53 protein-coding genes and 2 pseudogenes (2 of these 55 only partly in view) are annotated in these 56,156 nt (G+C 70.5%); 29 read left to right on the top strand and 26 right to left on the bottom strand.

From position 1 onward, the window contains the following. Positions 1–110, bottom strand: partial view of an amidohydrolase family protein gene (locus ACIGXP_RS13870; RefSeq protein ID WP_399767856.1) — the 5' end (the start) only. 679 nt of this gene lie to the left of the window's left edge; only the first 110 of its 789 coding nucleotides appear in the window; it begins with the start codon at positions 108–110; the stop codon falls past the left edge of the window. Positions 111–209: 99 nt separating this feature from the next. Between ACIGXP_RS13870 and ACIGXP_RS13865 the strand changes: the two genes are divergently transcribed. The 7 genes from ACIGXP_RS13865 (at position 210) to ACIGXP_RS13835 (ending at position 6,686) form a co-directional block, all read left to right on the top strand. Then, positions 210–566 carry a MerR family transcriptional regulator gene (locus ACIGXP_RS13865; RefSeq protein ID WP_399767853.1) on the top strand — a complete coding sequence of 119 codons (357 nt, stop codon included), beginning with the start codon at positions 210–212 and terminating at the stop codon, positions 564–566. 109 nt (positions 567–675) lie between these two features. After that, on the top strand, positions 676–1,263 hold the full coding sequence (locus tag ACIGXP_RS13860; protein WP_399767850.1) for a histidine phosphatase family protein: 588 nt from the start codon (positions 676–678) through the stop codon (positions 1,261–1,263). A gap of 151 nt (positions 1,264–1,414) precedes the next feature. Then, the gene (locus tag ACIGXP_RS13855; RefSeq protein ID WP_399767847.1) at positions 1,415–2,455 is read left to right on the top strand and encodes a helix-turn-helix domain-containing protein; all 1,041 of its coding nucleotides are present in this window, start codon (positions 1,415–1,417) and stop codon (positions 2,453–2,455) included. A gap of 527 nt (positions 2,456–2,982) precedes the next feature. Continuing rightward, positions 2,983–3,522 carry a winged helix-turn-helix domain-containing protein gene (locus ACIGXP_RS13850; protein WP_363220906.1) on the top strand — a complete coding sequence of 180 codons (540 nt, stop codon included), beginning with the start codon at positions 2,983–2,985 and terminating at the stop codon, positions 3,520–3,522. Continuing rightward, complete coding sequence (locus ACIGXP_RS13845) at positions 3,519–4,805, top strand: MFS transporter (RefSeq protein ID WP_399767844.1); 1,287 nt, start codon at positions 3,519–3,521, stop codon at positions 4,803–4,805. Before ACIGXP_RS13850 ends, ACIGXP_RS13845 begins: the two co-directional genes overlap by 4 nt. Before the next feature lie 541 nt (positions 4,806–5,346). Next, positions 5,347–5,913, top strand: a complete 567-nt coding sequence (locus ACIGXP_RS13840) for a hypothetical protein (RefSeq protein WP_399767841.1) — start codon at positions 5,347–5,349, stop codon at positions 5,911–5,913. A gap of 257 nt (positions 5,914–6,170) precedes the next feature. Then, positions 6,171–6,686, top strand: a complete 516-nt coding sequence (locus tag ACIGXP_RS13835; RefSeq protein WP_399767838.1) for an NUDIX hydrolase — start codon at positions 6,171–6,173, stop codon at positions 6,684–6,686. Positions 6,687–6,939: 253 nt separating this feature from the next. Here the strand turns inward: ACIGXP_RS13835 and ACIGXP_RS13830 are convergent, their stop codons facing one another. Both ACIGXP_RS13830 and ACIGXP_RS13825 read right to left on the bottom strand, forming a co-directional pair. Beyond that, on the bottom strand, positions 6,940–7,368 hold the full coding sequence (locus ACIGXP_RS13830) for a hypothetical protein (RefSeq protein WP_399767835.1): 429 nt from the start codon (positions 7,366–7,368) through the stop codon (positions 6,940–6,942). A gap of 211 nt (positions 7,369–7,579) precedes the next feature. Next, positions 7,580–8,212: a transglycosylase family protein gene (locus tag ACIGXP_RS13825; protein WP_399767832.1), complete on the bottom strand. Its 633-nt coding sequence runs from the start codon at positions 8,210–8,212 to the stop codon at positions 7,580–7,582. A gap of 557 nt (positions 8,213–8,769) precedes the next feature. Here ACIGXP_RS13825 and ACIGXP_RS13820 point away from each other — a divergent pair. Then, positions 8,770–9,216 (top strand): DUF6086 family protein, encoded by a 447-nt coding sequence (locus ACIGXP_RS13820; RefSeq protein ID WP_399767829.1) that lies wholly within the window; start codon positions 8,770–8,772, stop codon positions 9,214–9,216. Between the two features lie 42 nt (positions 9,217–9,258). Here the strand turns inward: ACIGXP_RS13820 and ACIGXP_RS13815 are convergent, their stop codons facing one another. Next, on the bottom strand, positions 9,259–9,696 hold the full coding sequence (locus ACIGXP_RS13815; protein WP_399767826.1) for a VOC family protein: 438 nt from the start codon (positions 9,694–9,696) through the stop codon (positions 9,259–9,261). Positions 9,697–9,888: 192 nt separating this feature from the next. Between ACIGXP_RS13815 and ACIGXP_RS13810 the strand changes: the two genes are divergently transcribed. The 3 genes from ACIGXP_RS13810 to ACIGXP_RS13800 all read left to right on the top strand — a co-directional run bounded on the left by ACIGXP_RS13810 (position 9,889) and on the right by ACIGXP_RS13800 (position 12,592). Further along, the gene (locus tag ACIGXP_RS13810; protein WP_399767823.1) at positions 9,889–10,800 is read left to right on the top strand and encodes a hypothetical protein; all 912 of its coding nucleotides are present in this window, start codon (positions 9,889–9,891) and stop codon (positions 10,798–10,800) included. Positions 10,801–11,061: 261 nt separating this feature from the next. Further along, a complete protein-coding gene (locus ACIGXP_RS13805) occupies positions 11,062–11,355 on the top strand; it encodes a hypothetical protein (protein ID WP_363220452.1) in 294 nt (97 codons plus the stop codon). Positions 11,356–11,626: 271 nt separating this feature from the next. After that, positions 11,627–12,592 (top strand): LysR family transcriptional regulator, encoded by a 966-nt coding sequence (locus ACIGXP_RS13800; protein WP_363220453.1) that lies wholly within the window; start codon positions 11,627–11,629, stop codon positions 12,590–12,592. Between the two features lie 25 nt (positions 12,593–12,617). On the opposite strand, the gene ACIGXP_RS13795 is transcribed toward ACIGXP_RS13800, so the two are convergent. From ACIGXP_RS13795 to ACIGXP_RS13765, 7 genes are all read right to left on the bottom strand, one after another. After that, entirely contained in the window at positions 12,618–13,814 is a 1,197-nt protein-coding gene (locus tag ACIGXP_RS13795; protein ID WP_399767819.1) for a M6 family metalloprotease domain-containing protein, read from the bottom strand. A gap of 84 nt (positions 13,815–13,898) precedes the next feature. Further along, a complete protein-coding gene (locus tag ACIGXP_RS13790; protein WP_399767816.1) occupies positions 13,899–15,179 on the bottom strand; it encodes an alpha/beta fold hydrolase in 1,281 nt (426 codons plus the stop codon). Further along, positions 15,176–16,207: an ABC transporter ATP-binding protein gene (locus ACIGXP_RS13785; RefSeq protein ID WP_399767813.1), complete on the bottom strand. Its 1,032-nt coding sequence runs from the start codon at positions 16,205–16,207 to the stop codon at positions 15,176–15,178. The genes ACIGXP_RS13790 and ACIGXP_RS13785 overlap by 4 nt, the downstream gene beginning before the upstream one ends. Before the next feature lie 14 nt (positions 16,208–16,221). Next, the gene (locus ACIGXP_RS13780) at positions 16,222–17,043 is read right to left on the bottom strand and encodes an ABC transporter ATP-binding protein (protein WP_399767810.1); all 822 of its coding nucleotides are present in this window, start codon (positions 17,041–17,043) and stop codon (positions 16,222–16,224) included. Then, a complete protein-coding gene (locus ACIGXP_RS13775) occupies positions 17,040–18,032 on the bottom strand; it encodes an ABC transporter permease (RefSeq protein WP_363219943.1) in 993 nt (330 codons plus the stop codon). Before ACIGXP_RS13775 ends, ACIGXP_RS13780 begins: the two co-directional genes overlap by 4 nt. Next, entirely contained in the window at positions 18,029–18,973 is a 945-nt protein-coding gene (locus tag ACIGXP_RS13770; RefSeq protein ID WP_399767806.1) for an ABC transporter permease, read from the bottom strand. Before ACIGXP_RS13770 ends, ACIGXP_RS13775 begins: the two co-directional genes overlap by 4 nt. Next, positions 18,970–20,652: an ABC transporter substrate-binding protein gene (locus ACIGXP_RS13765; RefSeq protein ID WP_399767803.1), complete on the bottom strand. Its 1,683-nt coding sequence runs from the start codon at positions 20,650–20,652 to the stop codon at positions 18,970–18,972. Before ACIGXP_RS13765 ends, ACIGXP_RS13770 begins: the two co-directional genes overlap by 4 nt. A gap of 419 nt (positions 20,653–21,071) precedes the next feature. Between ACIGXP_RS13765 and ACIGXP_RS13760 the strand changes: the two genes are divergently transcribed. Further along, entirely contained in the window at positions 21,072–21,950 is an 879-nt protein-coding gene (locus ACIGXP_RS13760) for a hypothetical protein (protein ID WP_399767800.1), read from the top strand. Between the two features lie 8 nt (positions 21,951–21,958). Here ACIGXP_RS13760 and ACIGXP_RS13755 read toward each other — a convergent pair whose 3' ends face one another. Beyond that, the gene (locus ACIGXP_RS13755; RefSeq protein ID WP_399767797.1) at positions 21,959–23,206 is read right to left on the bottom strand and encodes a saccharopine dehydrogenase family protein; all 1,248 of its coding nucleotides are present in this window, start codon (positions 23,204–23,206) and stop codon (positions 21,959–21,961) included. Between the two features lie 153 nt (positions 23,207–23,359). On the opposite strand from ACIGXP_RS13755, the gene ACIGXP_RS13750 reads away from it, so the two are divergent. Continuing rightward, a complete protein-coding gene (locus ACIGXP_RS13750) occupies positions 23,360–24,094 on the top strand; it encodes a TetR/AcrR family transcriptional regulator (protein ID WP_363219939.1) in 735 nt (244 codons plus the stop codon). 82 nt (positions 24,095–24,176) lie between these two features. Here the strand turns inward: ACIGXP_RS13750 and ACIGXP_RS13745 are convergent, their stop codons facing one another. Beyond that, entirely contained in the window at positions 24,177–24,914 is a 738-nt protein-coding gene (locus ACIGXP_RS13745) for a flavodoxin family protein (RefSeq protein ID WP_363219938.1), read from the bottom strand. 174 nt (positions 24,915–25,088) lie between these two features. Beyond that, positions 25,089–25,550 carry an AAA family ATPase gene (locus ACIGXP_RS13740; RefSeq protein ID WP_399767792.1) on the bottom strand — a complete coding sequence of 154 codons (462 nt, stop codon included), beginning with the start codon at positions 25,548–25,550 and terminating at the stop codon, positions 25,089–25,091. 182 nt (positions 25,551–25,732) lie between these two features. Here ACIGXP_RS13740 and ACIGXP_RS13735 point away from each other — a divergent pair, with 182 nt between their 5' ends. Beyond that, on the top strand, positions 25,733–26,905 hold the full coding sequence (locus ACIGXP_RS13735) for a polysaccharide pyruvyl transferase family protein (protein WP_363220830.1): 1,173 nt from the start codon (positions 25,733–25,735) through the stop codon (positions 26,903–26,905). A 32-nt stretch (positions 26,906–26,937) separates the two neighbouring features. Then, positions 26,938–28,347, top strand: a complete 1,410-nt coding sequence (locus tag ACIGXP_RS13730; RefSeq protein ID WP_399767788.1) for an FAD-dependent oxidoreductase — start codon at positions 26,938–26,940, stop codon at positions 28,345–28,347. Here ACIGXP_RS13730 and ACIGXP_RS13725 read toward each other — a convergent pair. Next, on the bottom strand, positions 28,324–29,571 hold the full coding sequence (locus ACIGXP_RS13725; protein WP_399767785.1) for a cytochrome P450: 1,248 nt from the start codon (positions 29,569–29,571) through the stop codon (positions 28,324–28,326). The two genes, ACIGXP_RS13730 and ACIGXP_RS13725, sit on opposite strands and share 24 nt — an antisense overlap. Positions 29,572–29,939: 368 nt before the next feature. Between ACIGXP_RS13725 and ACIGXP_RS13720 the strand changes: the two genes are divergently transcribed. Next, the gene (locus ACIGXP_RS13720) at positions 29,940–30,929 is read left to right on the top strand and encodes an urea transporter (protein WP_399767782.1); all 990 of its coding nucleotides are present in this window, start codon (positions 29,940–29,942) and stop codon (positions 30,927–30,929) included. A 125-nt stretch (positions 30,930–31,054) separates the two neighbouring features. Here the strand turns inward: ACIGXP_RS13720 and ACIGXP_RS13715 are convergent, their stop codons facing one another. Continuing rightward, complete coding sequence (locus ACIGXP_RS13715; RefSeq protein ID WP_399767779.1) at positions 31,055–31,561, bottom strand: hypothetical protein; 507 nt, start codon at positions 31,559–31,561, stop codon at positions 31,055–31,057. A gap of 301 nt (positions 31,562–31,862) precedes the next feature. Beyond that, complete coding sequence (locus ACIGXP_RS13710; RefSeq protein ID WP_399768412.1) at positions 31,863–33,161, bottom strand: phosphatase PAP2 family protein; 1,299 nt, start codon at positions 33,159–33,161, stop codon at positions 31,863–31,865. 422 nt (positions 33,162–33,583) lie between these two features. Between ACIGXP_RS13710 and ACIGXP_RS13705 the strand changes: the two genes are divergently transcribed. From ACIGXP_RS13705 to ACIGXP_RS13690, 4 genes are all read left to right on the top strand, one after another. After that, positions 33,584–34,825 (top strand): hydrolase, encoded by a 1,242-nt coding sequence (locus ACIGXP_RS13705; protein ID WP_399767776.1) that lies wholly within the window; start codon positions 33,584–33,586, stop codon positions 34,823–34,825. A 615-nt stretch (positions 34,826–35,440) separates the two neighbouring features. Continuing rightward, the gene (locus ACIGXP_RS13700) at positions 35,441–35,752 is read left to right on the top strand and encodes a hypothetical protein (protein WP_399767773.1); all 312 of its coding nucleotides are present in this window, start codon (positions 35,441–35,443) and stop codon (positions 35,750–35,752) included. 23 nt (positions 35,753–35,775) lie between these two features. After that, on the top strand, positions 35,776–37,677 hold the full coding sequence (locus tag ACIGXP_RS13695) for an ArnT family glycosyltransferase (RefSeq protein ID WP_399767770.1): 1,902 nt from the start codon (positions 35,776–35,778) through the stop codon (positions 37,675–37,677). 158 nt (positions 37,678–37,835) lie between these two features. Next, positions 37,836–38,729, top strand: coding sequence for a dioxygenase (locus ACIGXP_RS13690; RefSeq protein WP_399767767.1), 894 nt, complete (start codon positions 37,836–37,838; stop codon positions 38,727–38,729). 29 nt (positions 38,730–38,758) lie between these two features. On the opposite strand, the gene ACIGXP_RS13685 is transcribed toward ACIGXP_RS13690, so the two are convergent. Continuing rightward, positions 38,759–39,235, bottom strand: a complete 477-nt coding sequence (locus ACIGXP_RS13685; RefSeq protein ID WP_399767764.1) for a hypothetical protein — start codon at positions 39,233–39,235, stop codon at positions 38,759–38,761. A gap of 481 nt (positions 39,236–39,716) precedes the next feature. Between ACIGXP_RS13685 and ACIGXP_RS13680 the strand changes: the two genes are divergently transcribed. Both ACIGXP_RS13680 and ACIGXP_RS13675 read left to right on the top strand, forming a co-directional pair. Next, complete coding sequence (locus tag ACIGXP_RS13680; protein WP_363219402.1) at positions 39,717–40,178, top strand: SRPBCC family protein; 462 nt, start codon at positions 39,717–39,719, stop codon at positions 40,176–40,178. Positions 40,179–40,429: 251 nt separating this feature from the next. Further along, positions 40,430–40,606 carry a hypothetical protein gene (locus ACIGXP_RS13675; RefSeq protein WP_363219403.1) on the top strand — a complete coding sequence of 59 codons (177 nt, stop codon included), beginning with the start codon at positions 40,430–40,432 and terminating at the stop codon, positions 40,604–40,606. Between the two features lie 324 nt (positions 40,607–40,930). Here the strand turns inward: ACIGXP_RS13675 and ACIGXP_RS13670 are convergent, their stop codons facing one another. Beyond that, positions 40,931–41,182: a hypothetical protein gene (locus ACIGXP_RS13670; RefSeq protein WP_399767760.1), complete on the bottom strand. Its 252-nt coding sequence runs from the start codon at positions 41,180–41,182 to the stop codon at positions 40,931–40,933. Between the two features lie 167 nt (positions 41,183–41,349). Next, positions 41,350–43,008, bottom strand: coding sequence for a sigma-70 family RNA polymerase sigma factor (locus tag ACIGXP_RS13665; protein WP_399767757.1), 1,659 nt, complete (start codon positions 43,006–43,008; stop codon positions 41,350–41,352). A gap of 431 nt (positions 43,009–43,439) precedes the next feature. Between ACIGXP_RS13665 and ACIGXP_RS13660 the strand changes: the two genes are divergently transcribed. From ACIGXP_RS13660 to ACIGXP_RS13645, 4 genes are all read left to right on the top strand, one after another. Next, positions 43,440–44,591 carry a PP2C family protein-serine/threonine phosphatase gene (locus ACIGXP_RS13660; protein WP_399767754.1) on the top strand — a complete coding sequence of 384 codons (1,152 nt, stop codon included), beginning with the start codon at positions 43,440–43,442 and terminating at the stop codon, positions 44,589–44,591. Between the two features lie 92 nt (positions 44,592–44,683). Then, on the top strand, positions 44,684–45,379 hold the full coding sequence (phoU, locus tag ACIGXP_RS13655) for a phosphate signaling complex protein PhoU (protein ID WP_363219407.1): 696 nt from the start codon (positions 44,684–44,686) through the stop codon (positions 45,377–45,379). A 239-nt stretch (positions 45,380–45,618) separates the two neighbouring features. Next, entirely contained in the window at positions 45,619–47,016 is a 1,398-nt protein-coding gene (locus tag ACIGXP_RS13650; RefSeq protein WP_399767750.1) for an FAD-binding oxidoreductase, read from the top strand. Positions 47,017–47,164: 148 nt separating this feature from the next. Continuing rightward, positions 47,165–48,862, top strand: coding sequence for a DUF885 domain-containing protein (locus tag ACIGXP_RS13645; protein WP_399767747.1), 1,698 nt, complete (start codon positions 47,165–47,167; stop codon positions 48,860–48,862). A gap of 171 nt (positions 48,863–49,033) precedes the next feature. On the opposite strand, the gene ACIGXP_RS13640 is transcribed toward ACIGXP_RS13645, so the two are convergent. Further along, positions 49,034–49,207, bottom strand: coding sequence for a hypothetical protein (locus tag ACIGXP_RS13640; protein ID WP_399767744.1), 174 nt, complete (start codon positions 49,205–49,207; stop codon positions 49,034–49,036). A 44-nt stretch (positions 49,208–49,251) separates the two neighbouring features. On the opposite strand from ACIGXP_RS13640, the pseudogene ACIGXP_RS13635 reads away from it, so the two are divergent. Further along, positions 49,252–49,884, top strand: a pseudogene (locus tag ACIGXP_RS13635) (aminoglycoside phosphotransferase family protein); the annotation flags it as partial. A gap of 146 nt (positions 49,885–50,030) precedes the next feature. Then, positions 50,031–50,243, top strand: coding sequence for a hypothetical protein (locus ACIGXP_RS13630; RefSeq protein ID WP_399768446.1), 213 nt, complete (start codon positions 50,031–50,033; stop codon positions 50,241–50,243). On the opposite strand, the gene ACIGXP_RS13625 is transcribed toward ACIGXP_RS13630, so the two are convergent. Next, on the bottom strand, positions 50,156–50,992 hold the full coding sequence (locus tag ACIGXP_RS13625; RefSeq protein ID WP_399768445.1) for a hypothetical protein: 837 nt from the start codon (positions 50,990–50,992) through the stop codon (positions 50,156–50,158). The genes ACIGXP_RS13630 and ACIGXP_RS13625 overlap by 88 nt on opposite strands. A gap of 213 nt (positions 50,993–51,205) precedes the next feature. Then, a complete protein-coding gene (locus tag ACIGXP_RS13620) occupies positions 51,206–51,823 on the bottom strand; it encodes a TOPRIM nucleotidyl transferase/hydrolase domain-containing protein (protein WP_363220936.1) in 618 nt (205 codons plus the stop codon). A gap of 175 nt (positions 51,824–51,998) precedes the next feature. On the opposite strand from ACIGXP_RS13620, the gene ACIGXP_RS13615 reads away from it, so the two are divergent. Further along, on the top strand, positions 51,999–53,072 hold the full coding sequence (locus ACIGXP_RS13615; protein ID WP_399767741.1) for a hypothetical protein: 1,074 nt from the start codon (positions 51,999–52,001) through the stop codon (positions 53,070–53,072). 55 nt (positions 53,073–53,127) lie between these two features. On the opposite strand, the pseudogene ACIGXP_RS13610 reads toward ACIGXP_RS13615, so the two are convergent. The 3 genes and pseudogenes from ACIGXP_RS13610 to ACIGXP_RS13600 form a co-directional block, all read right to left on the bottom strand. Continuing rightward, a pseudogene (locus ACIGXP_RS13610) lies at positions 53,128–53,843 on the bottom strand (MerR family transcriptional regulator); the annotation flags it as partial. A 116-nt stretch (positions 53,844–53,959) separates the two neighbouring features. Next, positions 53,960–55,855: a GMC family oxidoreductase N-terminal domain-containing protein gene (locus tag ACIGXP_RS13605; RefSeq protein ID WP_399767738.1), complete on the bottom strand. Its 1,896-nt coding sequence runs from the start codon at positions 55,853–55,855 to the stop codon at positions 53,960–53,962. Next, a protein-coding gene (locus ACIGXP_RS13600; RefSeq protein WP_399767736.1) for a hypothetical protein crosses the window boundary here: on the bottom strand, positions 55,852–56,156 show its final stretch. 1,090 nt of this gene lie beyond the right edge of the window; the window shows 305 of its 1,395 coding nt (coding positions 1,091–1,395); the start codon falls outside the window, past its right edge — the gene reads right to left on this strand; the stop codon is at positions 55,852–55,854. The genes ACIGXP_RS13605 and ACIGXP_RS13600 overlap by 4 nt, the downstream gene beginning before the upstream one ends.

Genomic DNA, 56,156 nt, shown 5'->3' with positions numbered 1-56,156 from the left:
GGGTGGGGGCGGGTGGCGAACAGCACGGCGCGGTCCACCCCGGCCTCGTCCAGCAGACCGACATGTGCCTCGACGGGGTCGTGGACGTGGCTGTGCGCATCGATGATCAATGGGTTACTCCCTCCTTGGTGATCGGCCCGGAATGCGGCCGACCAGTGCACTGTTGCTCCCTGACATCGTGTGAAGGTCAAGCCGAAAGGAGCCGGTGGGTGCTGATCGGGGAGCTGTCGCGTCGTACCGGAGTCAGTGAGCGCCTGCTGCGTTACTACGAGCGAATGGAGCTGATCAGCGCAGAGCGACGCGCCAACGGCTATCGGGAGTACGACGACCGGACGGTGGAGACAGTGCGGCGCATTCGCGCCCTCCTGGCCGCCGGCTTGCCCACCCGCATCATCCGCCAGGTCCTGCGCTGCACCCTGGACGAGGTGACGCTGCGTCCTTGTCCCGGCGTCCTCGCCCACCTCCGCGGCCAGTTGAACGTCCTCGACCGGCGTGCCGCCGACCTGGACACCGCGCGCCGCCTTCTGCGCCGGACGATCGCCGCCACCGAGAATGCGGCAAGCTGAGCCTGGTGTCGGGCGCCGGGGCGGCGCGCGTCACAGTGGCGGCAGATGACGCGTGCGAAGACGAGGAATCGGGCTCGCTTCGTCACCTGATCGGATAGCGTGCTCGTCCATGGGGGAGCTGATATTGATCAGGCACGGCCAGACGGAGTGGAGCCTGTCGGGCCGGCACGCGGGACGCACCGACGTTCCGCTGACCGAAGCGGGTGAGGCCGCGGCCGCGGCGCTCGCTCCGAGGTTGGCCCGACGCCCGCTGGCCGGCGTGTTCAGCAGTCCGCTGAGCCGCGCCATGCGGACGGCCGAGCTGGCGGGTCTGACCGCAGTCAGGCCCGATCCCGACCTGGTGGAGTGGGATTACGGCGGCTATGAGGGCCTGACCGCGGCGCAGATCCGGGAGGGGCGACCGGGCTGGGACCTGTGGCGGGACGGCGTCGTGCGCGGCGACGCCGACCGTCCCGGCGAGCGGCTCGACCAGGTGGCCGCGCGCACGGACGCGGTGCTGGGCCGGATCAGGCCGCTACTGAACGACGGTGACGTCGCCGTGGTCGCTCATGGGCATCTGGCGCGCGTACTCACCGTGCGCTGGCTGGGCCTGGACGCGTCGGCCGGCCGACTACTGGGCCACCCACATCCCGGAACTCTGAGTTTCCTGGCCACTGAGGACGGGCAACCGTTCATCTCCGCCTGGAACGTCCCGTAGCGGCAGCCCGCCGCGCGACCGCAGCGAGGGAGCGGCCGGGGGCACATGGGTACCGGCCGGGGTATGGTGCGGTTGCCGGCCGATCGGCCCCAGGACACCCAACGCCGGTACGCCCGGCGGCCCTTGCCGCGCCCTGTGGTTGACTACCGTCGTGTTGCCTGAAACCGTCTTCACCACCCAGGAACTGCCGGCGAGCGACCGTTTCGAGGCGTGGACGGAACAACTGGGGCGTACTCACGCGCCGATGCACCTGAGCAGCGATCGTGCCGCGGACTACCGGGGGCACCAGCGCGTGATCGGGCTGGGCGAGGTGACGGTGTGGCCCGCGACCTTCGACCATCTGGTGTTCCGCCGGACGCCCAGGCTCGTACGCCAATCCGACCCGGAGGTGTTCCACCTCTCCCTGCTGCGGCGCGGGGACGGCGCGGCAAGCTGGGGCAGGCAGCAGGTGGGGTACCGGGTCGACGACTTCCACGTGAACTACTCGTCCCGGTCCTACGAGATATCCACCGGCCCCGACCCGGTCACCATCGTCGGGGTGGAGATCCCGCGTGCCGCGGTGGATCTCCCGGCCGGCCGGGCGGACGGGGTGGTCGGACGGCGGATCTCCGGCCGCGAGGGCATGGGCGCGCTGCTCGCGGGGCTGCTCGTGCAACTGGCCTCGGACACCTCCTCCTACCGGGCGAGCGACGCCGAGCGGCTGGGCAGGGTCGTCACCGATCTCGTCACCGCCGTCTTCGCCCACGCCCTGGAAGCGGAGCCGCACCTTGCGCCCCAGACGCATGCCCGCGCCCTGGTCCTGCGCATCAAGTCGTTCATCCGACAGCATCTGAGCGACGCTGAACTGACCCCCGCTCGGATCGCCGCGGCCCACCACATCTCACGCAGCTACCTCTACCGCCTCTTCCAGGAAGAGGGGCTGACCGTGGCCTCGTACATACGCGACCAGCGGCTGGCCGCCGCCCGCAAGGATCTCACCGATCCCCGTCTGCGTACGCTCCCCATCCACTCCATAGCCCTGCGCTGGGGCTACCTGCGCCCCGGCGACTTCACCCGGGCCTTCCGCACCGTGCACGGCATCACCCCCAGCGAGCTACGGGACCAGCAGCTGAGCCGGACAGCCGTGGACGGACCGCACACCGACGTGGACGCTGTGCGAATGACACCCACCGCTGCACACGCACATCATTGATCCCGGTCGCTCAACAGGCTCCGTGCCCCAAGGCGAGCCAGGGACACGGGGGTGCCCTGACTCGCCCACGGCACGACAGCCCTCAACGCCGACGGCGTCGATCCCCCAACAGAGGGACGCCGTCGGCGTAGCCATATCGGGTGTGAGCAGTTGAGGTACAGAAAGTACCGCTGAGCTTGATCTTGACCTGGACTGCCTACTGTGTGGGGGGCTTCGACCCGGCGGGGCACTGCGCCGGCCTGCGGCTCGCACAGGTCCGGGACGTGGTGGGAGAGCCTGCCCGGCGAGACGCCGAGCAGCTTGGCGATCGAGGTCATCGAGCGGCCCGGGTCGGGCAGCAGGTCACGGGCGACCCGGTTGATCCCCTCGATGGCGGCTCCGGGGCGTCCGCCGCCCCGTCCGCGGGCGCGGGCGGCGGCGAGGCCTCCTTGGCGCCGATGACGATGAGTTCGCGAATGAGCGCCGCGAGCGCGGCGAAGACGTGAATCCCCTTGCGCAATGGTCAAGAATCGTTGACCATTGTTCGCATGCCTACCGATGATCTTCCCGAGACGTTTCACGTCACCACCGACGAGCAGCTACGCGCCGTCTCCAATCTCACGCGTCACCGGATCATGGCCGTGCTCCGCTTCGAACCCGCGACGATTACGCAGATCGCCGAGCGGGTGGGCCTTGCGAAGGGGAGTTCCAGCTACCACGTACGGCTGCTCGAACGGGCCGGCCTGGTGAAGGTGGTACGAACGCGCAAGGTCCGGGGGGTCACCGAGCGGTACTACGCGATGGCCGCGCGGGCGATCGTGCTGCCGGATCCGGGTGAGGGAGGCCCGGATGTGCTGATGCGGCATGCGGTGGCGGACCTGGAGGCAGCGCCGGCGGGCAGCGAGCGGCACGTGCGGATGGCGCATCTGCGGCTCACCGAGGAGCAGTTCGCTGAGCTGGGAGCGCGGCTCGAAGCACTGGCGGACGAGTACCGGGAGCTGTCCGATCCGTCGCTGCCGGACGCCTCACTCGTCTTCGCACTGTTCCACCCGGCATCGCGCCAGCAGACCGAAGGGGACGCCAAGTGACTTCAGACATTCGGAAGCTGCCGACCGGGTTCGGACGGCTGTGGACCGCGCAGACGGTGTCCTCGCTCGGTGACGGCGTAACGCATGCCGCGCTGCCGCTGCTCGCGCTGACGTTGACGCGGGATCCGATGGCTCTCGCCGTCGTCACCGCCGCCGGAACTCTGCCATGGCTGCTCTTCGGGGTGCTCGGCGGTGCGCTGGTGGACCGCTGGGACCGCCGGCGCACGATGTGGGTCACGGACGCGGCGCGTGCGGTGCTGCTCGCGATACCGGCGGCGGCGGCCGCGCTCGACGTGCTGAGCATTCCACTGCTCGCGACCGTCGCCTTCCTCCTCGGCCTCGGCGGACTCTTCTTCGACACGGCCGCCACGGCTTATCTGCCGGATCTGCTCGGCCGCGACCCCGCGCTCCTGGAGCGCGCCAACTCCCGCCTGCGCGGCACCCAGACCGCCGCGTCCGGCTTCGCCGGGCCGCCCGCTGGCAGTGCCCTGCTCGCGCTCGGGCGGGCGGTTCCGCTGCTCGCCGACGCGGTGTCGTTCGCGCTCTCCGCACTGCTCGTACGGTCGCTGCCTGCCGCACCCCGGCCCGTACCGCAGGCCCGTGAGTCGCTGCTGCGGCAGGCGCGGGCCGGCGCCGCGTACGTATTCCGGGATCAGTTGCTGCTCGGACTCGCGCTGCGTCCGGCGGTCGGGAACATCGCCTTCCTCGCCGTGGAGACCGTACTCGCCCTCTTCGCGCACGACCGTCTCGGCATCGACACGTTCGGCTTCGGCCTGCTCCTCACGGCGGAGGCCACCGGCGGTCTGCTCGGCGCGGGCATCGCCTCCTTCCTCGGCCGACGACTCGGCACCGGCGCCGCGCTGACCTGCACGGCCGCAGTCGAGGGACTCGCCATCCTGGGCCTTGCCGCCGCCCCGAACCCGTACGTCGCCGGCCTCGCGCTCGCCGTCTGCGGCGCGGGCATGGGCGCCACGATGGTGCTCGGCCCCTCTCTCCGGCAGGCGATCGTCCCCGCCCATCTGATGGGCCGGGTCGCCTCCACCTCCCGCATGCTCGCCATGTGCGCCGCCCCGTTCGGCGCCTTCCTCGGCGGCTGGCTGGCCACCACCTACGACGTACGCACCCCGCTCTACGCCGCCGCCGGCCTCCTCCTGGCCATGACCGCCGTCACCGCGACCATGACCAGCAACCGCAGGGTAGAGGCGGCGCTGAGTGCCGCCGCCCCGGCCGATGATCCGGCTCACCCGGAATCCCGGGATGCCGTTCCGGAGCGTGCCATTTAGGGCTCCGCGAGGTCATTGAGCCGGCGCACGGCAGGCCACCCAGCTCGGCGTCCCTCGCCTCGGCCCAGGAGGGTCGGATGCCTGGCCTCCACGGGAGGCACCGAGTGGCCCGGCGGGCCGGGTTCGCCGCCGTCAATGCTCGTCGTCCTCGACAGCCTCCGGATCCCGCAAGGGGCGCAGGCCCTGACCTTCCTCCGGGGCCTCCCGATACGCCTGGCGGACCTGGCCGCAGCTGCCGTGGCAGATCGCGCTCCGTCACCCGCGCCGTCACCCTCTGCGCGACGGCAGCGTCGACGTGCAGAGGGATCATCCCGGGCCCGCTCGCCCGCGAAGTGCGCACCGAACTGCTCATCACCGACCGCCCGTCATGACGCCCTGTGGCGAGCGCCAGACTCAGCCGGGCCCCTCAAGGCCTCGTCGGGACCTCCCGTCAGGGTCTCGCTGCCCCAGAGCAGACGGGCGTCATCGGTGGCCCCGGACGCAGCGTGAGGGCGAATCGGGCCCACATTATGATCTCCATTCCGGCCGAGGAGGACGGCGTATGGCATTTCAGGAACACATTGAACGGGCCGCCGACGAGGTCGTCGCAGCGTTCCCCGCGGACTCCGGGATCTACGCGGTGACGTTCCGCATAGACAGCGTCGATCAGGATCCGCGGTTTCCGTACCTGGCGATCGGCTACACGACCGAGGCCGACGCCGCCACGGCGCAACAGACGGCCTCGGACGCCTGGGAGGCACGCTGGAGCTACGCGTACTTCCCGAAAACGGGGCTCGACGGGGTGAAGACCGTAGGACGCGACCAGGACGGTGCCGAGTTGCACCGCCGGGAGGCGGAGTCCCGGGGGCTGTGGTACGAGGACGACGATGAGCCGGACGATCGCGACGGGATGCTGGTCGAGTGGTTCTACGAAGTGTGCGTCGCAGCCGCCCGGCACCTCCACGACAGCGGCCGGATCGTCCAGACACTGGGACGACCGGTCCCGGTGATCCTTTACGACATGTTCGACCCGGACGCGATGTTCCGGCTGACCTCGCAGGCCAACCCGGCAGAGCTGATCACCGAGTTCCTGACCGAGGACCCGGATCAGGCACCTCAGCGGCCCTGACCCCCAGCACGCCGAACCCGCTGATCCGGCTCCCGCCCCGACTGCCCTGCGCCTGTCTCGGGCCTGGAACCGGGCCCATGGGCACCCTGCAGCAGCGGGCCCAGCCAGGAGCCGATCGGTCACAAGGGCAGCGTTCGCTACGAACACCGCGCTGACCTGCATCAGGATCCTGAGCAACTCGCTTGCTGCATCATGTGCCTGCGCCGCCTGTCCAAGGGACACCACAGCACCTCGCCCACCGAAGGAGAAGTCCCTCAGTGACCTCAGCCGAGCCGTTCACCCGCATCAAGATCCGCGTTGCCGCGGCCCTGTTCAACGGCGAGAAGATCGCCCTCATCCACCGCACCAAAAACGGCCGAGAGCAGTACACCCTGCCAGGTGGCAACGTCGAACCCGGCGAACCCATCCATCGGGCCCTCTCACGCGAACTCGACGAAGAACTGGGCCTGGACCTCGCAGATGCGAGCGGCGTTCCGCAACTGACCTGGATCCAGGACGCCATGGTCACCCGCCCCGGCAGCACCCCACCCCGCAAACTCCACCTGGTCTTCCGCGTCCACATCGACAACCTCACCCGCGCTCACCTGCGCACCGTCGAGCACGACGACACTGCCGGCGCCGGTCACCTCACCTGGATCCCCTACAAGGACACGGCCGACAAGGCGCTGTTCCCGCCGGTCCCACTGGCCGAACTGGCTACTCCCGCCGCCCCGCTCGACGCTGCCCGGGTTCTCCTGCCGTCCCTGGACGACACCAACTATCACTGGATCTGATGCAGCGTGGAGCACGACCGGGTTCGTCCGGCGATCCCTTTCTGAATCCAACTCTTGTGCAGGTACTCCCACTGAATCCCGGTGAGCAGGAGGGACAAGGCAAAAAGGTGGGCCACCCGGGGGTGGCCCACCTTGATGGCGCTGGTGTCACGGGCCTGGGTTACCGGCCGTCGGCGCCTGGTCGGTGGCGGTGCCCGCCGAGGCGCCGGTGCCGGGTGTACTCACACGCCGCGTCACTGGGGCGCAGATCCGCTCACAGAACGGCGACCGTCGACTCGTGGGCGTAGCTGAACCCGTCGTTGTCGAAGTAGAAGACAGTGACCTTGAGCTTGTCTCCCTTGGCGAAGTGCGAGCCCTGGGCCGGGCGCATGGTCACCTGAGCGACGTGGCTGTCGGCGTCACAGACCAGCTTGTCCTTCTTGATGGTGCCGGCGGCGTTGTTTTCGACATGGGTGCCCGTGCCGAGCTTCCTGCCGTTGGCCACGAGCTCGTGGTCCAGGCCCGGGTCGCAGGAGTAGGTGACCTTCACCTGTATGTTCGACTTCTGCAACGACACCTTGTCAATGGTCAGCACGTTGGCCTTCGCCGCTGCCGACGGCGCGGCTGCGAGAACGCCTGCTGTGACCATCAGGGCAGTGGCCGCGGTCCCGGCGAGGCGTCGCCGGATACGGGTTGACTTCATGGGTTTTCTTCCTTCCCCCCTGCGCTGTCACCCTTGGTCCGAGGTGTGGAGATGTCTCCAACTGGGCGGGTGACTGCAACAGTTGATCGTTTCTGTCCATGAATCCTACGTGATCTCCGGGTGGAAGGCGGTGCCGCTCCCCGGCGAAGGGTGCCTGGGTCTGCCCGCCGGCCCGCATCCACGTGCCACACCGGCTCCGCAGCCTGCAGCACTAGCCGGCGGACGGCACAGTGAGCCGCTGCCCCGGGCAGATCACATCCGGGTCGGGGCCGATGACGTTACGGTTGGCGTCGTACAGCCGCTGCCAGCCGCCGGCAACGTCAGCCTGCCGCGCGATGCCGGACAAGGTATCGCCGTCGTGCACGGTGTACGACGTGCCGGTGCGTCCGTCGGCGCCGCCACGCAAGCGGGGCAGGGCGCGCCACGGACGGGCCGGACGCACGATCGGCCCACGCTGCCCGCCGCCCCGCGCGAGGTGCACGCGCACCGCGCAGACCGGCCACGCTCCCGGCCCCTGCCGGGCGAGCACCGCTTCCGCCACGGCGATCTGCTCGGCGCGGGTCGCCAGATCGGCCCGCGGGGCGTACGCGGTTCCGCCGTACGCCAACCACGTCGGCAGGGTGAACTGCAGCCCGCCGTAATGACCGTTACCGGTGTTGCTGCTCCAGTCGCCGCCACTTTCGCAGTCCGCGACCCGGTCCCAGACGGTGCCGGACGCCGCCTCGCCGGAGCTTGGGGCAACAAGCGGCAGGACGATGCAGCAGCCACCGATGGTCACAGCCCTGCGCAGCGACGGCAAAAGCCGCGGGGGCACGGTACGGCGGTGCCGCGGTCGTGTGGTCATGGGCCTTCCTCTCTGCGGGATCCCGCTCACCGGTGGCCCCGGCGAGCTGTAGGCAGTACGGCAGCGCCGCCCGATCGTCCACAAGGCGCGAGGAGTTCACGGATGGTCATGCGCCGCTCGGCGCCACCGCGCACTCCCATGACGCTTCGTCAGCTTCGCGGGAGTGCGGGCATACAAGTGGGCACGGGCGCGTGCAAGCTGAGCCGCGCCAGTTCCGTACGGCCCTCCCCTTCGAAGGAACGCTGCGGGAGCAGCGCACATCCACGGCCGGAGTGGGAGCGCACCGGCCTCGTGCGGCGGCCGCAACAGCGCCGACAGGGCGACGCCAGGCACTGCACGAACGGGCCGGAAGGCGCACACGACCACCCACCACGCGATGATCCGCGTCTTGGCAGGACAACGCTCGTAGCGTCGTGGCCCGCAGCGGGAGCGGATCGGCGCAATGCCGCGCATTGGCGCGATCAATGCCTTGGCCCGCAAGGCACCGTTTTACCCGGATGCCCACCACCCGGCCGGTCTTCTACCCTGTACGGGGGCGGCTGAGCAGGGGGTTGGCGATGAGCATGTACTTCGACATGGGTGACGAGACGCTGTGGAACCCGTCGAGCGGTGCCGGCCGCCTCTTCCTACGGCAGGTCGAGGTCTTCGAGGCGGAGCTCAAGCTGCCCTCGGGAATCGGCCAGGGCAAGTATGGGGGCGACCCGGACACGCTGGAAGTCGATCCGGTCGTGTACGCGGAGTTCGCACGCGGCCTGGTCGCCTGGCACTGCCGGACGGGGCACTCCGTGATCCTCGCGCTCTCCGAGGGGTTCGTGGCGACGGCGGTCGCGCTCGCGCGGCGCGCGGGAATCGAGGTGGAGATGCCCGAACCGGGCCCCGGCCATCTCTGTGGAGGCGTCGAGCGCGATGTGGAGGTTCCCGGCAGTCCTCTGACCGCGTCAGCCACCGTCGTCACGGCGCTGGACGCACGAGCGCGGGAGATGGAACGCTGGTTGGCCCGCTGAGCCGGTGCGTTGTAAGCGCGAGGCTGATTGACCGATCGGCCGTCAGTTCTTCTTCAGCTCCTCGGCGAGCATCACAATGATGCCGCTGGGACCGCGGACATACGTGAGCTTGTAGACGTCCTCATAAGTCGCCACACCGCGAAGCGGCTGACATCCGTGCTTTGCGGCTGCCTCAAGGGCTTTGTCGATGTCGTCGACCGAGAAGGCGACGCGATGCATGCCGATCTCGTTGGGACGAGTGGGATTCGAATCGATCGCTTCGGGGTGGATGTACTCGAAGAGCTCAAGGCGACCGTGACCGTCCGGCGTCTGGAGCATCGCAATCTTGGCGTGATTGCCATCAAGGCCGACGGCGGTGTCGGTCCACTCACCACTGACCGTGTCACGGCCGACGACCGTGAGGCCCAGGTCGGTGAAAAACGAGATCGCTGCTTCGAGATCGCGAACGGTGATGCCAACGTTCTCAAATTTGATGGCCATGCGCTGCATGCTACCGAGCCGGGCTGATCAGGTGCTTCAGGCAAGGACACAGCCGAGTACCAAGACGCGGACACGCGGTAGGACCCGACCCAACTCCGGTGTCTGTTGCTGGGAGGGGCTGCCGTATCGTTACGGCACATGTGGCCAGGAGAGCAGTCGTCAACGGGCGGGCAGAACCCGCAACAGCCCCCGGTGGGAGGTCAGTCGAACCCGTACCAGCAGCCTGCGCCGCCGAACCCGTATCAGCAGAACTCCTACCAGCAGCCCCATCCCTGGCAGATGCCCACGCAGCCGGCCGCCGCACCCACGTCCCCGCCGACGGGTGGCGGCCGGAACCGGACCGGACTCGTCGCCATCATCGCCGCGGCAGCCGTCGTGCTTGCCGCAGGCGTCACCGGATTCCTTGTGCTCGGCGGTCACCAGCACGACGAGCCTGACCCCAAGCCGACCAACACCGTGTCACCGTCGCAGAGTTCCACAAACCCCCGGGGGTCCGACGCCTCTACGGCCACGATCAAGGGCTGGAAGGTCATCACCAATCCGACCCAGCACATCGCATTCGACGTCCCGCCCCAATGGGAGATCCAGTCCGCCGGCTGGGTCACCTACGTATCCAAGGACGGGGACCCGGACGACAAACCACTCATCGCGATACGCAATGTCGCAATGCTGCAGAAGAAGTGGTGTTCGTCGGACGAGAACCGGGACGGCACGCTGGAGAACATCCCACTGGCCCAAGTGGGCACAAGGGGCAACAACGGATACCGAAGCGCTCAGGAGATCGCCGGCTCCGACGCGCGGACCTGGGTGTACGGGGCGTACGCCCAGCCGGACAAGAAGAAGGTGAAGACCGGAACCGTCGAGGCGTTCACCACGACCTCCGGCCTCAAGGGCACATTGGGTACCGCCTGGTCCGTGGGCGCGAAGAAGTCCAAGTGCGCCACGGACGGGAAAGCATGGGTCTTCGGCTTCAAGAACGCTGCAGGGGACCTGGTTTCCTGGTCGTTCTTCGGTGCCAAGCACGTGGCCGCCGAGGTGCCGGACGCGACCATTCGGAAGATCGCCTCCACGGTACGGCTTTACAAGGCCCCGACGGGTTCCTGATCCCCGTCCTGGGGCAGTTTCGCGGGGGACCTCTTCCTGTAACGGCCTCCTCGGCGCCGGCGGCCGCCACCCTGACGAGCCGCGGCCACAGCGACGTCGGCAGACATCTCTTCACATGAGATGTGATACCAGTCGATTGCAATGCAAGATCGCGAAGTCCGGCGCGCCGAGGGATTATTTCGGGCATTTCTCACTAATCTCCGTTTGCTGTAAGGGGTCGACCCTTCATTGACCGATCCACCTCGCTTCACCGGAGATGACATGTACAAGCTTCGCAAGGCCGCCGTCCTGGTCGCCGCCCTCAGCAGCGTCGGAGTGCTGACCGCCGGCACCGCCCATGCCGCGGGATGGAGCCGAGGCGACGGCCACGGGGGCAACCGATACAGCGTCCAGCAAAGCACCCAGTGCAAGTCCCACGACCTGAACGTCGACGTCCTCGGCGCGGTCGGGCTGGTCAACGGCCTGCTGGGCAACGGGCTCAACGGCGAGGGCGACGCGGGCGGCCAGGTCAGCCACCTGGGTTCGACGATGGGCTGCAACAGCAGCGCCTTCTAGGCGAGCCCTTGTCGCAACCGGGGGTCACAGGCGGTCAGCGAACGGCTGACCGCCTGGCTGTGTACGGAAGCGATCGCCGGCGGATCTTCTCCAGCCGCCTGAGGCGGGGCGCCGCCGCGTCCGGCGCCTCCTCGGCATCACCTCGTCGGCCGTGCCGAGGATGGCAAGGCTCCGCACCCATAGCATTTTGGTGCCGTGTGACATTGCATATGGGGCTGGGGCGGCCCGGACCCCTGCCGGAAGGCTCCGGCGGCTCCCTACCATCCGCGCCATGGATCTAGAGGTACGGCACTTGCGCGTGATCTGCGCGATCGCTGAGGCCGGAAGTCTGACCCGCGCCGCCGCGTCGCTGTGTATGACACAACCGGGGCTCAGCGCCCAACTGCGGCGTATCGAGGCCATGCTGGGCGGGCCGATCTTCGACCGGGGGCAGACCGGCGCCGTGCCCACCGCGCTGGGTGAGCTGGTGCTGCCCCGGGCGCGGGCGATCCTGCCGGGCATCGACGGCCTGCTCTCCGACACCGCCCGTGCCGCTCGCTGCGGGACGGCTCCCGGCCGGGTCCGCCTCGGATCGGTGGGTGCTCCGTTGCTCGCCGATCTGGTCCTGGCGACAAGGGAGTTGATTCCCGGATCCGATGTGACGACCCGGTGTCAGTACGCGCCGTCGCCGCTGGTGGACGACCTCTCGGCGGGGCGTCTGGAGGCGGCGGTCCTCGGAGACTGCCCTGGGCACGAACTCGCGCCGTGTGAGGGAGTCCTGCTGCGGCCGGTGGTCACCGAGCCCGTCTTCGCACTGCTGCCGTCCGCCCATCCCCTGGCCCGCCACGAAGAGGTGAGTCTGGAGGAACTTGTCGGAGAGGACTGGGCCATGCCGCACCCGGACAGTGACCGCACCCGGGAGTACTGGTCGTCCGTCTTTTCCCGTACGGGCCGTCAGCCGCACGCCCCCTACGAGGCGGAGGGCCGCCAACTGATCGAGATCGTACGGGCGGGCCTGGCGGTCAGTCTGTGTCAGGCGACCTTCATCGAGGTGCCGGGCGTCGCCGTACGACCGCTCGCCGGCGATCCTTTCTGGTACCGCCACGTGCTCGGTCTGCGCCGCGACGGACCGCTGGCCGCGCACGGGGACGAGATCGTGCGCAGGGTGGCCGCGGGGTATCTCGCCACGGGTGCCGCCGCGCCGGCCTACGCACGATGGCGCCGGCGCCGTCCGGAGTCGCTGTGCCTGCCCGGGTGAGCCACGGCGCGGCGAGGAGCGGCGCTCACTGCCGGGTGATCGAGATCCGGTCTTGCAGGGGAGTGCTGCTGTCGACATCGATCCTGACTCCTGTGGCGGGATCGGTGAAGGTCTGGCCGGAGTGGAACGCCGCCATGTCCAGTGCCCGGCAGCCCGAGGGCGGTGTTGCGCCGGGGTTGCCGTTGACGACCTGGACCGGGCCGTCGCCGGTCTGGGTCGAGGTGTCCACCTTGTAGACGAGCACGCCGGCGGAACAGGCGCGGCTGTCCTCGCCGAGGGCCCTGCGGGACTCGGCGACGTAGGCGGTGGTCTCGCCGGTACGGATCACCGCGATCTTCGTTCCGCCGGGGCTTTCGACCGCCTTCAGGCGGACCGTGCGGCTCCCGGCCGAGGGCAGGCAGCTCACCTGGCGGTCGTCGATCCAGCCCAGCTTCCACCGCTCCCAGCCGAGGTGCTGCGGCGCGGCCCCTGCGATGTCGCCCATGAGGTCCCAGCCGCCGACGAAACGGTGGTAGTCCGTGCCGGTGAACGCGTAGAGGTCGGGCAGGCCGAAGGTGTGGCCGGTCTCGTGGTCGGCGACCTTGAAGCCCCAGTGCCACATGTCCTGCCCGAACGTCACCGCCCACTTGAGGCGCTTGCCGTCGGCGGTGATGCCCGCGGTGGTGGGGTCGTACAGGTACGTCGGTGAGAAGCTGATCGCGGCGGCGGACTTCGCCGGGACGATGTAGACCATGTCGTACCGGGAGAAGTCGGCGTAGGGGTCCGCGGCTGCCACTGCCTGACGGACGTATGCCTCGTGCTGTTCGAAGGTGATTCCGCGCTGGAAGCCGTAGCTGGTGGAGTCCTGCGGCATCCGTATCCACCGGTCGAGCGGGGTGATGTCGAGCGAGGTCCGGCCGTAGGAGTCGCGTTTCATCCAGTCGGAAGCCGGGGCGAGTTGCCGGTAGTAGTCGGACGTGGCACCGGAGGACTGGGCGTCGGGGAAGTCGACGAACAGCATGAGCACGTGCTTGGTGCCGAGGGGGCGCTGGAACTGGGTGGGGTCGGTGGTGTGGCCCTCGTCGGTCCAGCCGGTCCTGCCGGGGAGGGCGCAGTCCGTGGCAGGGGCCGCATGGTGGGCCGCGGCGGCGGCCGCGGCCGGGGCGGACGCACCGAGCGACAGGAATGCCGTCGCGGTGGCACCGGCGGCAAAGGCCCTGAGTCTCTGGGGGGTTCCGGACATCTCTCCTCTTCGTCTGCGTCGTTCGGGGTGGTGTCTGGGTCGTTCGGGATGACGTTCGGGGCGGTTCGGGATGGCGCGGGTACGTCAGGCCCGCCCGGCGGCCATGTCCATCAGGCGGGACAGCACGCCTTCGCCGGAGGCGGTCACCCCGTCGTGCTCCCACTCGTTGGTGACCCAGGCGCGCAGCGCGCCGACCGAGCGCGCGGTCGGCAGGGACAGTTCCGTGGGGACGTACATGTCGTCGTGGTAGACCGCTGCGGCCACCGGCACCCGGTTGGCCGCCAGTCGCGACGGCGAGTACAGCGCGGGCCAGTCGGCTCGTTCGGCCAGCAGCCGGGCGGCGTCCCGGAACGGTCGCAGCCCGGCAATCTCCTCGTACATCCAGGGATAGAACATCTCGCCGGTGAACAGCAGCGGGTCGGCGTCCTCGGCGAAATCGGGACGGCCGGCGATCGCGCGGGCGGCGGCCCAGTCGGTGGGTTTGCCGCCCTGCGCGAAGCAGGCTTCCTGGAGCACGGCGAAGAGCGGGTTGTCGACGAGTCCGGTCAGCTGCATCACCTGCTGCAGGAAGGTGGCCGAGAGGTCGCCGTCGGCGCCGAGGGCCTCGTCCAGCAGCCAGTGCAGGCGCTGGGCCCCGTCGCCCATGCCCAGCATCAGGCCGAGTGTGCGCAGTCGCCGCACGGTGAGCCGGTCGCCGTCCGGCAGGCGGACCGTCCGGCGGTCGAGCAGGTCGGCGATCCGCCGGACCAGGTCGCGGTCGCCGGGGTAACGGGCGTAGAACGCGGTCACCTTCTCCCTGACCCGGGGATACGTCGCCGCGTAGACGTCGTCGGCGGTGGCGTCCAGGCCGGGCAGGCCGCCGGTGATGCAGCAGGCACGCAGGCCTTCGGGGGCCTGGGAGAGGTAGGTGAGGGTGACGAAGCCGCCGTAGCTCTGGCCGAGCGTCTCCCAGGGCTCGTCGCCGCACAGCTGATGCCGCATCAGCTCGGCGTCGGCGACGATCGAGTCCGCGCGGAAGAGGGCGAGATGGTCGGCCAGCTGCCGCGGATCGGTGAACCGTGCCGCCGACCGGGCCGTGACCGGGGTGCTGCGGCCGGTGCCGCGTTGGTCCAGCAGCAGCACCCGGTGGGTTCTCAGGGCGCGGGCGAGCCACCCGGAGGTGGCGTTCAGCGGCCGGGGCGACTTGCCTCCGGGGCCGCCCTGCAGGAACAGCAGCCAGGGCAGTCGCTCGCCGGCCCGGGCCGGGTCGGACACTTCCCGGGCGAACACCTGGATCGAGGCTCCCGCGGGGTCGGCGTGATCGAGCGGTACCGTGAACTCGTGGTCCGTCACCGCGAGTCCGGGCAGGCGGAAGCTGCGGCTCATGCGGTCCTCTCCTCGGCAGACGGCTCGGAGACCGGCCGGGTCAGCGGTTCGGGATAGTGGCAGGCGACCTCGTGCCCCGAGGCGAATGCGCCCAGCACGGGCCGTTCGGCGGTGCAGCGGCCGGCCGCCCTGGGGCAACGGGTGCGGAACGGGCAGCCGCTGGGCGGATCGAGCGGACTGGGCAGGTCGCCGCTCAGCACGATCCGCTCCCGGGACCGTTCGGCGTCCGGGTCGGGCAGCGGTACGGCGGAGAGCAGGGCGTGGGTGTAGGGGTGCGCGGCACTGGCGTAGAGCGTGTCCCGGTCGGCCGTTTCCACGACGGTGCCGAGGTACATCACGGCGACGCGGGTGCTGATCTGGCGGACCGCGCCGAGGTCGTGCGCGATGAACACATAGGCGAGCCCGTAGTCCTGCTGCAGGTCCTTGAGCAGGTTGAGGATCTGCGCCTGGACCGACACGTCGAGCGCCGAGACCGGCTCGTCGCACACCACCAGTTTCGGCCGCAGCGCCAGTGCCCGGGCGATCCCGATGCGCTGCGCCTGGCCACCGGAGAACTCGTGGGGATAGCGCGTGGCGTGCTCCGGTCTGAGGCCCACCCGCTCCAGCAGCTGTTCCACCGGTTCGTCGGGGGTCAGCCCCTGGTAGCGGTACGGGGCCGTCAGGATCTGCCGGACGGTCTGGCGGGGGTTGAGCGAGGAGAACGGATCCTGGAAGATCATCTGGAGGTCGCGTCGTACCGGCCGCAACTCCTGCTCGTCCAGCGTGGTCAGGTCTCGTCCGGCCACGGAGATCGTGCCCGAGGTGGGTTCGACGAGCCGGGTCAGCAAGCGGGCGACCGTGGACTTGCCGCAGCCGGACTCGCCGACCAGGCCCAGCGTCTCCCCCGCGTCCACCCGCAGGGACACGCCGTCGACCGCCGTGATGTGTCCGGCGAGCCGCCTGGTCAGGCCGTGCCGTACGGGGAACCGCTTGACCAGGTCGTGTGCTTCGAGCAGGGGCGCGTGCCCGTGGTCGCCTGCGGTGCTCATGGGCAAGGGCACGTTCACGCGGTCACCTCCGGTGCGGCGAGGGTGGGCAGGCGGTCGGGCAGCGGTCCGTCGACGCGGGGTACGCAGGCGAGCAGGCCCTTGGTGTAGGTGTCACGCGGGCGGTAGAACACCTCGCGGACCGTGCCCCGTTCGACCGCGCGACCGCCGTACATGACGACGACCTGGTCGGCCAGCCCCGCGACCACGCCCATGTCGTGGGTGATGAGCATGATGGCGGTACCGGACCGTTCCCGCAGCTCCCGCAGCAGGTCCAGGATCTGGGCCTGCACGGTCATGTCGAGCGCGGTGGTCGGTTCGTCGGCGATGAGCAGGTCGGGTTCCAGGCACAGGGCCATCGCGATCATCACGCGCTGGCGCATGCCGCCGGAGAACTCGTGGGGGTACGCGCGGGCACGCCGCTCGGGTTCGGGGATGCCGACGCGGTCCAGCATCCGCACGGCGACCCGGTGGCCCTCCCGGCGTCCGGCCCGGCGGTGTGCCCGGTAGGCCTCGGCGATCTGGAAGCCCACCGGGTAGTAGGGGTTCAGGCAGGACAGCGGATCCTGGAAGATCATTGCGATCCGGTCGCCGCGCAGCCGGCGCAGCGCCCGCCGGTCCAGGCCGGTCAACTGCATGCCGTCGAACCGGACTTCACCCGTGACCCGGGCATCGGGCAGCAGGCCCATGACGGCCAGGCTCGTCACGGACTTGCCGCTGCCCGACTCACCCACCACGCCGAGCACCGCCCCGGCGGCCAGGTCCAGATCGAGGCCGTCGACGGCGCGTACGCCACCCTCGAAGTCGACGGTCAGATCACGTACGGTCAACAGGGTCATGCCACGGCCCTCACTCTCGGGTCCAGGAGCGCGTAGACGAGGTCCACCGCGACATTGGCGACCACGACGAATCCCGCGGCGAAGAGCGTCACTCCGAGGATCACCGGCTGGTCGGCGCTGTTGATCGCGTCGGCCGCGAGCTTGCCCACGCCGGGCAGACCGAAGACCGACTCGGTGATGAGGGCGCCGCCGAGCAGCGCGCCGAGGTCCATGCCGAAGATGGTCACGATGGGCATCAGTGCCGGCCGCAGCGCATGCCGGCGCAGCACGGCCGGTTCGGGCAGACCCTTGGCGCGGGCGGTGCGGACGTAGTTCTGGCCGAGGCTGTCGAGCATCTCGCCGCGGGTGATCCGGGCGTAGATGCCGGCGTAGAGCATCGCCAGCGTGATCCACGGCATGACCATGGACCGGGCCCAGCCGACCGGGTCGGCGGTGAGCGGGATCGCCTGCGGATAGGGCAGCAGACCGAGCTTGACGACGAGCAGGTACTGCAGCATCAGGGCGGTGAAGTACACCGGCAGCGAGACGCCGCCGAGCGCGGCCGTCATCGCCGCCCGGTCCCACACGGTGCCGCGGCGCAGCGCGGAGACCACCCCGGCCGTGACGCCGACGATCAGCCACAGTACGGCCGCGCCCGCGGCGATGGAGATGCTGACCGGCAGCCGGTCGGTGAGCATCCGCCACACCGGCTGATCGGTCTGGAAGCTGAATCCCAGGCAGGGAGCGGGGCAGTCCACGGCCTGGGCGCCCGTGCCGTAGCTGCGGCCGGCCCCGATGCCGACGAGATAGTCGCGGAACTGTACGAACACCGAGTGGTTCAGGCCGAGCGTGGTGCGGATCTCGGCGATCCGCTCCGGGCTGCATGCCTTGCCGCATGCGCCCTGGGCCGGGTCGGCGGGCATCAGATAGAAGATCGCGAAGGTGGCGGCGCAGATCACCAGCAGGATCGCCGCCGTCGCGGCCAGTCTGCGCAGGGCGTAGAGGATCATCGTCGGCGGCTCCGGGGATCGAGCGCGTCCCGTACCGCGTCGCCGAGCACGTTGAAGGCGAGCACCGTGACGAACAGGAAGGCGCCCGGGACGAGGAAGTAGACGGGGTCGGCGGCGTACCAGGGCACTGCGGAGGCGATCATCTGGCCCCATGAGGGGGTCGGCGGGCGCACTCCGATACCGAGGAAGGACAGTCCCGCCTCGGTGGCGATGTAGCCGGGGATCGACATGGTCGCCACCACGAGGACCGGCCCGCTCAGGTTGGGCAGCACCTCTCGCACCAGCAGGGCGCGCCGCGAGGCGCCCAGCACCCGGGCCGCGGCCACGAACTCGCCGCGGGCCAGCACCATCGCCTGCCCGCGCACGATCCGCCCGACGTAGGGCCACCCGAAGAAGCCGAGCACGACGACCAACAGCAGCTGCCGGTTCACCCCCGGTGCCGCGGAGATCAGCGCGATCATGAAGATGAGGGCGGGAAAGGACATCAACAGGTCCATCAGCCTGCCGACGACCGTGTCGGTCCAGCCGCCGAAGAACCCGGCGGCCAGCCCGAGCACCGTACCGAGCACCACCGACAAGGCCGTGGCGAGCAGGGCGATCAGCAGCGAGACCCGGGCGCCGTAGACGACACGGGCGAGGATGTCCCGGCCGCTGCCGGGCTCGACGCCCAGCCAGTGCGCGGCGCTGATGCCGCCGCCGGTGCCGCGCGGCAGTCCGCCGAGCTCCGGGTTCACCGCTGCGGAGTGGAACTCGGTCGGGGACGTGCCGGCGGCCCAGGTGATCAGCGGGGCCGCGAGGGCGATCAGCACCAGGAGGACGACCACCGTCAGCGCGACCGTCGCCGCGCGCTGTGCCAGCAGGCGGCGCAGCAGGGACGTCTCGGACGGTACGACGCGGGGCGGTGCGTCGGCCGGTACCGGGGCCGGGAGCGTGGCGGTCACTTGCGCAGCCCCAGGGAGACCAGGTCCAGTCGTCCGACGTAGGCGATGTGCCCGTAGGCGCCGGTGACATGAGAGCCGATCAGAACGGCCGCCTTGTCCCACAGGAACGGCACGACCGGCGCGTCCTGCATGATCTGCCCCGCGAGTCGGCCGTAGGCGGTCGCGGCGGCGGCCGGGTCCTTCATCCTGGCGATCTGGTCGATACGGGCGTCGACCTCGGCCGAGTCGTACTGGGCGTGGTTGTTGTTGCCCTCGGGGGTGATCAGCCGGCCGTCGAACACGAGCGGCAGGTAGGTGGAGGCGCCGGGCCAGTCGGGTGTCCAGCCGTCGATCACCAGGTCGTGTTCCTGGGAGGTGTTGCCCACCGTGCTGTAGAAGGCGGACGAGCTGATCGCGTTGATGGTCACCTTGATTCCGGCTTTGGCCAGGGACGCCTGTACGGCCTCACCCTGCGTCTGGCCGCCCGCGGTGGCCGGGGTGTCGAGGGTGAGGGCCAGGCCCGAGGCATGGCCCGCCTGGGCCAGCAGCGCCTTGGCCTTGGCCGGATCGCCCTTGCCGCCCGGGCTCGGGAAGGGGTCGTCGGGAACGGCGCCGGGCAGCGACGGCGGCAGCAGGGTGGTGGCGAGCTGACCGGCGATCGGGCCGCCCCGAGCGGTACGCAGCGCGTCCTTGTCCAGCGCATAGGCGATCGCCTGCCGCACCCGGACGTCGTCGAGCGGCTTGCGCCGGGTGTTGATGCTCAGATAGCGCGTGTTGATCGACTCGCCGGTGACCAGTCGTTTGTGCACCGCGGGGTTGGCCATCACCGGCCCGACCGAGGCCGGGCCGACCGGCTCGAAGGCGACCGCGTCCGCGTCCTGCCCCTGGGCGGCGATGAGCCGCTGGTCCACGACGGCCGGGTCGAGGTTGAGATCGATCACGATCTTGTCCGGCAGCCCTTTGCGCACCGTGTCGGTGGCCGGACTCCAGTGGGTGTTGCGGACCAGGGTGAGCCGCTTCTTGGGTTCGAAGGTCCCGATCCTGTACGGACCGGAGGAGAAGGGCCTGCTGTCGTAGCGGACACCGGTGTCCTTGTCCTGCGGAACCGGAGCGAAGATCGGCAGCGACACCGCCGAACCGAAGTCGGCCACCGGGCGGTTGAGGGTGAAGACGATCGTCCTGTCGTCCGGTGTCGCGATCGAGGCCAGCCCGTGCTTGTCCTTGTAGGGGCCGTGGTAACTCCGGCCTCCCGCCATCCACATCCGTGCGTACGGCGGCCCTTCGGGGAGTTCCGCGGCGAACGTCCGCTCGACGCCGTACTTGACGTCCCGGCTGGTGATGGGCCGGCCGTCCTCGAACTTCACCCCTGACTTGAGCGTGAAGGTCCAGGTCCGGGCGCCGTTGCTCGGACGACCGGTGTCCGTCGCCAGATCCGGCACGATCTTTCCGCCGGCCGGCCCGGCTGCCGCCGCGTACGTCGTCAGCGTCCGGTAGATGAGGCGGCCCACGTCCTCGGAGGAGGTGACGTAGTTGCGGGCCGGGTCGAGGTGCTCCAGGTCGAGGCTGGAGAGCACATGAAGTGTGCCCCCCTTGCTCGCGGCCCCGCCCTGCCCGTCGACGCCGCCGGCTCCCCCGCAGCCGGCGATGCTGACGAGTCCGAGGGCGGCTGCCATGACCATCCCGGAACGTCGTGCTCTCACGATGGCTCCCTATGCGATGTGACATTCCACTGGCTGGGTCAAGGTTGTGGGCGCCGGGCCCGCACAGCCAGCTCTCAGTTACCCAGAACATCGGGTTATGGACGCTGGTCTTGGCGGTGCGAGGCGGCTGCGGAGCATGCCGAAGGGCGCAGGCGCGCAGGGCATCGCATGTGACAGCGACGTACGGAACATGTCACAGGCTGCGTACCGCCAACTGCCGCCGCTTCCGCCAGAGTCCCATCGGTGGGATGTTTACCGGCCGGAGCTGCCCGCAGCGGGCAGCGCGAGGGATCGGGGTGGACACCTTGACGCGCCAACAGCACCGCACAGGCAATGGCAGAGCCGCCGGAAGGGCTCGGAGAACCGGCTGGACCGGGGGAATCGGCGCAACGCGGCGCCGCCGGGCGGCGGTGACCGCCATGGCGCTGGCCATGGCCGTACCACTGACCCTCGGCGCCGCAGGGGACGCGGGGGCTGCGGGGGACCGTGCGATCGTCTTCGCCCGCTACACCGCGACAGCGCCGGTGGAAGACCTCTACGCGATGTCACCCAGTGGCGGCACGCCCGTCAAACTCACCCACACCTCCACCGTCAGCGATGTGATGCCCAGCTGGTCGCCGGACGGCAAGCGGGTGGCCTTCGTCCGCTTTGGGTCCGGCGGTGCCATCGACGGCATCTGGACGATGCAGACGACGGGCGGCGACCTGAAGGCCGTCCCCGGTACCAAGGGCGCCTCCGACCCGGCGTGGTCCCCGGACGGCAAGCGGATCGCCTACGCCAAGCCGGTCGGCACCCAGCGCGAGATCTATGTGTCCGGGATCGACGGCACACCCGCCACCCGGCTCACCCACACCGCGGCGGACGACCTCCATCCGACGTGGTCCCCGGACGGCAAGTACCTGGCGTTCAACCGCGCGGACGCGGGCGGAAACAGCAGGGTGATGCGGATCCGGCTGTCCACCCTGGCCCAGACGGCGGTCACCGGGGCCGGCTCCCACGACTGGACGCCCGACTGGTCGCGCAGCGGCCGGATCGCCTTCAGCCGGGTGGACTCCTCGGGCTTCGCCCACCTCTACGTCGTCCGCCCCGACGGCACCGGACTGCACCGCATCACCACGGCCCGCCGCAACGACAAGTACCCTTCGTGGTCCCCGGACGGCAGCCGGCTGGTCTTCACGAGAGGCGGTTCCGACGACGCGGACCCCGAACACCTCTACCTGGTACGGGCCGACGGCACCGGACTGACCCAGCTCACCAAGACCGACTCCCATGACCTGCAGGCGGACTGGCGCCCGTAAGGGGCCCGTCAGCCGCCGGCAGTCGGCGGAACGCCCGTGCTGTCGCGCTGCCCCCAGGGAGCACCGTACTCGGTGAGCAGGTCGAGGAAGGGGCGTGGGGGCAGGGCTTCCGGGCCGAGAACGCCCGTGCCGGACCAGGCACCGGTGGACAGCAGTTCCAGCGCGACGACCGGGTTGACGGCCGTCTGCCAGACGACGGCCTGGGCGCCGTACTCGCGCATCGACCACTGGTTGTCGACCACGTGATACAGGTACACCTCGCGCGGCACCCCGTCCTTGGTGCCCTTCACCCACGTGCCCGCGCACGTCTTGCCCGTCATGCGCTTCCCCAGGCCGGCCGGGTCGGGCAGACATGCGGCGACGACGTCCCGCGGGGAGACCCTGACCGGTCCGTCGGCCCCGGGCACCGTCACCCTGGCCGTCGCGTCCAGGCCCAGCTCGTGGAGGGTCTTCAGTTTGGCGATGAAGTCGTCGCCGAGCCCGTACTTGAAGGTGACACGGCGTGCATCGACCCAGCGGGGTATGAGCAGCACCTCTTCGTGTTCGACGTTGACGCACTCCACCGGACCGATGCCCTCGGGGAAGTCGAAGACCTCGGGCTCGCTGAAGGGGGTGGTGGTGAACCAGCCGCGGTCCTTTTCGTAGACCACCGGGGGGTTGAGGCACTCCTCGATGGTTGTCCAGATGCTGAAGGAGGGCGCGAAGTCGTAGCCCTCGACCGTGAGATTGGCGCCGTCCCGCACACCGATCTCCTCGATGTCGTCGAAGAGCTCGTCGGCCGCGTACCGGGCGAAGACATCGGACAGGCCCGGCTCGACGCCCATGCCGACCAGGGCCAGCCGTCCGGCTTCCTCCCACCGCCGGGCCAGTGCGAACTGTTCGTCGCCGAGCTTGACGCCGCACTCCTCGTAGGGGCGCGAGCCATGCGGAGCGGACAGCGACATCGCCATGTCCAGGTAGTGCACTCCGGCCTCCAGGGCCGCGGTGAAGAGCGGCATCACGAACCTGGGGTCGGTGGCGTTGAGCAGCACGTCGCATCGCTCGTCGATCAGGACCCGGCGGACAGCGTCCTGGTCCGAGGCGTCCAGCCGCTGGGCGCTGAAGCGGGTCGCCCGGTCCCCGAGGGCGGCGACCGCGGCCTCGGCACGGGTGAGGTCGTAGTCGGCGACGACCATGTGGGTGAGGAACGCACGGCGAGCGGCGATCCGGGTGACGGCCGTTCCCACACCACCCGCACCCACGAGAAGTACGCGCATGTCACAGGCCTTTCTTTCCGGCAAGGCGAGGCGCGCGGCAGAGCGCCTCCGGACAGGCTCGATGCAACGCGACGGCCGGATGTAAGGTCAACCCTGTTGGCGTAAGGCCGCGGACCTCGTGGCTCACGTGCGGCGACGGAGGGGACGACCGGCATGGCGAAGCAAGTGGTATCGGAGGCGGCACGTCGTCGGCGGCGGCCCACGCGCAGCGGCTCCGTGCTGTCCGAGGAGATCATCGTGCGGACCGCCCTGCGGGTGCTGCGCGAGCACGGCAGCACCGGGCTGACGGCACGCCGTCTGGGCGCGGCGCTCGGCGCCGATCCGAGCACCCTTTACCGGTATTTCGCGGGGATGGACGATCTGACCCGGGCCATCGGGGACGAGCTGATGGGGCGGGCTCTCGACAGCTGGACCGCCACGGGGGACTGGCGTACGGACCTGCGTGCTCTGGGCCGGGCCATCCACGCCGCCTACCTGGCCCACCCCCAGGCTGCCGTCCTCACCGCCAGCCGGGTCACGGGCAGGCCTCGCGAGATCGCGGTGGACGAGACCATCCTCGGCATCCTGCGCGGCGCCGGGCTGCCGGATCCGGTGGCGGTCCGCGTGTACCACGCGTTCATCGACCAGAGCCTCGCCTTCGCCGCGCTCGACGCAGGATCCCTCGCGCTCGCGGACGAGGCCCGTGCGGGGGACGAGGACATGTGGCAGTCCACCTATGCGCGCCTGCCCGCCGACTCGCACCCCAACATCGCCGCCACGGCCCAGCTGCTCGCCCGGCGTATGCCGCACAGCGCCTATCCGGCCGCCCTGGAGATGCTGCTGGAACACACCGCCGCTCAGCTGTCAGCACCACCGGGCGTGCCGTCGGAAGCCGTTGTGGTGCGGTGACCGGGCCATTCCCCGCCGGCGGACGTTGCGGCCTGCGCGGTGGGTGGTGGCTGACCGCGACGGCGACCGGCCGTCGGTGTCGCTAACGGTGCTCGGGGTTCTCGTAGTCGCGGCGGCAGCCGGCGTCCCAGGCGGTGCGCTGGTTGCCGTAGGCGGGGATGCCGCCGAGGTCCCTCAGTGCCCGGGCCAGATGCAGGAGGTTCCAGGTCATGAAGGTGGTGTTCCGATTGGTGAAGTCGTTCTCCGGGCCGCCCGAGCCGGGATCGAGGTACGAAGGGCCGGGGCCGGCCTCACCGATCCATCCGGCGTCCGCCTGGGGCGGGATGGTGTAGCCCAGGTGTTGCAGGCTGTAGAGGACGTTCATGGCGCAGTGCTTGACGCCGTCCTCGTTGCCGGTGATGAGGCAGCCGCCGACGCGACCGTAGTACGCGTACTGGCCGGCGTCGTTGAGGAGGCTGGAGCAGGCGTAGAGGCGTTCGATGATCTGCTTCATCACGGAGCTGTTGTCACCCAGCCAGATGGGTCCGGCCAGCACGAGGATGTCTGCCGACAGAACCTGCTGGTAGAGGTCAGGCCAGGCGTCCGCCTCCCAGCCGTGCTCTCTCATGTCGGGCCACACGCCGGTGGCGATGTCGTGGTCCACGGCACGTACGACGTCGACATGGACCCCCTGGGCGTCCATGATGGCGGTGCTCCGGTCGATCAGCCCCTGGGTGTTGCTCGTCTCCGGCGAGCGTTTGAGGGTGCAGTTGATCACCAGTGCGCGCAGGTCGTCGTACCGGGCCGGCGGTGCGTCGGTGACAGGCGGCGAAGCGGTCAAAGGAGCCTCCCGGAGTGCTGCCGCGGTACGGTGCAAAGCGGCGCACCCGCATCCGTGTTCGCATGCGTAATCACGTTCGTTCGAGATCCTCATCCAGCGTGCGGACCTGCTGTCGTATGCGCCACCGCAAAGCCTCCGAACGGACCGTGCCGGAGGACGTCCAGGCGGAGAGCCTCAGCCGCGCACCTCGAAGCCGCCGCGGCCGTCGAACCGCACCTCGCGCACCTCATCGAACCCATCCGCCTGGGACGGTTTGCGCAACCGCTTCAGCGTGGCCAGGACGCCGACGTCCGGGACGCGCTCGCGGCCCCCGCGGCCGGCGTTGCGTCGCAGCGAGCCGGCCACGTCCGGAGGGAACCAGTAGGCCGTCACCGTCGCCCCATGGGTGTGGGCCGCCTCCACCAGCGGCGCCCACTCCTGCGGCGAGGGGTTGGTGTTGTCCACCGCCACCGCCCGCTCGGCCGCCAGGTGCTCCGCCAGCAGACGCAACTGCCGCAGCTGCTTGTTCCTGGCACCTCGCGGAAACAGGTCCTTGCTGACCAGCGCGTACCGGTCGGACAGACACTGCGTGTAGAACGTGGACTTCCCCGATGCCTGCAGCCCGACCAGCACGGCAACATCCGTTCCCGTCGCCATGGACGCCACGATGACACGCGACCGGTGGCGGACGGAAGTCGGCTCTCCCGTTGAGCACCCCGGCCGGTACAAGGAAGCAGCCATCTGGTACGGAAGCACCGAAAAGGGGCACATGACATGCGGCCTGCTTTCCGGTACTCGCATCGTGGGAGCACATCTATGAACGTCGTGAGGGAGCGGTCGTGGACAACGCAGGCAGCGTGACCGTGGGCGTACTGGGCTCCTACGGGGGCCGGAACGTGGGTGACGAGGCGATCCTCACCGCCCTGCTGGACCGTGTGCGCGCCGGGCGGCCGGAGACGCGCTTCGTGGTCTTCTCCCGCAATCCCGTCCACACCCGCCGCGTCCATCCGGATGTCGAGGTCGTCGGCTGGGAGGGCGTGTGCAGGGAGGGCATCTCCGCGCATCTGCGCCGGCTGAGTGTGCTGGTGCTCGGCGGCGGGGGGATCCTTTACAACACCGAGGCGCGTCGCTATCTGCGGATGGCCCGCACTGCCCAGGATCTCGGCGTGCCCGTGTTCACCTATGCCGTGGGGGCCGGTCCGCTCACCGACGAGGCGGACTGCGCATGGGTCCGTCAGGTGCTGTCCGAGGCGGTCGAGGTCACCGTGCGTGACGAGGAGTCGAAACTCGTCCTCGAAGAGGCCGGACTGGCCCGGCCCATCTCCGTCACGGCCGATCCGGCGCTGCTGCTCGTCCCCGGCAATCACGGCGCAGAGCTGCTGCGGGCGGAGGCGGTGCCGGACGGGGTGCGGCTGGTGGGGATGAGCGTACGAGAGCCCGGGCGCGCGGCCGAGCATCTCGATGAGGACGGGTACCACCAGCTTCTCGCCAGCGTGGGTGATTTCCTCGTCCACCGGCTCGATGGTCACGTCGTCTTCGTCTCCATGGAACGCGGCGACATCCGCCACGCCCATGCGGTGGTGTCCCGCATGGCCTCAGCCGACCGCTGCACGGTGCTGCACGGCGACTACGCACCGCACCAGGTCCTCGACATCGTCACACAGCTGGACCTGGCCGTCGGCATGAGGCTGCATTTTCTGATCTTCGCCGCTCTCTCCGGCATTCCCTTGCTGCCCCTGCCGTACGCGGGGAAGGTCTTCGACTTCGCCCAGCAGATCGGCGCGCCCGCACTGCGCGGGGTGATCAGGGAGACCACAGGGCTGCTGCTGGCGGAAGTGGATCGCCTGTGGGACGAGCGGCCCGCCCGGGCGGCGGACACGGCCGCGCGTACGGCATCGCTGCGGCTGCGGGCGGCGCAGACCGCCGACCGGCTCCTTGCCTATCTGGCCGCGACCGCTTCACACCAAGTCATCTGCGACAGCACGCCGGTGCCCGCCTCCACAGCGGGCTGATCCGACGGCCACCGGTTTCCGAGGGAGTGACCGTGTCCTACCTGATGCCGCCCCGCGTACCCAGGAAGGTGGAACTTCCGCCCCGTCAGGCCCTGCATGCGGGGTCCACCCAGGTGCTGGTGATCGGCGGCGGGCCGGCCGGCATCGGCGCGGCCCTCGGTGCCGCGAACGCGGGCGCCGAGGTGGTCCTCGTCGAGCGCTACGGGTTCCTCGGCGGCAACGCGACCGCGGCACTGGTGATGCCGCTGATGAGTTTCCACAACGAGGTCAAGCAGGCCGTGGCCGGCGACACCACGCGTCTGCTGCCGCCCGACCACGGCGAGGGCGAGCCGGTCGTCGGCGGTGTGCTGTGGGTGCTGCTCGACCAACTGGTGCGGACGGGCGCGGCGATCCGGCCTTCCCTGGAGACCGGTTACACCGTGCCCTTCGACCCGGAGCTGTTCAAGCTGGCGGCCTACGAGCTGCTGGAGAACCATGAGGTCCGTACGCTCCTCCACGCCTTCGCCTCCGACGTCCTCAGCCTGCCCGAGCGCGTCCGTGCGGTGTTCGAGACCAAGTCGGGGCCCCTCGTGATGGACGCGGACGTGATCGTCGACTGCACCGGGGACGGGGACATCGCCGCGGCGGCCGGGGCGGCGTACGAGATCGGCCGGCCCGAGGACGGCTGGACACAGCCCATGACACTGATGTTCCGCATGGTTCGCTTCGACCACGAGGAGTTCGCCTCCTACACCCGCGCCCACCCTGACCAGTGGAGAGGCGTGCACGGGCTGTGGGACCTGGTCCGTACCGCCACCGACGCGGGGGAACTGGACCTGCATCGCGAGGACATCCTCTTCTTCGCCACCCCGAACACCGGTGAGGTCGCGGTCAACTCCACCCGCGTCACCGAAGTGCTCGGCACGAGTGTCTGGGACCTCACCCGCGCGGAGTTCACCGCGCACCGGCAGATGGCGCAGATCGCCCGTTTCCTGCGCGACCGTGTGCCGGGGTTCGCCGACTCCTACGTCGTCCAGAGCGGTGTGCAGGTCGGCGTCCGTGAAACGCGCCGGATCGTGGGGGAATACCAGCTGACGGGCGAAGACGTGCTGACGGCCCGCACGTTCGACGACGCCATCGCGCGCGGCGCCTACCCGGTGGACATCCACAACCCGAGCGGCCGCGGCACCACGCTCACGCGGCTGCCGCGCGGTGAGTCCTACGACATCCCGCTGCGCTGTCTCCTCCCCCGCGGCCTGGACCGGGTTCTCGTCGCGGGCCGCTGCATCTCCGGCGACCACGTGGCGCACTCCTCCTACCGCGTGATGCCGATCTCCATGGCCACCGGACAAGCGGCGGGCGTCTGCGCGGCCCTGGCGGCGACCCAGGGCCGACAGCCGCGGGACATCCCGGTGAGCGCCGTCCAGCGAGAACTCCGCTCACAGGGCGCAAGCCTGCGCTGACGCGCGGCCGCCGGGGGTGAACGTGACCGGAAGCCGCACCGGGCCGCGGAGTGCGCCGGGCCGCCAGCTCAGCTCGGCCGGCGGCACGGCCAGAGCCAGGTCCGGAAGGCGGCGCAGTACCGTCCCGATGGCGATCTGGCCCTCCAGGCGGGCCAGCGGCGCACCCAGGCAGTAGTGGATGCCGTGCCCGAAGGCCAGGTGGCCGTTGTCGTGCCGGGTGATGTCCAGCCTGTCGGGGTCGGGGAACCGCGCGGGATCACGGTCGGCTATAGCGGACGCGACCAGGACTGTGGCACCGCGCGGGACGGTCACGCCCGCGATCTCGGCGTCCTCGCGGGCGAACCGGGCGATGCCCGGGCTGACGGGGCCGTCGTAGCGGAGGAACTCCTCGATCGCGCCGGGCAGCAGTTCCGGACGATCCCGCAGCAGGGTCAGCTGGTCGGGGTGGGCGAGAAGCGCGGCGATGCCGCCGCCGATCAGGTTGACCGTCGTGACGTACCCGGCCACCAGCAGCAGGAAGGTCATGGCGATCAGCTCGTCGTGGTTCAGGCGTTGTTCCTCGTCGTGGGCGCTGATCAGTGCGCTGAGGAGGTCGTCCCCCGGCCGGGCCCGCTTGGTTTCGAGGTGCTCGGTCACATACGCGCGCATCCGTTGCCACGCCTCGTCGACGACGTCCCGGTCGGGCATCGTCTCCCCGCGCACGAGCAGGGCGTCGGTCCACCGCTGGAAGGCGTGCCGGTCGTCCACCGGCACGCCGAGCAGCTCACCGATGACGGTGACCGGCAGCGGCAGCGCGAAGTCCGCCACGAGTTCGGCCCGGCCTGCCGGGGCCACCGCGTCGAGCAGCCGGTCGGTGATCTCCTGGATGCGGGGCCGCAGATCGGCGACCCGGCGTGCGGTGAACGCCTTGGACACCAGGCGGCGCAGCCGGGTGTGATCGGGCGGATCCGAACGCAGCATGTTGCTCATCATCGATTCACGCTCGAACTCGGGCAGCTGCTCGACGAGGCGGGGGTCCGAGGCATCACGGACGTCGCTGCTCAGCCTCGGGTCGGACAGCGCGGCGAGCCCGTCCTCGTAGCGGGTGACCAGCCAGGCCTCCAGGCCGCCTGCGATGACCGCACGCCGGACCGGGCCGTCCTCGCGCAGCCGCCGGTAGAGCGGGAAGGGATCCGCCACGAAGGCCGGGTCGTCATAAGGGAGATGGACCGGCTGCTGGCTCATCACGCCTCCCCGGGCACGCACCGACCGTCTGCGCCCTGTACTCGCACTTGGGGGCATATAAACAGATTGTCCGGTATCGCAGCGGTCATCGCCTTCTCCGGCGTCTCGACGGAACGCTGCGCCGCAATACTGCGCATCATGTCGCTACGGGCTGCGGTGTCGGCCTTGCCTGGCTTGCCTCGGGCGCACCTGAAGGCACCCGCCTGCCGAACAGCTGAGACAGCCGCGTTCACCGCACAACAGCGTCCGGCCCAGCCCGCTTCCAGCGCACAGATATGTCGCATGACGGAAATACAATGCCGTCTAGCGGAAAAACTGTGTGGGGGTTCGGTATGTGGTGGTCTCCAAGGCGCGCTCTGGAGTTCGGGGTGTTCGTGCTGCGCGGCGTGGCCCAGGTCGTGTTCCTCGACAGCGCTTGGGCAGGCGCTGTCTTCTGTCTCGCGCTGTCCACGGCGGACTGGCGGTACGGCGCCTATGGTGCGGGCGGTGCCGCCCTCGGCACCGGCACCGCACAGCTGCTGGGCGTGGCCCGCGACCGGGTGCGGACGGGGCTGGAGGGCTTCAACTGCTGCCTGACCGCGCTGTGCTTCGCCGTGTTCTTCGATGCGGACAGGCTGTCCACGGTGCTGCTCGCCGCTGCGGCCTGCCTCGTGGTCACCGTCGTAGCAGCGGCTGTGATCCGCCTGCTGCACGTGTGGTCTCTGCCGACGCTGACCATCCCTTACTGCCTGCTGGCGGGCGCGGTCGCCGTTGCCGCGCCGGCCTTCCTGCGGATCTGGCCGCATGGCGGGAGCGTCGCAGCGCTGCCCCGCGCTGCCGCCGGACCCACCGTTCTGCGACTGAACGACGTGGGGGCGGCGTTCTTCCGCAACGTGGCCCAGGTGTTCTTCCTGGATCAGTGGTACGCGGGAGCCCTGCTGCTCGCCGGCCTCTTCCTGGTGAGCCGGGTGGCGGGGTGGGTGGCCTGTGCCGGCAGTGCGACAGGCATCCTGACGGCCTGGGCGCTCGGGGTGCCGGCCGCACGGATCGCCGACGGCACGATGGGCTACAACGCGGTGCTGGTCGCGCTGGCGCTGTGCGGGGTGTTCCTGCCCGCCACCCCGGCGACCCTGTGGTACGCGCTGCTCGGCGCCGCGACCGCGACCACCCTCACACCGGCCGTCGCCCATCTGCTCGCCCCGTCCGGCGGCCACCCGCTCACCTGGCCGTTCGTGCTGACGACCCTCGGCTTCCTGTTGGCCGCCCGCTCGTTTCCCCGCATGACCGGCGTGCAGACACCTGCCGCGCCCCGAACCAATACGCCGACCCCTTCCGCAGCGACCGGGCAACCCCGCGCCGGGCGGACGGGACCCGCCTGAACAGGATCCTGCTCGGCGACCCACCTGGTCGAGCCCGGATCGGAGACCGTCCGTCGTGCGCGATGCCAGGTCCGTCCCCGGTTGAAGTCGCCGACGGGCTGGCTGACAGTGGGAGACATGAGCCGTCACCGGCGCCCTTCGAGGAGGGCCCCGTGGATCGCGGCCGGTGCTGCTGTGCTCGTGCTCGGCGGCCTCGGCGTATGGCTGGCGGTGCCGCACGGCGGAACGCCCAGGCCACACCCGTCGGCCTCGGGGACCCTGTCCCTGCCGACGGCGAAACCGCCACCGTCCCAGCCCACTGCACCGGCACCATCCAGCACCCCAGGGCCGACACACACGGGCACGGCCGCACCCAGACCGACATCGACACCGACGGCGACGACCCAGCCCCCGGGAGCACCGACCAGCCGGCCGACGCACCGGCAGACGACGGCTCCCCCGTCAGCCGCACCGACGCCGACCGCACGGACACCGCAGGCAACCCGGCCACCCGCCCGCCCCACAGCGGTCCCGCCCCCGGCATCGCCCTCGCGGACCACGGCCTCCCCGGCGCCGACGCCGACGAGGCCGTCGACCGCCGCGCCCTCCCCCGCTCCCACGCCGACGGCCGGCGGCACCGGCGCACCGACCACGACGTGGTACACCTCCCCCGCAGCGGTCGGCGCCGCTCACCGCATGGCCGCCGCCGGGGCGGTCGGGGACCCCTCGTGCTCGTTGGCCGCCGTGGGCCGGCCCGACCCCGGCCTCGTCCCGCAAGGCATCCGCATCGGCATCGGGAACTACGGCAGCTATTGGTGCCTGATCTGGTAGGACGCCGCGGCGGGAAGAGGGCTGCTGGTCGGCGTGACCCTCGGCCGCGGCCACCACGTCCGCAGATTTCGGTCGGCTGTCCACCCGGCGGATCGGCATTGCCCCGCAGAAATGCACCCTGCCTCAGGCGAGTGCGGGTTGCGGTTCCGGTTGCTGGGCTGTTGCGGCATTCGTTTCCCACCGTTTGGTGGTCCACAGGTAGCCGTAGACCACCGAGGCCATCGCCAGGAGGAGAAGCGGCCCGAACACCCACGGATGATCGGCCATCTCCACCGGCAGACAGCGGTACGACACCAGGAGCGCGGCGAACACCGTCGCTCCGTGGAGGACCAGCTGGATTCCCGACCGGTCCCAGCCGCGGTCGAGCGAGCGCAGTGCCGCCTCGACCGTGAACGCGAACACCAGACCGGCGACGAGATCCACGCCGTAGTGGTAGCCGAATCCCAGGGTCGCGGTGAGCGTGGCGATCAGCCAGAACGTGCCCGCGAAACGCAGCATCCGGGGGCCCTTGCGGGAGTGGATGAAGATCGTGGTGGCCCACGCCGTGTGCAGGCTGGGCATGCAGTTGCGGGGGGTGATCCCGTCGTACGGCACCGGGTGCGGGGGGCTGATCGGCGGCGGCGTGTGGGGCCACAGGTCGGCCACCGCCCAGTGCACGCCGCCGGTACCGAAGGCGCCGGGGCCGTAGGCGAAGACCGGTCCCACCACCGGGAAGATCATGTAGATGGCCGGCCCGAGGAGGCCGATGACCAGGAAGGTGCGCACCAGATGATGCCTGGGGAAGCGGCGCTCGACGGCCACATTCCGCAGCTGGTACAGCGCGACCACGACCGCGGCCACCGCGAGCTGCGCGTAGACGTAGTCGAGAAGGTGAGCGCCGATCGGGCCGGTGGCGTCGACGATCCGGCCCACCAGCCATGACGGGTTGCCCAGCGCGTGATCGGCGGTTGCCACATACGGGTCGAGCACCGTCGGACGGGTCTTTGACGTGATGAGCAGCCAGGCATCGCCCGTCTTCCGGCCGGCCACCAGCAGCAGGCCCAGCCCGACGCCCTTGAGCAGCAGGGCACGTTCGGCGCCGGTGCGGCGTGTCACAGCGACGACCGCACAGCCCAGCATCACCCACAACGCGCCGTTGCCGAAGGGGTGGCCCTCGGTCGCCTTGACGCCGATCACCCACCGCACCAGCACGAAGACGACGTCGATGCCGATCGCGGCACCGACCGCGATGAACCGTTGCCGCCAGGTGAGCACCACCATCATCAACGCCATACCGGCGTACAGCAGCGGCCCCGATTTCGGGGCGAAGATCACCTCCCGCGCCTGATTGGTGATCGGCCCGGGCAGCCCGTAATGACGCGCGGCGATCTCCAGCGTGATGAGGAACCCGAGGGTTGCCACACCCGCCGCGGCCCACAGGATCGCCCGTGGTCGACGCCACGCGGCGAACCCAGTTCTGTAGTTTTTTCGCGAGAACTCCCGCGGCGCCTTGGATATCAATTCTTCAGCCGATTTGTCAGATTTCAGGGCGATCGTTCGTGCGTTCGATCATGTTATCGGAACGGGGCGGGCGGGTTTCGCCGGTCAGCGGTGGCGTGCAGGCCAGTGGATCCCACACTCAACACTCCTAGCATGTCGAGACGCGACTCATGGGGGATCGCGGACGGGTCGGCAGTTGGGCGGCGGGGGCAACGGTACGGTGTGCCGCAGACAATCACCGGACCAACGCTCTATGATCCACCAGGGGGAGTTCCATGCCACACCGCCGTCCGCGCCAGCGCCGCAGACTCATAGCCCGTGTGGTCGGTACCGCAGGCGCTCTGGCCGCCGCGGTAAGTGCCGGAATGACGCCGGCGACAGCCGCCGAGAAGGCACCCCACACGCCCACGGCCACCGCGCCGTCACCCGATCAGGCCGCGCCCTGGGCACCCGAGAACGACAGCATCCCACCGCAGGAGGCCGTCCACCCGGCCCTCAGGCCCAGTGTGGGGCGCGGTCCCGCTCTCCAGCTGACACTTCCCGCGCCGAGCGGGCGCTACCCGGTCGGCACGTTCAGTCAGCACCTCGTCGACAAGTCCCGTACCGACCCGTACGTCCGCGGCAGGGCGCGCGAGTTGATGGTGACGTACTGGTATCCGGCCGCCTCCACGTCCGGGCACGCTCAGACACCGTGGATGCCGTCGCTCTCGGGCAATCACTTCCTCCACTCACGCGGCCTGTCGCCGCAGCAGGTCACGCTGCCGCAGACCGCCGGACACGCCCTCGCCCCGGTCGACACCCGGCTCGGCAAGCTGCCCGTGCTGCTGTACTCGACCGGTCTGCACTCGGACCGCGCAATGGGCACCGCGCTCACTCAGGATCTCGCCAGCCGCGGCTACCTCGTCGTCACCGTCGATCACACCCACGACGCCGGTGAGGTCGAATTCCCGGGCGGACGGCTCGAGGTCAACAAAATGCCGGCCGGCTCGCACTCGTCCGACACGCTCAACGTGCGCGCCGCCGACATCCGTTTCGTCATCAACCAGCTCGGCACCATCGCCAAGGGCGGCAACCCGGACGTCGACCACGCCAAGCTCCCCTCCGGTCTGTCGCACGCCGTGGACACGTCCCGTATCGGGATGTTCGGCTGGTCGCTGGGCGGCGCGGCGGTCGACACCGCCATGCAGCTCGACCGTCGCATCGCCGCCGGCGCCAACCTGGACGGCCAGTTCTTCGGAACGGCGCCGAGCAAGGACCTGAGCCGCCCCTTCATGCTCTTCAGCTCCGGCACCCACAACCGGAACAACGACTCTTCGTGGCGCCAACTGTGGCCCCATCTCAAGGGATACCGGGTCGACATCCAGCTCCACGGTTCGAGGCACCGGTCCTTCAGCGACAACGAGGTGATGGTGCCGCAGGAGGCAGGCCTGCTCGGACTCTCCCCGGACCAGCTGAAGCAGGAGTTCGGCCCGATCGACCCCGACCGAGCGATCAAGATCCAGCGCGACTACGTCGCCGCCTTCTTCGACCAGGAGCTGCGCCACAAGCACAGCACCCTGCTGGACGGACCTGCCAAGAGCTACCCGGAGATCTCCTTCGTCCGCTGACCGGACGCCCCACGAACGGGCCCCCGCCGGGGGCCCGCCCTTCGTCGCCGCACGGTCCCCCTCGAAGGCATGGTGCAGGGACGAGAGGGTGACGGCTGCGCGACCTCATGCGGCTAAAGTGTGCGCTTGTCGAACATTCGAGCGCTCGTCGCCGGTTGAGAGAGGATCCACTGCCCTGCCCACCGCTTCCCGGGCGCCGCGCCGACACCGCACCCTCCGCCCCGCCGATATGCCACTGATCCGCGAGTGCAGGCGTGCCGATCACCCCGCTCGTCGTGCTGCTGCCGTTGACGGCCGCTCTCACCGTGGCAGGCCCGAGCAGCAGCAACTCCCGGTCCGTTCCCGATGCCTTGGCGGCCGGAACGCAGTGGATCCCCGCGGAAATCCAGCTGTCGGAGGGCACCGCAAGCGGCGCCCGGACGACTGCGCGGCGCCGTGCGGCCGACGCGTGTACGGCGCCCGGCGCATCGACTTCCCCGGCCGCACTCAATGCGCCGGTCTCCGCCAGGAAAGCGACCGTACTCGGCAACGCGCTGCTCGAACCGGGCACCGGCGCTCCGCTGCCGTACGGCCGTGCGTCGGTGTCGCTGATCGTGGCGCCCCGGACAGCGCGTCATGGCTGCTCGCCGTCCTGGAGAGACCGGCCCCCGTTGCAACCACGACGACGGGCGCACCGTCTACATGCTCGACGCCTACAGCGACGTCGGCGTCACCCACGCCGACGGGGCGGCGTCGCCGACCGCAGCCGACGAGCCCTGCGGCATGTACCTGGACCTCGACGACCGGAGCCGCCGCCGCCTCTTCTCCAGCCGCTCTGCCGCCAGCGGCCCGACCAGGCACGATCTGCCGGACGGCGTACTGCTGGACGCCACCGACCATGCCTGCGATCTCCGAGCCGCCCGCCGCGTGACCCGCCGCACCGTCTGACCACTGATCCGAGGACCCACCCCATGGCCACCACTCCCACCGCCCAGACCACCGGCCATCCCGGCCACCGGGCATCGAACCGCCACGACGGCCGGCCGGAAGCCCCCTTGCGCTGGGAGCGCCCGGCGCTCGCCACGGTCCTGGTCGTCGCCACGGTGCTGTACGCCTGGGGCATGGGGCACGCTGCGATTCACCCGTACTACAGCGCGGCGATACGGTCGATGGCCACCAGTTGGCGCGCATTCCTCTTCGGCGGGCTCGACCCCAGCGGTTCGATCACCCTCGACAAGCTGCCGGGCGCCTTTTGGCCCGAGGCCGCTTCCGTCTGGCTCTTCGGGCCGCACACGTGGGCCGCCGCGTTGCCGCAGGTCGTCGAGGGCGTGCTGACGGTCTGGCTGCTCCACCGGATCGTACGGGCCTGGGCCGGGCCGTTCGCCGCGCTGATCGCCGCGCTCACGCTCACCTTCACCCCGGTCACCGTGGTGCTCAACCGGGCCACCATTCCGGACACCGCACTGACCCTGCTGCTGGTGGCTGCCGCCGGAGCCCTGCAGAAGGCGGTGCGGACCGAGCGGCTGCTCCCGCTGATCACCTGTGGCATCTGGGTCGGGCTCGCCTTCCAGACGAAGATGCTGCAGGCGTGGCTAGTGCTGCCGGTGTTCGCCGTCGTCCACCAAATCGCCGCGCCCGGCACCGCGTTGAAGCGAGCCCTGCGCTCCCTGCTCGGCGGCGTGGTCGCGCTGCTCGTCTCCTGCTCGTGGGTGCTGCTCGCCTGGGTGACGCCCGCCGCGGACCGCCCCTATGTCGACGGCACCTCCAACAACAATCCGTTCAGCCTGGTCTTCGGCTACAACGGCATGAGCCGCTTCAGCGACGATCCGACCGCGTTCGGTGCCGTCGCGGGCACGGCCGCCAGCCGGACCGACGGAAACACCGGCTGGGGAATGCTCGTCAACCACACGATCGGCCCGCAGATCGCCTGGTTCCTGCCGCTCGCCGTGCTCGCCGCCGTACTGGGCATCGTCTGGCGCGCCCGAGAACCGCGAACCGACGTGCTGCGCACCGGATTTCTTCTCTGGGGCGGGTGGCTGGCCGTACACGCCGTGGTGTTCAGCGTCTCCAATGGCAATCACCCTTACTACACCGCCGTCATCGCCCCGGCGCTCGCCGCACTGGCCGGCGGAGGGCTCGCCCTCTTCCGGTCCGAGCACGAGGCCGGCGGTCGCCGGCGCGTGGCTCTGCCGTCGGCCATCGTGCTGACGGTTGTCTGGGCGTTGGTGCTCGACTGGCCGACCGGATTCGTCTCCTGGCTGCTGGCGCTCGCGGTGATCCTCGCGGTGGGCGGCGCGCTGGGCCTGTGGGTCCGTGGGCCGCGCGCCTCCCGAGGGCTGGTCCAGGGCTCTCTGGCCGCCGGAGTCGTGGCCACCCTGCTCGTACCGCTCGGCTGGGCCGCCTCCTGCCTCGATCCGCTCTACGCGGGTGCCTCCACCTCGCCGACGGCCGGTCCGGTCGGCAAGGTCTACCACAACGCCCTCGACCACCGATCCGCTCTGCGCCGGGTGGGGCTCGACCAGCCCAGCCGCCGCGACACCGCCTTGCTCGACTACCTCACCGCGCACCGCCACGGCGAGAAGTACCTGCTGGCCACCCAGGCCGCCTACCCCGCGGAGCGCCTTCTGCGCGCCGAGTCCCAGCCCACGCTGGTCATGGGCGGCTTCACCGGCAAGACCCCGTTCCCCAACGCCCAGCAGCTCGGCACCCTCGTCACCGCTCACCAGCTGCGCTACGTGCTGCTCACTCCCCGGCGGCCCGCGACTCCCGCCACAACCTGGGTGAAGTCCCACTGCAAGCGCCTCCGCCCCAAGACCTACGGGTGGCGCACCAGGGGCAGCTTCGCCCTCTACGACTGCGGCCGACGGGACTGAGCGGTGGCGCCGGGCTTCGGCAACCACGCCTGGAGCCCGGCCTCGTGGCAGGGCTGCGCGGGGTCGAGAAGATCCCCCGGCATCACCGAAACCACGGCCGGCGCGTTCTCCCGGGGAAACACTCCTACAACCATGCCGTCCCCAGGAGGATCCCCACCATGACCACCACCACTCCCGCCGTGCCGGACCGGCAGCGGCAGGTCGAGGACGAGCTGGTCCGCACGGTGCTCGCCTCGTTCGAGAACACCCCGGACCCCCGGCTCAAAGAAGTGATGCAGGCCCTGGTGCGGCACCTGCACGCGTTGATCCGCGAGGTCCGGCTGACCGACGCCGAATGGCAGCGGGCCATCGACTTCCTCACTGCGGTCGGCCACATCACCACCGACCGCCGCCAGGAGTTCGTACTGCTCTCCGACGTCCTCGGCGCCTCCATGCAGACCATCAACGTCCAACACGAGGCGGGCGCGGGCGCGACCGAGGCCACGGTCGTCGGTCCGTTCTTCGTGAAAGGCTCCCCGGAGATCCCCAGGGGCGGAGACATGGCCGCGGGTGCCCCGGGAGAACCCTGCTGGGTCGAGGGCACCGTCACGGACACCGAGGGCAACCCGGTCCCCGGGGCACGGCTCGAGGTGTGGGAGGCGGACGGGGACGGGCTGTACGACGTGCAGTACGACGACGGGCACCTGGCCGGCCGGGCCCATCTGTACACCGACGAGGAGGGCGGGTACGCCTTCTGGGGACTGACGCCGACGCCGTACCCGATCCCTCAGGACGGCCCGGTGGGGGCCCTGCTCAAGAGCACCGGGCGCTCGGCCGTGCGCGCCTCCCATCTGCACTTCATGGTCACCGCGTCCGGCCTGCGCACCCTCATCACCCATATCTTCGTCGAGGATGACGGTCTGCTGGATTCCGACGCCGTGTTCGGCGTGAGGGAATCCCTCGTCAAGCGATTCGAGCGGCAGCCGGCCGGTACTCCCACCCCCGACGGACGCGACCTCTCCGGGCGCAGTTGGACCCGCGTGCGCTTCGACATCGTGCTCCGACGGGAGTGAGGGCCCTCCGCGCCCTGCCCAGGTGCGGCTCAGTCGCCCGAGAATCCGAAGATGCCCAGGTGGGTGGGCTCGTCATCCGTATACAGAACGACGTACACGCCGGTCCACCGCATGCGGCACTCGTCAAGGAGCGTCTCCGCGCGGTTACGTGTCCCTGTGAGGGATGCGTGGGGCTGGGCGAGCAACTCCTCGAACTGGGCGGGCGTAGGGTGATCGGTGCCGAAGTGGTGTATGACGCGCTCGGGCGCCAGCGGACGCAGAGTGCCGTAGTCCGCGATGTTGTGGGTCGACGGGACGGCGGTTGTGCGGACGACGCGATCGATGTCCAGGATCGAGTGGGTCCCCTCCTCGCCCATGAACTCCGCGTCCTGCCACAGCTCCTCAAGGTCCCGGTACGTCTCGTCGTCGCCGTAGAGTTCCTGGAAGACCTGCGCGTGCAGAGCCTCCAGGGACTCCTCGACGGTCCCTTTGAACGGAGCGACGTACTCCCAGCCACTGGCACCCATCCGGCCCCTCCTGCGGTGTGACATCTACCAGGTCGCTGCCACCTTAGAGAGAGCCACCGACAACGGAAGCCGGGCGCCGGGCCCGGCCGGCACGGCGAGAGGACGCACCCGACAGACCGCGAAGCACCTGACAGACCGTCGCGGCTGCTGCGCCCGCGGCTCCGGAACAGGGAGCGCGCTGCGCACCTCGACGCGCTGGTCGACCGTGGAGCAGACATTGGAGCGGGCCGGCGGTCATGCCGGTCAACAGCTCGGTCATCGGACCCAGGCGTGGCTTGCGTTGAGCGACGAACCCCAGGCCCTGACCACGGGCGGGTACTGGTACCACGCGCTCTGACACATCCGCGGACCTGCTGTCAGCCTGTGGTCACGCGTGCGCGGACGGTGACTGGAAGGGCTCGGGCATGAGGCAGGAGGTGGCGGTCGGAGCTCCCTGGGTACTCGGCCCCAGGCAGCAGACCGACGCAACGGAGGCACACTGATGAGCACGGTCAGGGAAACGGTAGAAGTCGACGTGCCGGTCCACACCGCCTACAACCAGTGGACGCAGTTCGAGACATTCCCGGACTTCATGGAAGGCGTGGAGGAGGTCAGGCAACTGGACGACCGTCACAACCACTGGATCACCAAGATCGGTGGAGTCCGGCGGGAGTTCGACACGGAGATCGTCGACCAGCTGCCCGACGAACGCATCACATGGCGCACCACCACGGGCGACACGTCCCAGAAGGGCATGGTCCACTTCGAGCGCGTGGACGACATGCACACCAGGGTGGAACTCGTCATGGATGTCGAACCCAGCGGAGCCGTGGAGAAGGTCGCGGACATGGTCGGAACGCTCGACCGGCGCGTCAAGGGCGACATGAAGCGCTTCAAGCAGTACATCGAACAGCGCGGAGAAGAGTCCGGAGCGTGGCGCGGACGCATCCGGCCCGGGGGCTGAGGGGTAACTCCCTGAAGCCACTGCCCGCCCCGCCGCCAGTGCCTCGGGCACTGAGGCGGGCGGGCGGGTCTCATGGGGCCGGGTCGCCGGGTGATTCGGACGTCCGTGTGACGCGCCCGCCGATCGGACGGCTGACTTCTGGTCAAACACTGGCCGACGCGCCGAGGCACGCTTTCTTCCGCCGCTCACGTCGGGTGATGCTCTGCTCACCGGGGGATGTCAGTAGCCGCCAACCCACGGAGGAACAGACGATGCCTCTCGGAACAATCGCCGTGTACAACAGGGCGGACGGCGTGGGCGTCATCACCGACGAGGACGGCGAGAGGCGCCCGTTCTCCGGCATGGAGACGCAGACCACCCGCGAGGGTCAGCGAGTGGTCTTCGACGTCGTCGGCCACAAGGCCACGAACGTGATCGCCGTTCGGTGATCGACCCGCTCACCAGCGCCCCGCCTCGAAGGAATCGGGAGCGGGGCGTACTGCGGTTCGGGCGGTGACGCGCCCACGCCGTGGACGCCTGCTCGTACCCCTGCCGGCGCTGACCCCGGCTCCCGCGAGGTACCGCACCAACCTGGCCCACGGGGGCGGCCGTACGGTCTCTGGCACCCGATGACACCGGAAGGCTTCCGCAGCTGTTTCCTGTGCCTCAATCGGATCGGCCCCCGGCCACAGGTGGGTGAGCATGAGCCTGGCGGTACCAGCCTGGTCGGCGTACCGGCCGGCCAGGCGTGCGGTCAGCAGGTACGGCGCGGTTCAGCCGAGCATCTCCGCCAGGACCGCAGCGACGACCGTGAGCACGGCGACCGGCAGTATGACCATGCGCAGCTGAACCAGTCGACGGGTGAGGTCGTGGCCCGCGCGGGCCGACGCGTGCCGCTGATCGCCATACCCGAACAGCGCCCGGCACCAACGGCAATCCCCTCCCCTGTCGTCCAGACGAGAGGCATCGGTCGGACAAGAGGCATCGGTCAGCCGAGCGAAGGCCATACTGTCTCCGTCCTCCATCGCAGCGCTCATGCCCGATCAACGACGCATCCCGGCGCCGGGCCACCGTCAGGAGTCGGCTCGTGATCCCTCCGCCGCAGGATCGTGACCGAGGACGGAGTCTCCCACGGCCATGTCCGAGGGGATCCCGCACGGCACCCGGTCACCGCTACCACATCCGAGGCGTCTCATTGCTTGGCGCCGAAGTCCTGCGTCCACCAGGGGCCGCCCGTGCCCTTGTGGACGCCCACGCCGATGTTCTTGAAGGAGCAGTTGAGGATGTTCGCGCGGTGGCCCGGGCTGTTCATCCAGGAGTCCATGACTGCTGCGGCGGTCTGCTGGCCCCGAGCGATGTTCTCGCCGTAGGTGGACCAGCGATAGCCGGCGGCGGTGATGCGCTGCCCGGGATCGGCACCGTCCGGGTTGGTGTGGTCGAAGAAATGACGAGCGGCCATGTCGTCGGACTGGCCCTGGGCGGCCTTCTGCAGTTGCGGATCCTCAGCGAGCGGACCACAGCCGGCGGCCGCCCGCTCCTTGTTCACCAGCGCAACCACCTGGTCGACCGTGCCGGTGGGTTGGGAAGGAGCCTGCGTCGTCCTCGCCGGGGCCGGAGCCGGTCGGGTGGACTGCCGGGCCGTCGGTGCGCTCTTCCTGGCAGGGCTCGTTTTCTTGGCGGGGCTCGGCTTTGTCGTCTTGGCCGCTGACGGAGACGGAGACGGCGAGGCCGAGGGAGACTTGTCGCCCGCAGTGGGCGTCGAGAGGTCCGGGACGGGTACGGCTGCTCTTTGCTCGGCGTTCGTCCGGTCGGGGCCGGGACCGGAGTCCGTACCGAAGTACCACAGGCCGCCTCCCGCGACGCAGGCCGCAACGACGGCGCCGCTGACGGCGCGGCGCCGCATGCGCCGACGGCGACGGGACCGGCTGCGCGAGCCGGTGGCCGTGGCGTGTCCGCCATGCCGTCCGGTGTCCGGGCGCGACCGGGTGCCGCCGTCGGCGCCACCGATGCCGTCGACGCCGCCGAGCGGTGCGGCGGAACCAGCCGGGACAAGCGTCCCCGAAGCGAAGAACTCCCGGGCCAGCAGCGTGGACGACACCCCGACCAGCGCCAGGCCGGCCAGCAGTCCTTCCGCGGGCATCAGTCCGCTCCACAGTCCGCTGCAGCGGGGGCAGCCGCGCGCGTGCCGGGCTATTCGTTTGCGCCACAGAGCCGAGGGCCTGCCGTCCCAGGGGGCCAGCACGACCCGAAGTTCCTCGCACAGCGGCCGTGCGTCGAGCGCTCGTACCACCACCCGGGCCGCCTCGAGCTGCGCCTTCATCCGCTGCACCCGGACCGCTGTGTGCTGGGGCGACAGGTCCAGAGCCGCGGCGACCTCGGCCCGGGTGAGTTCCCCGGCGCACTCCAGCCACCACAGTGACAGCAGTCCCCGATCGTCGGGTTCCAGCCAGCGCGTCGCCTGCGCCGTCTCCTGGCGTTGCCCTGCGAGCTGGAGCTGCACCACGGTCAGGTCGACGAAGTCGGCACCGGGATCGGCCAGGTCCGCGGCCTCCTCCACGGCGCCCGGGGCGGAGCGCCGATGCTCCCAGTACACCCGGACCTGGTTCATCGCGATCGCCACCAGCCAGGACCGGAAGCGCTCGGGCGTCCGCAGGCCGCCCAGCCCGTCCAGGGCACGCAGCATGGTCTCCTGCACCACGTCGTCGACATCCACCGAGCCGTTCAGAGCCCGGCCGACGATGTTGTAGACCAGCGGGAGGTACGCGTTGACCAGGGCGTCCTGAGCCTGCGTATCGCCCTCCCGGGCGGCTGTGACCAGTACCGCCGTCTCCGCCGCGTCCTGCGTGCTCATAAAAGTGCTTCCCATCCTTCGAGGCGGAACGATTCTGTCCGATACCTGGGAGACCGCTCGATGCGCCCCCGATAACACTTCTTCGAGACAGAGTTCTGGCCCGTCCCGCCGTATCCCCCGCCTCTTGCGGTGTCCCAGCAGGTCAGAGGGGTCCCGACGGGCGGACCGTCCGCCCGCCGACGGAAAGGATGACCGGCTGTGCCGTCCCGACATGGCCGGGAGCACCTCTGCGGCTGGGGCGACGACACCCACCACAGGCCGGAGATCATCACCGGCCGGCACCCGGGTAACGACGTCGGCCTGGTGATCGAACTCAAGCAACGGCCCCCGGTGGCTGTCCGGCGCTGTCGCCGGGGAGTGTCCGCTCGTCAGCCGTGCCTCGATGGTGCACTGTGGAAGACGTGGATGTCCGGCGAGACGTTGCTGCCGGTGTGCGACAGCCATGGCAGTCGAGTCATGCGCTGCTGGCGATCCCCATCGTGCTCGTCATCGTCATCACCGTGGTGGACCAGCTGGTCCCGGCCGACATCCATCTCGGGCCGCTGCTGGTCATCGCCCCCGCGATCACGGCGTCGTTCGCCGGACCCTGGCTGACCGGGTTGATCGGATTCCTGGCCGTGGGGGCGCAGGCGTACATCGGCTGGCACTTCGGCGTGCTGTTCTCGCGCAACGTGCTGGTGCAGCTTCTCGCCCTTGCCGTGCTGTCGGCCCTGACCGTGTTCTACTGCGTGATGCGCGAACGGCGGACCCGCCAGCTGGCCCAGGTGCGCATGGTCGCCGAGGCCGCGCAGCACGTTCTGCTGTGGCCGCTGCCGGAGCAGATCGGCTCGATGAAGATCGCTTGTCTGTACTTGGCCGCCGAGGCCGAGGCCCAGATCGGCGGTGACCTGTACGCCGCGACGCCCACCGACAGCGGCGTACGGGTCATGATCGGCGACGTCCGCGGCAAGGGCCTCTCCGCCATCGGTGAGGCCGCGCTCCTCATCGGAGCCTTTCGCGAAGCCGCCCACCACCACACCTCGCTGCCCACGCTGGCCGCCGCCCTGGAGCGCAGTGTGGCCCGCAATCTGCCCGACCTGGAACCGGACGAGGAACTGGGCGAGCGGTTCGCCACCGTGATGCTGATGGAGATCTCCGACGAGGGCCATGTGACCCGGATCCTGAGCTGCGGCCATCCCCCGCCGCTGCTGCTCAGTCACGGGAGCGCGGTGACGGTCCCCGTACACCCGGCGCCTCCGCTCGGGATCCACGGGACGGCACCGGGGGACTACACGGTCGATGTGTTCTCCTTCGAGCCCGGCGACACCCTCCTGCTCTACACCGACGGCGTCATCGAGGCCCGGGATGCCGACGGCGCCTTCTATCCGCTCCCGGAACGGGCCGCCCAGTGGGCCGGGAGCAGCCCGGAGAAGCTTGTGCACCACATCCGCCGCGATCTGCTCGACCACGTCGGGGGACGCCTCGACGACGACGCCGCGCTCATCGCGCTGTGCCGGGCGCCCAGCACCCATCGGGCCCATCGGCATGGGCCGGGCCTCCATGTCGGTGGGTTCGGCCACGGCGCCAGATCGGTGCCTCACTGAGGCGCCCCGTGCCGTTGGCGGGCGGGACGACTGCACACGCGTCCGGTACCGAGGGGGAGACGCCGGAGCACATACGTGCAGGAGGGAACGCGATGCGAAAGACGTACCACGAGGAACTGGCGTCGCTCAGCGACGGGCTGGTGGAGATGGCCCGGCTGGTGGGCTCCGCGATCGGCCGGGCCACCACCGCTCTGCTCGACGCCGACCTCCAGGTCGCCGAGGGCGTCATCTCGGCCGACGTGCAGGTCGACGACCTCCAGAGGGATCTGGAGGACCGGGCGATCGCGCTGCTGGCCCGGCAGCAGCCCGTCGCCACCGACCTGCGCACCGTGGTGACCTCCCTGCGGATGAGTGCGGACCTGGAGCGGTGCGGGGACTTGGCCCGGCATGTGGCCCAGTTGGCCAGGCTGCGGTACCCGGGGCGCGCGGTACCGGGCGACCTGCACCGGACGATCCTGGAAATGGGCCAGCTCGCGCAGCGCCTGATGGCGCAGGCCGCCGAGGTACTCCTCACCAGGGACGTCGACGCGGCGTTGCAGCTGGAGCAGGACGACGACCGCATGGACGAGCTGCACCGCATGATCTTCCGGCATCTGATGGACGACCAGTGGCAGCACGGCGTCGAAACCGCCGTCGACGTCACGCTGGTCGGCCGCTACTACGAACGCTTCGCCGACCACGCCGTGTCGGTCGCCCGACGCGTGGTCTTCCTGGTCACCGGCGAACGCGCGGACGAGTACACCTCCGGGGCTGATGGCCGGCCGGCCGCGACGGACCGGCGTCCGTGACGGCTGTGGGGGGGTGGCTGGGGCATCGCGCGGGGCCGCCGTTTCCGACGTGCGGCAGACGGCGGCCGGGCGGACAATGGCGGTGGCCGGGGTACTGCATGCTGCCGACAGTGGGGTGCCGCACCCTGCCGGTCCTTTCACAGGCGCGTACGGATCCGCGTCTCACGCCCCCGCAGCCCGCTTGGACTTCTCGCTCGCCTCCGTCCGCGCGTCACGCACGTGAGCAGGGGTGTTCCACCATGGGCGGTATCAACGAACCAGTCGTCGACAGTCTGCGGGAGTCCCTGCGGGGACCCGTGGTCGCTCCAGGAGACCGCGGCTACGACGAGGCCCGCGGCATTTACAACGCCATGATCGACCGGCGGCCGGCCGCGATCGCCGGGTGCGTCGATGTGGCGGATGTACGGACCGTGCTCTCCTTCGCCCAGGACACCGGGGTGGAGCTGGCGGTGCGCGGCGGGGGACACAGCGGTCCGGGGCTGTGCCTGGTCGACGGGGCACTGACGCTCGACTTGTCGCCGATGCGCTGGGTGCACGTCGACCCGGAGACAGGGACCGCGCGGGTGGGCGGCGGAAGCCAGCTGGGCGACCTCGACCACGCGACACACGCCTTCGGTCTCGCCACACCGGCCGGGATCATGTCGACCACCGGGGTCGGCGGTCTCACCCTCGGCGGCGGGCACGGGTACCTGACCCGCCGGTACGGCCTGACCGTCGACAACCTGCTGGCCGCCGACGTCGTCCTCGCCGACGGTACGTTCGTCACCGCGTCGGAGAACGACCACCCGGACCTGTTCTGGGCCCTGCGGGGCGGCGGCGGCAACTTCGGCGTGGTCACCTCCTTCACCTTCCGGCTGCACCCCGTGGACGCCGTCGGCGTCGCGGTGACCGTCTGGCCCGTGGACCAAACCCGCGAAGTGCTGCAGTGGTACCGGGAGTTCATACCCGCCGCACCCGAGGACCTCAACGGCTTCTTCGCCCTGCTGACCATTCCGCCCGGGCCGCCCTTCCCCGAGCCGATCCACGGACAGAAGATGTGCGGGGTCGTATGGTGCTACACCGGCAATCTGGCAGGGGACCGCCTGGAGAAGGTGCTGACCGTGGTGAACGTACCGGGGCCACCCGCCTTCCACTTCACCACGCCCATGCCCTACCCCGCTCTGCAGACCATGTTCGACGGGCTGCTCCCGAAGGGGCTGCAGTGGTACTGGCGCGGCGACTTCTTCGACGCCATCCCCGACGACGCGATCACGGTGCATGAGAAGTACGGGCAGAATCTCCCCACCGGCCTGTCCACGATGCACCTGTACCCGGTCGACGGGGCGACCCGCCGTACCGGCGCCGACGACACGGCCTGGGCCTACCGGAACGCCGTATGGTCGGGTGTCGTAGCCGGCATCGACCCCGAGCCCGCCAACGCCGGCCTGATCCGCCAGTGGTGTGTCGACTACTGGACCGAACTGCACCCCCATTCCATGGGCGGCGGCTACATCAACTTCCTGGGCGAGCAGGAGAGCACCGACCGTGTCCGGGGCACGTACCGCGGCCACTACGACCGGCTGGCCGCGATCAAGCGCACCTACGACCCCGACAACTTCTTCCACGCCAACCAGAACATCCCGCCCACCACAGCATGACCACAGCATGAGTGGCGCACCACCGGCTTCACGTTCCGTCGTTCCGGCTGCCGGGCCCGCCCGGAGCAGGTTGCACGCGTTGCCGAGCGGCCGAAAGCCGACGGCGCGTGGCTGACACCGTCGGCGACGGTGCGTCAGCATGAGCGCCATGTCCGAGAAGCTGAACACCCCGCGCCGGATCGCCGACGACTACGTCACGCAGGTCGCCGTCCTGGACCCCATGACCTCGGCGCGACTCGGCCTTGACGTCGAGGACGACCGGCAGCCGGACCTGTCTCCGCAAGGCTTCGAGGCGCTCGCCGAACTGGCCCGGCGAACACTCCTGACGCTCGACGCCACCGAGCGGAACGCGGAAAAGGACGGCGTGGTGTTCGAGGACGTCGAGCGGAACTGTGCCCGGTTGCTGCGGGAGCGGCTGACCGCGGAGCTCGCCCTGCACGAGGCGGGCGACCACTTCCGCCGGCTGAGCAACGCCAACTCGCCCCTGCACAAGGTGCGGAGCATCTTCACCCTCATGTCCACGGACACCGATGAGGACTGGGCGATGGTGGCCGGGCGGCTGCGCAACCTGCCCGGCGCGCTGGACGGCTATCGGGCGACCCTCACCGAGGGAATCGCCCGTGGGCTGATCTGCGCGCCCCGCCAGGCCCGCGCCGTCATCGGGCAGCTCGCCGCCTGGACCGGACAGGACGCCGGCGGCGCGAGTTGGTTCGCCACGTGCGTGGCCGGTGGGCCGGACCGGCTCCGGCCCGAACTGGATGCCGCCGCCGACCGGGCGACGACCGCGGTGGCCGGCTTCCGCGACTGGCTGCGCGGCACCTATCTGCCCGCCGCGGACGGCACCCCGGACGCCGTCGGCCGTGAGCGCTACCTGCGCTCGGCCCGCTGGGCCAACGGCGCCGACGTGGACCCGGCCGGGGCGTACGCCTGGGCCTGGGAGGAGTTCCACCGGACGGTCGCCGAGATGCAGGCCGAAGCCGACCGGATCCTCCCCGGCGCAAGTGTCCGCGAGACCATGGACCACCTGAACCGGCACGGGCACGCCATCGTGGGCGAGGAGAACATCCGCGTCTGGCTCCAGCAGGTCATGGACGAGGCGATCGACGCCCTCGACGGTACCCACTTCGACATCTCCGGACCCCTGCGCCGGGTGGAGACGAGGATCGCGCCCGCCGGCAGCGCCGGCGCTCCGTACTACACCGGTCCGAGCCTGGACTTCAGCCGCCCCGGCCGCACGTATCTGCCCACTCTGGGCCAACAGACGTTCCCCACCTGGCAGATCGTCAGCACCTGGTACCACGAGGGCGTCCCCGGTCATCACTTGCAGACGGCCCGATGGACCGCCGCGGCGGACCGCCTCAGCTCCTACCAGATCACGCTGGGCGCGGTCAGCGCCAACAAGGAGGGGTGGGCCCTGTACGCCGAGCGTCTGATGGACGAACTGGGCTTCTTCACCGACCCCGCCCGCCGTCTGGGCTATCTGGACAAGCAGATGCTGCGTGTCATCCGCGTGATCATCGACATCGGCATGCACCTGGAACTGGTCATCCCCGACGACTCCGGCTTCCACCCCGGCGAACGCTGGACGCCCGACCTCGCCACCTCGTTCATGGCCGCGCACCACGGCAGCGACACCGCCCGCCGTACCAGCGAGATCGACCGATACCTCGGCCGGCCCGGCCAGGCCATCGGCTACAAGCTGGGCGAGCGCGCATGGCTGCAGGGCCGTGAGGCCTCCCGCCGCCGCCTCGGCACCGGTTTCGACCTGCGCACCTGGCACATGAACGCGCTCAGCCAGGGCTCACTCGGTCTCACCGACCTGGCCGACAGCCTCGCGGCACTGTAGGGGCCTGAGCTCCTGTGCGGGCGGGTGCCGACCCAGCGGAACTGGGCGCATGTCCAGGAGCCGGCCGGGTGCGGCGGATGTGTCCCTCCGCGGCCGGCTGCTCGCCACCGGAGCGGGCAGGGCCCTCCCCGCGCCGATGGCGGCTTGCCGGATCCGCGGTGCCGGCGCGGATCAGCGGACCGTCACGTTGAAGACCGGTGAGGCCGTGCTGCCGCTGACGACGCGCAGGTCGTTCTTGCCCTTCAGGCCGAGCTTGACGCCCAGGGAGTAGGAGCCGTTGCGCGCGACGGGCGCGGAGGCGGGCACGCTGACCCACGTGCCGTGCTGCTTCTGCTGCAGGGTCACCTTGCTGCCAGGCGCGGACGGAGGATGCCGACGGCGTGGCGGTGATGCCGGCCTTGGGGGCCTGGGCCTTGTGCGCAACGGCGACGACCTTGAACTCGGAAACGTCCCCCACCGCCGACCCGTGGCCCGGGTACCTCGCCGAGCGCGGGCACCCGAACGCCCGCCGCATCGGCTGCGGCGTCGAGGGCATCGTCTACCGGCTGGGCGACGGCCGGGTCGCCAAGGTGTGGACCGGCCGGCCGCCGACCGCACTCACCCGCCAGGTGTATGCGGACCTTGCACAGCGCCCACTGCCGTTCGCCACCCCGGAGATCCTCGAAGTGCAGGAGCACCAGGGCGTCGTCGTCACGTACGAGCGCGAACTGCCCGGCGCCCCGATGCGGGGCGACTCCGCGCACGAGGACTACGAGCGAGAGCTGCCCGTCCACCACAAGACCGCGCTCCTTGCCGTTCTGCGTGGCCTCGCCTCGGTGCCGGGTACAGACGCGATGCGCCGGCTGACCGTGCAGGGCGACCACCGTCCGCTGTGGCAGGGCCACCACCGCTTCCAGGACGTGCTCGCGGCCTTGGTCACCCGCGCCCTGGCCCGGCACGGCGCTGCCCTGGCCGTGCAGGTGCCGGACTTCGACTCGGGAGTCGCAAGCACGCTGGCCACGCTCAGGTCGCTTCCCGACGCTCCGGTGACAGCGATCCACGGGGACCTCGTCCCGCCCAACATCCACACCGACGGTGCCGGACGACCGTCGCCGTACTCGGCTTCGGCTTCTACACCACGGCAGGCGATCCGGCATTTGAAGCAGCGGTCACCGCGGCCATCTGGGACATGTACGGCAGCTACGCCAAGGAGCACACCGCCGAACTCACCCGGCTCTTCGCGCAGCAACTCGGCTACGCGCCCGCCACCCTTGCCGTCTACCAAGCCGTCTACGCCCTCACCACCTACGATGTCTACGGCATGGACGACCGTGACGGACATTTCCGGTGGTGCGCCGAACAGCTATCCCACAACGCGGTGTTCAGCGCCAAGGTGTCCTGACTGCAGCCGCCTCGATCGAGATGCACCGCGCCGACCGCAAGGCAAACCGTCAGCGTGGCAGCCCCAGCGAGGGACGCGCCGGTCGCCCAGCGCTGCAGTTGGCGGCCGTGCAGGAGGTGGACGTCGCCCTGGCGGGCGGCCCACAGCACGTCTGCGCGGCTGAAGCCGCCGGGGTGGACGATGACCTGGATCGGGCGGGCGGCGCCCGGGCGGCCCGTCTCGAGGAGGGCCGTGCGCCAGTTCCGGTCTTCCTCGGCCGTTGCCCCGGAGCGGAACGCGACGTCCAGTTGGCGTCCCTGGCGGTCCCGGGCATGCAGGCGCCGCCTTCCCTTCTGCAGGGTCAGATCGACCACCTGCCAGCCGTCGCGCTGCAGGATGCGCGCCGCCGCCTCCGCCAACCCGCGCTCATCGAGCAGGGCGAGCTCCGCAGCGGTGTAACGGCCGCCGCGCCGGCGGACGACCGCACGGCGCACGCGCACGGCCACCACGGTGCCCGGAGCCAGCAGGATGACGCCGAGCGTTACTCCGAGGACGCCAGATGTGCGCTGAAGCCAGATGAGCAGGCACACGGTGCCCAGCGCGGCCAGACCGAGGCCCGCGAACGCGGGGAGAACCTCGCGGAGTTCGGGGCCGTACCGGCCCTGGGCCCGGAGTTCGGAGACCCTCTGCGTACGGCGCGTCCGGCGCGGACCGGGAACCGGCCCGCGCTGCCCCCGTTCCGGCAGCTGCGGCTGCTGCCACCTCGTCACCAGAGTCCACTCCCCACGGTCTTGTCCGTCCCCCTCGCGGCAGAGGTATCCGGTCACCACCGATCGCGCCGGCAGGGGACAGCCGTGGGCAACGATGTCATGTCTGGCAGGTGACAGGGTAGCCGGGTGTCGCCGAGCGCTCGGCCGAACCGGCCGCCCGCCTCGCCCCGCGCTGCGGCTCACCCCGGCCTGACCCGACCCGCCCACGCGTCGTCACAGGCTGGTGAGCAGGCCGTCGAGCGGGGCGGGTATGCGGTCGGGTTCGAGGGCTTCGACGAGTACCCGGCCGTAGCGGATCTTGCGGCCCTTCTTCGTGCCGAGGAAGCGCCGCAACTGCTGCTGTGAGGTTCGGCCCTGCTGTGCGGGCTGGCGCAGGAAGGTCCGCAGGGCGCGCAGGTCGCCCTCCGCCCGGACCAACTCCGCCACCCGCGTCACGCCCAGCGCGCGGATGAGCTCGTCCTCCAGATCCGCCGCGCAAACGAAGAACTCCTGCTGTGCCGCACCGGCCCGCTCCAAGCCCCGGGCGTAGTAACCACGCTCCCGCTCGTCGCACAGTCCCGTGAGGCGGAGACCCAGGCCGGACGGCCCGAGGAGGCGGGCGAAGCGTCCGACGCTCATCGCACCGCCCATCGCCAGGACGCAGACCCCTTCGGCCGCCAGGTTCCGGCCGCGGCTCGCGGCCAGCGCGTCGACCGCTGCGACGTCGCTCGGTCCTTCGAGCAGGACGGCCGCCCGGACGCGCAGCCGAGCGGCCAGCTCACGCGCGGGGTCGCCGGGGCCGCCGGCCGCCCATGCGGTGACCGCTTCCCGGAACGCCCCCATGTCCGCCATGGGACGAGTGTCCGCCCTCGCCGGCCCGCACGCGAGCGGATTTCCGTCGGCCGGTCGGTCGTCGGCGAGCAGTCGGCCCGACGGTCCGGATGAACGGGGAAGGGGCAGCGGGGGAAGCGCCGCCAGGGGCGGGCAGCCGGGTCGGGTGTCAGTGCCCGGTCGCATACTGACGCCCATGCGGATGACCGAGCACACACTCAAGCAGGCCTGGCACCGGATAGCCGCAGGTTCTGACCTGCTCGACGACGCCATGTTCCCGCCCACCGGCACATCACCCGACCAGTACGCAGGGCGTGCAGGCGATCAGGACCGCCTGTTCCTCGTCCTGGACGAAGACGGCACCGTGCGCGGCTACCACGGCCCCTACCGGGAGAGCTTCGCCTCCCGGGATCCCGACCAGGTGCTGTACTTCGTCGCCGAGGACGCGGTCCGCCGTCTCGCCGAGCACATCGTGGCCCACTCCCCCGGCCACGGCCCGGTCGCCAACCTCGTGACCGGGCAGGCCGGGATGCTCGACCGGATCGATCCCGCATGGGGGACCAGATTCCGCAGCGGCGGCGTGGACGGCACGCCGCCGGCACCGCCCTGCGGCCGCGACCCACTGGAACGCCTCGCCTGGATCGCCGGCTCGTGGCGCGAGCAGGACCCCTACACCAACCTCCTCTTCTTCCGCGGCGAGGGCATCAGCGCGGAGGACATCGCCCTGCTCCATGGAGCCGACCCGGAGCAGACCGCGACCGGGACACGGCTGTCGGACCTGCGCAGCATGGACGGCACCGGCCGCGACTACTGGGACATCGCCTGGGAGAGCCTCTGCTTCGGGCAGGCAGGAGACTGGGTGTTCCTGATGCACCACGAGACACCACCCGGGGCCCGGGCCGACAGTGCGGCGCTCTCCCGGCTCGGGGTCACCGAGACCGTGCAGCTGAGCGCCTGCAGCGCAAAGGCCATTTACACCTTCGACCACACCCGCGACGGCCGCCGCGTCGACGACGACTGGGGTGTTCCGGAACTGATCTGGTACGAACGTGGGCGTGCGCCCTACTACCGGGGTGGTCAACTCGACTTCCTCAACCAGGCCGTACGCCGAGCCGAACTGGACCACCCCGAGGTGACCAACGAGTTCGAGCTGTACTTCCACGCTCTCGACACGGCCCTCGGGCTTCAACTCCCCCAGCAGGCCATCCAGGACGGGTCGGTCCGCGCCGCGCAGTGGGCTCGCGCCGACAAGAGTGGCATCGGCGGCTAGGGCGTGCGTACGCGGGAAGGGCGTGCGGCCGGCCCCTACTGCTGGAGCTCCAGGCGCGCAGGAGGTGGACGCGGGAGTCGCCGATGTGGACGAGGGCCAGCTGGGAGCCGGTCCAGAGCATCGCGGTGAGTGTCGTGCCGGCCCCTTCGGGGGACGAGCCGGTTCCTGCGACGCCGAGCACGGCCTGCTTGGCCTGCTCGACGGCGTCTTCGAGGAGGTTGAGGAGAGTGCCTGCCGGGATGCTGTCGGTTTCCAGGCGCTTGAGCGCGTCGACGGCGGCCGCGCTCGCGGGGGCTCCTGCGCTGCCGAAGCCGTCGGCGACGGCGAGCAGGCGGGACCCGGCGTAGGCGGTGTCCTGATTGCTCTCGCGGACCAGTCCCCTGTCGGACAGGGCCGCGTAACGGATTCCCAGGGGCTGGGCGGTCTCGGCCATGGAAGGTTCCTTCCGGGTCAGGTGGTCGATGAGGAAGGTGGCCGGTCCCGCCGTGCGGCGATGTCAGCCTCCACATGAGCCCAGAACGCACGGATCTCCTGGGCCGCCGGGCCGGGCTCCAGCGTGCAGACGTGCTGGATCCGGGCCAGGGGCATGCCCAGGCGCCGCAGCCAGGCGACCAGTCGGGCCCGGCCGAGTTGTCCGGGTGCGTAGAGGCGGCACCCGGTCACCGGGTCGACGCGGGCAGGAGTCAGAAGGCCGAGGTCGTCGTAGAGACGCAGCGCCTTCGGTGACAGCCGGGACGCCTTCGCGAACGCCCCGATGGTCAGCAGTCCCATGCCCGCTCCTCCCCACGCCGAGCGCATCGCCCGGCCCCACCGATGCTGCGGCCTGCCCCAAGGTGAAGGTCAACCGCCGGTGCGGCCATCCGGTCGAGACCGTTCCGTGCCCCGGCTCAGGACCGCGTGGCGCATCGCCGCGTGATGGCCAGGGCTGCGGCCATGATGCTCAGTTGCGGGTTCACCTCCGGACAGCTCGGCAGTACGGAGCCGTCGGCGATCAGTACGCCGTGTACGCCCCGCAGGCGTCCTTCCGGGTCGGCCGGTGACCGCTCGGGGTCGGCGCCGGCCGCCGCCGTGCCCGTGGGGTGGAACGCGGACAGGTGGAGGTGGCGCGCGTTCACCCTGTCGAGCAGGGCGTCCAGTTGGGCAGGGGTCCGGGCGCGCGGGGCGTGGGGGACGCCCGTGAGCACCTCCTCCGCGCCCGCGGCGAACAGCAGGTGTCCCATGGCCCGTTGGGCCCGCAGCAGCCGTCCCGCGTCGCGCTTCGCCAGGTCGTAGCGCAGCAGCGTACGGTCGCTGCCGAGGACGCGGCCCGAGGGCCGGTCGGCGATCATGGCACCGAGGGTGGCCAGCCGCTCGGTCTGCTCGAGTTCGCGTCGGAGTTCGCGGCCGACGCCCGGCAGGACGAAGGAACTCATGCCGGGTGGCGCCGCGGTGGCCTCGATGAGGATGCCCTCGGCATGCAGGTGCTCCACTCCCACACTCTGCAGAACGCCCTTCCCACCGGCGACGGGGCGGCCGAAGCGTCCCGCGACGCTGATGGCGGGGTGGACGCTGAGGTTGTGACCGAGCCGCGGGTGTCCGCCCAGGCCGGAGCGACGCAGCAGCGGCGGCGTGTGCAGGGCCCCCGCGGCGACCACGACCAGCGGGCTGAGGATCTCCAGTTCACTGCCGTCCGGGCGGCGGGCCAGCACCCCGGCGGCCCGTGGGCCGCGCGGCCCGTCGCGGTCGGTGAGGACACGGCGTACGCGGGCGCCGGTCAGGATGCGGGTGCCCGCCGCGCAAGCCTCGGGAAGCACGGACAGCTGGACGCTCTGTTTGGCGCCGGTGGGGCAGCCCACGACGCACTGGCACGAGCCCCGGCAGCCAGGGGCGTTGCGCCGCAGGGGTGCGGCGGTCCAGCCGAGCCGCTCGGCGCCGGCGAGTGCGAGCAGCCCGTTGTCACCCAGGACGTCCAGCGGTTGGCGTGCCACCCGCAGGGCGTGTTCGACCTCGTCGAGGTGGGAATCGAAGCCCTCGGCGGCAGTGAATCCGTGCCGGCTCAGCCAGCGGGCGACGACGTGGTCGGGTGTGCGGTAGCAGGTGCCGGAGTTGACGACGGTCGTACCGCCGACCGCGCGGCCCACCGGCAGGACCAGCGGGGGGCTGCCCACGGCGATCGTCGCGCCCCCGTCCCGGTACAGGTCGACGAAGCGGTCCAGCGGAGCCCGTCGGGCGAACGACGCGGTGGTGTGGTACTCCCCCTCCTCGATCACGACGACGCTCATGCCGGCCGCTGCGAGCGTCCGCGCGGCCATCGCCCCGCCGGCGCCCGAGCCGACGACGACCGCGTCGGCGGTGGACCGCGCGGGCCAGTGGCCGGAGGGTGTGCAGTCGAGCGGCGGATCACCGGGGGCGGACACCGGGGGCGTGAAGTCGTGGTGCAGGGTCCGCTCGGTACCGGCGGCCAGCAGCACCGGCACCTTGACCGCGTCCAGCAGCGGCAGCAGCGCCCGGCGGGAGGCGAGCGACGCCATGACGTGCTGCCGCCCTGCCGCATCGAGCCCGGACAGTCGCCTGCCGGTACGGGCAACGGCGTAGGCGTCGATGGCCGCGGCCACCCCGCGCACCGCGAGCCGTGCCGGGGCGGGCATGGCGTCGAGCAGTGCCACGACGCGCCCGGGTACGGCCCGGGTCCACGCGGTGGTGCCGTCGTCGGCGAGGAGGGCGGCCACAAGTCCGTCCAGGGCTGGGGAGCCCGGGGCGGGGGACGTCGGTGAGTCCGGGTCGGGGGACATCGGGGACCTCATCGCTCACCCACCTCAGCATGGGCGGTACCCGACAGCCGCCAGACGGCTTCCGGCCGCCACCCGCCCCGCCAGCGTTCCAGGTGCACCTCCGCGTCCGCCCTCTCGCTGTTGCGGCACACCGCGGGGGAACCGTCCGGATCCGTGTAGCCGAGTGCGAGTGTCCGCTCCGGCGGCTGGGTCACCGTCACCCGGATCCGCCGCAGCCCGGCGCGGCCCTCGATCCGCCACTGCGGCAGGCCGATGTCCGCGCGGAACCGGCCCAGGCCCGCCCAGCCCACGGCGGACCGCTCCGCCCGCCGCG

The sequence above is a fragment of the Streptomyces sp. NPDC053069 genome, assembly GCF_044546895.1.
Classification (GTDB): domain Bacteria; phylum Actinomycetota; class Actinomycetes; order Streptomycetales; family Streptomycetaceae; genus Streptomyces.
The sequence above is the reverse complement of the archived record's forward strand: the minus strand, read 5'-3'. Positions and strand labels throughout refer to the sequence as shown.

Excerpts from the sequence above, each read along its gene's own strand:
- ACIGXP_RS13760 (WP_399767800.1), top strand. The coding sequence starts at position 21,072 with ATGGCGCTGGCCATGGCCGTACCACTGACCCTCGGCGCCGCAGGGGAC.
- ACIGXP_RS13690 (WP_399767767.1), top strand. The coding sequence starts at position 37,836 with ATGACCACCACCACTCCCGCCGTGCCGGACCGGCAGCGGCAGGTCGAG.
- ACIGXP_RS13785 (WP_399767813.1), bottom strand. The coding sequence starts at position 16,207 with ATGAGCACCGCAGGCGACCACGGGCACGCGCCCCTGCTCGAAGCACAC.
- ACIGXP_RS13670 (WP_399767760.1), bottom strand. The coding sequence starts at position 41,182 with ATGGAGGACGGAGACAGTATGGCCTTCGCTCGGCTGACCGATGCCTCT.
- ACIGXP_RS13740 (WP_399767792.1), bottom strand. The coding sequence starts at position 25,550 with ATGGCGACGGGAACGGATGTTGCCGTGCTGGTCGGGCTGCAGGCATCG.
- ACIGXP_RS13705 (WP_399767776.1), top strand. The coding sequence starts at position 33,584 with ATGACGCCGGCGACAGCCGCCGAGAAGGCACCCCACACGCCCACGGCC.
- ACIGXP_RS13755 (WP_399767797.1), bottom strand. The coding sequence starts at position 23,206 with ATGCGCGTACTTCTCGTGGGTGCGGGTGGTGTGGGAACGGCCGTCACC.
- ACIGXP_RS13650 (WP_399767750.1), top strand. The coding sequence starts at position 45,619 with ATGGGCGGTATCAACGAACCAGTCGTCGACAGTCTGCGGGAGTCCCTG.
- ACIGXP_RS13790 (WP_399767816.1), bottom strand. The coding sequence starts at position 15,179 with ATGAGCCGCAGCTTCCGCCTGCCCGGACTCGCGGTGACGGACCACGAG.
- ACIGXP_RS13830 (WP_399767835.1), bottom strand. The coding sequence starts at position 7,368 with ATGAAGTCAACCCGTATCCGGCGACGCCTCGCCGGGACCGCGGCCACT.
- ACIGXP_RS13850 (WP_363220906.1), top strand. The coding sequence starts at position 2,983 with ATGCCTACCGATGATCTTCCCGAGACGTTTCACGTCACCACCGACGAG.
- ACIGXP_RS13675 (WP_363219403.1), top strand. The coding sequence starts at position 40,430 with ATGCCTCTCGGAACAATCGCCGTGTACAACAGGGCGGACGGCGTGGGC.
- ACIGXP_RS13725 (WP_399767785.1), bottom strand. The coding sequence starts at position 29,571 with ATGAGCCAGCAGCCGGTCCATCTCCCTTATGACGACCCGGCCTTCGTG.
- ACIGXP_RS13605 (WP_399767738.1), bottom strand. The coding sequence starts at position 55,855 with ATGAGGTCCCCGATGTCCCCCGACCCGGACTCACCGACGTCCCCCGCC.
- ACIGXP_RS13840 (WP_399767841.1), top strand. The coding sequence starts at position 5,347 with ATGGCATTTCAGGAACACATTGAACGGGCCGCCGACGAGGTCGTCGCA.
- ACIGXP_RS13815 (WP_399767826.1), bottom strand. The coding sequence starts at position 9,696 with ATGGCCATCAAATTTGAGAACGTTGGCATCACCGTTCGCGATCTCGAA.
- ACIGXP_RS13685 (WP_399767764.1), bottom strand. The coding sequence starts at position 39,235 with ATGGGTGCCAGTGGCTGGGAGTACGTCGCTCCGTTCAAAGGGACCGTC.
- ACIGXP_RS13700 (WP_399767773.1), top strand. The coding sequence starts at position 35,441 with ATGGCTGCTCGCCGTCCTGGAGAGACCGGCCCCCGTTGCAACCACGAC.
- ACIGXP_RS13825 (WP_399767832.1), bottom strand. The coding sequence starts at position 8,212 with ATGACCACACGACCGCGGCACCGCCGTACCGTGCCCCCGCGGCTTTTG.
- ACIGXP_RS13860 (WP_399767850.1), top strand. The coding sequence starts at position 676 with ATGGGGGAGCTGATATTGATCAGGCACGGCCAGACGGAGTGGAGCCTG.
- ACIGXP_RS13645 (WP_399767747.1), top strand. The coding sequence starts at position 47,165 with ATGTCCGAGAAGCTGAACACCCCGCGCCGGATCGCCGACGACTACGTC.
- ACIGXP_RS13780 (WP_399767810.1), bottom strand. The coding sequence starts at position 17,043 with ATGACCCTGTTGACCGTACGTGATCTGACCGTCGACTTCGAGGGTGGC.
- ACIGXP_RS13800 (WP_363220453.1), top strand. The coding sequence starts at position 11,627 with ATGGATCTAGAGGTACGGCACTTGCGCGTGATCTGCGCGATCGCTGAG.
- ACIGXP_RS13750 (WP_363219939.1), top strand. The coding sequence starts at position 23,360 with ATGGCGAAGCAAGTGGTATCGGAGGCGGCACGTCGTCGGCGGCGGCCC.
- ACIGXP_RS13795 (WP_399767819.1), bottom strand. The coding sequence starts at position 13,814 with ATGTCCGGAACCCCCCAGAGACTCAGGGCCTTTGCCGCCGGTGCCACC.
- phoU (WP_363219407.1), top strand. The coding sequence starts at position 44,684 with ATGCGAAAGACGTACCACGAGGAACTGGCGTCGCTCAGCGACGGGCTG.
- ACIGXP_RS13805 (WP_363220452.1), top strand. The coding sequence starts at position 11,062 with ATGTACAAGCTTCGCAAGGCCGCCGTCCTGGTCGCCGCCCTCAGCAGC.
- ACIGXP_RS13630 (WP_399768446.1), top strand. The coding sequence starts at position 50,031 with ATGTACGGCAGCTACGCCAAGGAGCACACCGCCGAACTCACCCGGCTC.
- ACIGXP_RS13680 (WP_363219402.1), top strand. The coding sequence starts at position 39,717 with ATGAGCACGGTCAGGGAAACGGTAGAAGTCGACGTGCCGGTCCACACC.
- ACIGXP_RS13620 (WP_363220936.1), bottom strand. The coding sequence starts at position 51,823 with ATGGCGGACATGGGGGCGTTCCGGGAAGCGGTCACCGCATGGGCGGCC.
- ACIGXP_RS13820 (WP_399767829.1), top strand. The coding sequence starts at position 8,770 with ATGAGCATGTACTTCGACATGGGTGACGAGACGCTGTGGAACCCGTCG.
- ACIGXP_RS13775 (WP_363219943.1), bottom strand. The coding sequence starts at position 18,032 with ATGATCCTCTACGCCCTGCGCAGACTGGCCGCGACGGCGGCGATCCTG.
- ACIGXP_RS13615 (WP_399767741.1), top strand. The coding sequence starts at position 51,999 with ATGCGGATGACCGAGCACACACTCAAGCAGGCCTGGCACCGGATAGCC.
- ACIGXP_RS13695 (WP_399767770.1), top strand. The coding sequence starts at position 35,776 with ATGGCCACCACTCCCACCGCCCAGACCACCGGCCATCCCGGCCACCGG.
- ACIGXP_RS13665 (WP_399767757.1), bottom strand. The coding sequence starts at position 43,008 with ATGAGCACGCAGGACGCGGCGGAGACGGCGGTACTGGTCACAGCCGCC.